The sequence below is a fragment of the Seohaeicola nanhaiensis genome, assembly GCF_042654245.1.
Classification (GTDB): domain Bacteria; phylum Pseudomonadota; class Alphaproteobacteria; order Rhodobacterales; family Rhodobacteraceae; genus Seohaeicola_A; species Seohaeicola_A nanhaiensis.
This window is the reverse complement of record NZ_JBHSGI010000002.1, coordinates 746,736-800,155: the sequence shown is the minus strand read 5'-3', so window position 1 is coordinate 800,155 and position 53,420 is coordinate 746,736. Positions and strand designations below refer to the sequence as shown.

Annotated in this window: 56 protein-coding genes; 23 read left to right on the top strand and 33 right to left on the bottom strand. The window is 67.6% G+C overall.

Features of this window, described 5'->3' with window-relative positions; translation table 11 throughout:
• Positions 1-91: 91 nt before the first annotated feature.
• Positions 92-853: an NYN domain-containing protein gene (locus ACFO5X_RS04085; RefSeq protein ID WP_380715953.1), complete on the top strand. Its 762-nt coding sequence runs from the start codon at positions 92-94 to the stop codon at positions 851-853.
• Here ACFO5X_RS04085 and ACFO5X_RS04080 read toward each other — a convergent pair.
• From ACFO5X_RS04080 to ACFO5X_RS04065, 4 genes are all read right to left on the bottom strand, one after another.
• Entirely contained in the window at positions 783-1,163 is a 381-nt protein-coding gene (locus tag ACFO5X_RS04080; protein ID WP_380715952.1) for a type II toxin-antitoxin system death-on-curing family toxin, read from the bottom strand. The genes ACFO5X_RS04085 and ACFO5X_RS04080 overlap by 71 nt on opposite strands.
• Entirely contained in the window at positions 1,160-1,408 is a 249-nt protein-coding gene (locus tag ACFO5X_RS04075; RefSeq protein WP_380715951.1) for a hypothetical protein, read from the bottom strand. Before ACFO5X_RS04075 ends, ACFO5X_RS04080 begins: the two co-directional genes overlap by 4 nt.
• A gap of 58 nt (positions 1,409-1,466) precedes the next feature.
• Entirely contained in the window at positions 1,467-2,342 is an 876-nt protein-coding gene (locus ACFO5X_RS04070) for an alpha/beta fold hydrolase (protein WP_380715950.1), read from the bottom strand.
• Between the two features lie 75 nt (positions 2,343-2,417).
• Positions 2,418-3,704 carry an alpha/beta hydrolase family protein gene (locus ACFO5X_RS04065; RefSeq protein ID WP_380715949.1) on the bottom strand — a complete coding sequence of 429 codons (1,287 nt, stop codon included), beginning with the start codon at positions 3,702-3,704 and terminating at the stop codon, positions 2,418-2,420.
• A gap of 146 nt (positions 3,705-3,850) precedes the next feature.
• Here ACFO5X_RS04065 and ACFO5X_RS04060 point away from each other — a divergent pair, with 146 nt between their 5' ends.
• A complete protein-coding gene (locus tag ACFO5X_RS04060) occupies positions 3,851-5,212 on the top strand; it encodes an MATE family efflux transporter (protein ID WP_380715948.1) in 1,362 nt (453 codons plus the stop codon).
• Positions 5,213-5,291: 79 nt separating this feature from the next.
• On the opposite strand, the gene ACFO5X_RS04055 is transcribed toward ACFO5X_RS04060, so the two are convergent.
• Positions 5,292-5,693, bottom strand: a complete 402-nt coding sequence (locus ACFO5X_RS04055; RefSeq protein WP_380715947.1) for a hypothetical protein — start codon at positions 5,691-5,693, stop codon at positions 5,292-5,294.
• A gap of 158 nt (positions 5,694-5,851) precedes the next feature.
• The gene (locus ACFO5X_RS04050) at positions 5,852-7,054 is read right to left on the bottom strand and encodes a pyridoxal phosphate-dependent aminotransferase (RefSeq protein ID WP_380715946.1); all 1,203 of its coding nucleotides are present in this window, start codon (positions 7,052-7,054) and stop codon (positions 5,852-5,854) included.
• Between the two features lie 93 nt (positions 7,055-7,147).
• Here ACFO5X_RS04050 and ACFO5X_RS04045 point away from each other — a divergent pair, with 93 nt between their 5' ends.
• The 3 genes from ACFO5X_RS04045 (at position 7,148) to ACFO5X_RS04035 (ending at position 8,379) form a co-directional block, all read left to right on the top strand.
• Positions 7,148-7,549, top strand: a complete 402-nt coding sequence (locus tag ACFO5X_RS04045; protein ID WP_380715945.1) for a helix-turn-helix domain-containing protein — start codon at positions 7,148-7,150, stop codon at positions 7,547-7,549.
• A gap of 38 nt (positions 7,550-7,587) precedes the next feature.
• Entirely contained in the window at positions 7,588-7,812 is a 225-nt protein-coding gene (locus tag ACFO5X_RS04040) for a succinate dehydrogenase assembly factor 2 (RefSeq protein WP_380716374.1), read from the top strand.
• A 69-nt stretch (positions 7,813-7,881) separates the two neighbouring features.
• A complete protein-coding gene (locus tag ACFO5X_RS04035; protein ID WP_380715944.1) occupies positions 7,882-8,379 on the top strand; it encodes a MarR family winged helix-turn-helix transcriptional regulator in 498 nt (165 codons plus the stop codon).
• Here the strand turns inward: ACFO5X_RS04035 and ACFO5X_RS04030 are convergent.
• The 5 genes from ACFO5X_RS04030 to ACFO5X_RS04010 form a co-directional block, all read right to left on the bottom strand.
• Positions 8,373-9,089, bottom strand: coding sequence for a DUF1194 domain-containing protein (locus tag ACFO5X_RS04030; RefSeq protein WP_380715943.1), 717 nt, complete (start codon positions 9,087-9,089; stop codon positions 8,373-8,375). The two genes, ACFO5X_RS04035 and ACFO5X_RS04030, sit on opposite strands and share 7 nt — an antisense overlap.
• Complete coding sequence (locus ACFO5X_RS04025) at positions 9,086-9,790, bottom strand: DUF1194 domain-containing protein (protein WP_380715942.1); 705 nt, start codon at positions 9,788-9,790, stop codon at positions 9,086-9,088. The genes ACFO5X_RS04030 and ACFO5X_RS04025 overlap by 4 nt, the downstream gene beginning before the upstream one ends.
• Positions 9,790-10,218 (bottom strand): VOC family protein, encoded by a 429-nt coding sequence (locus tag ACFO5X_RS04020; protein WP_380715941.1) that lies wholly within the window; start codon positions 10,216-10,218, stop codon positions 9,790-9,792. Before ACFO5X_RS04020 ends, ACFO5X_RS04025 begins: the two co-directional genes overlap by 1 nt.
• A 61-nt stretch (positions 10,219-10,279) precedes the next feature.
• Positions 10,280-11,671 (bottom strand): surface lipoprotein assembly modifier, encoded by a 1,392-nt coding sequence (locus ACFO5X_RS04015; protein WP_380715940.1) that lies wholly within the window; start codon positions 11,669-11,671, stop codon positions 10,280-10,282.
• A complete protein-coding gene (locus tag ACFO5X_RS04010) occupies positions 11,643-12,536 on the bottom strand; it encodes a thymidylate synthase (RefSeq protein WP_380715939.1) in 894 nt (297 codons plus the stop codon). The genes ACFO5X_RS04015 and ACFO5X_RS04010 overlap by 29 nt, the downstream gene beginning before the upstream one ends.
• Before the next feature lie 194 nt (positions 12,537-12,730).
• Between ACFO5X_RS04010 and thyX the strand changes: the two genes are divergently transcribed.
• Together thyX and ACFO5X_RS04000 are read left to right on the top strand one after the other, a co-directional pair.
• Positions 12,731-13,642, top strand: coding sequence for an FAD-dependent thymidylate synthase (gene thyX / locus ACFO5X_RS04005; RefSeq protein ID WP_380715938.1), 912 nt, complete (start codon positions 12,731-12,733; stop codon positions 13,640-13,642).
• Complete coding sequence (locus tag ACFO5X_RS04000; RefSeq protein ID WP_380715937.1) at positions 13,629-14,417, top strand: hypothetical protein; 789 nt, start codon at positions 13,629-13,631, stop codon at positions 14,415-14,417. The genes thyX and ACFO5X_RS04000 overlap by 14 nt, the downstream gene beginning before the upstream one ends.
• A 299-nt stretch (positions 14,418-14,716) precedes the next feature.
• On the opposite strand, the gene ACFO5X_RS03995 is transcribed toward ACFO5X_RS04000, so the two are convergent.
• Positions 14,717-14,923 (bottom strand): cold-shock protein, encoded by a 207-nt coding sequence (locus ACFO5X_RS03995; RefSeq protein ID WP_189682902.1) that lies wholly within the window; start codon positions 14,921-14,923, stop codon positions 14,717-14,719.
• Between the two features lie 185 nt (positions 14,924-15,108).
• On the opposite strand from ACFO5X_RS03995, the gene ACFO5X_RS03990 reads away from it, so the two are divergent.
• Together ACFO5X_RS03990 and ACFO5X_RS03985 are read left to right on the top strand one after the other, a co-directional pair.
• The gene (locus tag ACFO5X_RS03990) at positions 15,109-15,426 is read left to right on the top strand and encodes an arsenate reductase family protein (protein WP_380715936.1); all 318 of its coding nucleotides are present in this window, start codon (positions 15,109-15,111) and stop codon (positions 15,424-15,426) included.
• A gap of 39 nt (positions 15,427-15,465) precedes the next feature.
• Entirely contained in the window at positions 15,466-15,825 is a 360-nt protein-coding gene (locus ACFO5X_RS03985) for a hypothetical protein (RefSeq protein ID WP_380715935.1), read from the top strand.
• A 3-nt stretch (positions 15,826-15,828) separates the two neighbouring features.
• Here ACFO5X_RS03985 and ACFO5X_RS03980 read toward each other — a convergent pair whose 3' ends face one another.
• From ACFO5X_RS03980 to thrS, 5 genes are all read right to left on the bottom strand, one after another.
• Positions 15,829-16,317, bottom strand: a complete 489-nt coding sequence (locus ACFO5X_RS03980) for a DoxX family protein (protein WP_380716373.1) — start codon at positions 16,315-16,317, stop codon at positions 15,829-15,831.
• A gap of 65 nt (positions 16,318-16,382) precedes the next feature.
• Complete coding sequence (locus tag ACFO5X_RS03975) at positions 16,383-17,135, bottom strand: HvfC/BufC N-terminal domain-containing protein (RefSeq protein ID WP_380715934.1); 753 nt, start codon at positions 17,133-17,135, stop codon at positions 16,383-16,385.
• Positions 17,132-17,971, bottom strand: coding sequence for an MNIO family bufferin maturase (gene bufB, locus ACFO5X_RS03970; protein WP_380715933.1), 840 nt, complete (start codon positions 17,969-17,971; stop codon positions 17,132-17,134). The genes ACFO5X_RS03975 and bufB overlap by 4 nt, the downstream gene beginning before the upstream one ends.
• 55 nt (positions 17,972-18,026) lie before the next feature.
• Complete coding sequence (locus ACFO5X_RS03965) at positions 18,027-18,329, bottom strand: BufA1 family periplasmic bufferin-type metallophore (RefSeq protein WP_380715932.1); 303 nt, start codon at positions 18,327-18,329, stop codon at positions 18,027-18,029.
• A 201-nt stretch (positions 18,330-18,530) separates the two neighbouring features.
• On the bottom strand, positions 18,531-20,477 hold the full coding sequence (gene thrS / locus ACFO5X_RS03960; protein ID WP_380715931.1) for a threonine--tRNA ligase: 1,947 nt from the start codon (positions 20,475-20,477) through the stop codon (positions 18,531-18,533).
• A gap of 145 nt (positions 20,478-20,622) precedes the next feature.
• Between thrS and ACFO5X_RS03955 the strand changes: the two genes are divergently transcribed.
• The 4 genes from ACFO5X_RS03955 to ACFO5X_RS03940 all read left to right on the top strand — a co-directional run bounded on the left by ACFO5X_RS03955 (position 20,623) and on the right by ACFO5X_RS03940 (position 24,215).
• Positions 20,623-21,732, top strand: a complete 1,110-nt coding sequence (locus ACFO5X_RS03955) for an alpha/beta hydrolase (RefSeq protein ID WP_380715930.1) — start codon at positions 20,623-20,625, stop codon at positions 21,730-21,732.
• Between the two features lie 62 nt (positions 21,733-21,794).
• Entirely contained in the window at positions 21,795-22,532 is a 738-nt protein-coding gene (locus ACFO5X_RS03950; protein ID WP_380715929.1) for an alpha/beta hydrolase, read from the top strand.
• A complete protein-coding gene (locus ACFO5X_RS03945) occupies positions 22,529-23,506 on the top strand; it encodes an alpha/beta hydrolase (protein ID WP_380715928.1) in 978 nt (325 codons plus the stop codon). Before ACFO5X_RS03950 ends, ACFO5X_RS03945 begins: the two co-directional genes overlap by 4 nt.
• A gap of 97 nt (positions 23,507-23,603) precedes the next feature.
• Complete coding sequence (locus tag ACFO5X_RS03940) at positions 23,604-24,215, top strand: hypothetical protein (protein ID WP_380716371.1); 612 nt, start codon at positions 23,604-23,606, stop codon at positions 24,213-24,215.
• Here the strand turns inward: ACFO5X_RS03940 and ACFO5X_RS03935 are convergent.
• Together ACFO5X_RS03935 and phaZ are read right to left on the bottom strand one after the other, a co-directional pair.
• The gene (locus ACFO5X_RS03935) at positions 24,203-24,787 is read right to left on the bottom strand and encodes a DUF6151 family protein (protein WP_380715927.1); all 585 of its coding nucleotides are present in this window, start codon (positions 24,785-24,787) and stop codon (positions 24,203-24,205) included. The two genes, ACFO5X_RS03940 and ACFO5X_RS03935, sit on opposite strands and share 13 nt — an antisense overlap.
• Positions 24,788-24,791: 4 nt before the next feature.
• On the bottom strand, positions 24,792-26,063 hold the full coding sequence (phaZ, locus tag ACFO5X_RS03930; protein WP_380715926.1) for a polyhydroxyalkanoate depolymerase: 1,272 nt from the start codon (positions 26,061-26,063) through the stop codon (positions 24,792-24,794).
• Positions 26,064-26,188: 125 nt separating this feature from the next.
• Here phaZ and phaC point away from each other — a divergent pair, with 125 nt between their 5' ends.
• Positions 26,189-27,994 carry a class I poly(R)-hydroxyalkanoic acid synthase gene (gene phaC / locus ACFO5X_RS03925; RefSeq protein WP_380715925.1) on the top strand — a complete coding sequence of 602 codons (1,806 nt, stop codon included), beginning with the start codon at positions 26,189-26,191 and terminating at the stop codon, positions 27,992-27,994.
• A 128-nt stretch (positions 27,995-28,122) separates the two neighbouring features.
• On the top strand, positions 28,123-28,566 hold the full coding sequence (locus ACFO5X_RS03920; protein WP_380715924.1) for a phasin family protein: 444 nt from the start codon (positions 28,123-28,125) through the stop codon (positions 28,564-28,566).
• Positions 28,567-28,656: 90 nt separating this feature from the next.
• Here ACFO5X_RS03920 and ACFO5X_RS03915 read toward each other — a convergent pair whose 3' ends face one another.
• Positions 28,657-29,649 (bottom strand): GNAT family N-acetyltransferase, encoded by a 993-nt coding sequence (locus ACFO5X_RS03915; protein ID WP_380715923.1) that lies wholly within the window; start codon positions 29,647-29,649, stop codon positions 28,657-28,659.
• Between the two features lie 108 nt (positions 29,650-29,757).
• On the opposite strand from ACFO5X_RS03915, the gene ACFO5X_RS03910 reads away from it, so the two are divergent.
• Together ACFO5X_RS03910 and phaR are read left to right on the top strand one after the other, a co-directional pair.
• On the top strand, positions 29,758-30,672 hold the full coding sequence (locus tag ACFO5X_RS03910) for a LysR family transcriptional regulator (RefSeq protein ID WP_380715922.1): 915 nt from the start codon (positions 29,758-29,760) through the stop codon (positions 30,670-30,672).
• Positions 30,673-30,762: 90 nt separating this feature from the next.
• Positions 30,763-31,311, top strand: a complete 549-nt coding sequence (gene phaR, locus ACFO5X_RS03905; RefSeq protein WP_380715921.1) for a polyhydroxyalkanoate synthesis repressor PhaR — start codon at positions 30,763-30,765, stop codon at positions 31,309-31,311.
• Between the two features lie 10 nt (positions 31,312-31,321).
• Here the strand turns inward: phaR and ACFO5X_RS03900 are convergent, their stop codons facing one another.
• Together ACFO5X_RS03900 and ACFO5X_RS03895 are read right to left on the bottom strand one after the other, a co-directional pair.
• Positions 31,322-32,527, bottom strand: a complete 1,206-nt coding sequence (locus ACFO5X_RS03900; RefSeq protein ID WP_380715920.1) for a DegT/DnrJ/EryC1/StrS family aminotransferase — start codon at positions 32,525-32,527, stop codon at positions 31,322-31,324.
• A gap of 117 nt (positions 32,528-32,644) precedes the next feature.
• Positions 32,645-33,076, bottom strand: coding sequence for a hypothetical protein (locus tag ACFO5X_RS03895; protein WP_380715919.1), 432 nt, complete (start codon positions 33,074-33,076; stop codon positions 32,645-32,647).
• A 158-nt stretch (positions 33,077-33,234) separates the two neighbouring features.
• Here ACFO5X_RS03895 and ACFO5X_RS03890 point away from each other — a divergent pair, with 158 nt between their 5' ends.
• The gene (locus tag ACFO5X_RS03890; protein WP_380715918.1) at positions 33,235-34,011 is read left to right on the top strand and encodes a helix-turn-helix domain-containing protein; all 777 of its coding nucleotides are present in this window, start codon (positions 33,235-33,237) and stop codon (positions 34,009-34,011) included.
• Here ACFO5X_RS03890 and ACFO5X_RS03885 read toward each other — a convergent pair whose 3' ends face one another.
• Positions 34,012-35,316 carry an NAD(P)/FAD-dependent oxidoreductase gene (locus ACFO5X_RS03885; RefSeq protein WP_380715917.1) on the bottom strand — a complete coding sequence of 435 codons (1,305 nt, stop codon included), beginning with the start codon at positions 35,314-35,316 and terminating at the stop codon, positions 34,012-34,014.
• A gap of 168 nt (positions 35,317-35,484) precedes the next feature.
• Positions 35,485-36,204, bottom strand: a complete 720-nt coding sequence (locus ACFO5X_RS03880; protein WP_380715916.1) for a helix-turn-helix transcriptional regulator — start codon at positions 36,202-36,204, stop codon at positions 35,485-35,487.
• Between the two features lie 78 nt (positions 36,205-36,282).
• Between ACFO5X_RS03880 and ACFO5X_RS03875 the strand changes: the two genes are divergently transcribed.
• A complete protein-coding gene (locus tag ACFO5X_RS03875; RefSeq protein WP_380715915.1) occupies positions 36,283-36,894 on the top strand; it encodes a glutathione S-transferase family protein in 612 nt (203 codons plus the stop codon).
• Positions 36,895-37,071: 177 nt separating this feature from the next.
• Here the strand turns inward: ACFO5X_RS03875 and ACFO5X_RS03870 are convergent, their stop codons facing one another.
• Positions 37,072-37,998 carry an MBL fold metallo-hydrolase gene (locus ACFO5X_RS03870; RefSeq protein WP_380715914.1) on the bottom strand — a complete coding sequence of 309 codons (927 nt, stop codon included), beginning with the start codon at positions 37,996-37,998 and terminating at the stop codon, positions 37,072-37,074.
• 169 nt (positions 37,999-38,167) lie between these two features.
• On the opposite strand from ACFO5X_RS03870, the gene recO reads away from it, so the two are divergent.
• Positions 38,168-38,893: a DNA repair protein RecO gene (recO, locus tag ACFO5X_RS03865; protein ID WP_380715913.1), complete on the top strand. Its 726-nt coding sequence runs from the start codon at positions 38,168-38,170 to the stop codon at positions 38,891-38,893.
• A 131-nt stretch (positions 38,894-39,024) separates the two neighbouring features.
• Positions 39,025-40,923 (top strand): elongation factor G, encoded by a 1,899-nt coding sequence (locus tag ACFO5X_RS03860; protein WP_380715912.1) that lies wholly within the window; start codon positions 39,025-39,027, stop codon positions 40,921-40,923.
• A gap of 201 nt (positions 40,924-41,124) precedes the next feature.
• On the opposite strand, the gene ACFO5X_RS03855 is transcribed toward ACFO5X_RS03860, so the two are convergent.
• From ACFO5X_RS03855 to ACFO5X_RS03845, 3 genes are all read right to left on the bottom strand, one after another.
• The gene (locus ACFO5X_RS03855) at positions 41,125-42,483 is read right to left on the bottom strand and encodes a glutamine synthetase family protein (protein WP_380715911.1); all 1,359 of its coding nucleotides are present in this window, start codon (positions 42,481-42,483) and stop codon (positions 41,125-41,127) included.
• The gene (locus ACFO5X_RS03850) at positions 42,483-43,163 is read right to left on the bottom strand and encodes a type 1 glutamine amidotransferase (RefSeq protein ID WP_380715910.1); all 681 of its coding nucleotides are present in this window, start codon (positions 43,161-43,163) and stop codon (positions 42,483-42,485) included. The genes ACFO5X_RS03855 and ACFO5X_RS03850 overlap by 1 nt, the downstream gene beginning before the upstream one ends.
• 78 nt (positions 43,164-43,241) lie before the next feature.
• Positions 43,242-44,561 (bottom strand): glutamine synthetase family protein, encoded by a 1,320-nt coding sequence (locus ACFO5X_RS03845; protein ID WP_380715909.1) that lies wholly within the window; start codon positions 44,559-44,561, stop codon positions 43,242-43,244.
• A gap of 266 nt (positions 44,562-44,827) precedes the next feature.
• Between ACFO5X_RS03845 and ACFO5X_RS03840 the strand changes: the two genes are divergently transcribed.
• A complete protein-coding gene (locus ACFO5X_RS03840) occupies positions 44,828-46,282 on the top strand; it encodes an aldehyde dehydrogenase family protein (protein ID WP_380715908.1) in 1,455 nt (484 codons plus the stop codon).
• A gap of 40 nt (positions 46,283-46,322) precedes the next feature.
• On the opposite strand, the gene ACFO5X_RS03835 is transcribed toward ACFO5X_RS03840, so the two are convergent.
• The 5 genes from ACFO5X_RS03835 to ACFO5X_RS03815 all read right to left on the bottom strand — a co-directional run bounded on the left by ACFO5X_RS03835 (position 46,323) and on the right by ACFO5X_RS03815 (position 51,832).
• A complete protein-coding gene (locus tag ACFO5X_RS03835) occupies positions 46,323-48,197 on the bottom strand; it encodes a calcium-binding protein (protein ID WP_380715907.1) in 1,875 nt (624 codons plus the stop codon).
• Positions 48,198-48,272: 75 nt separating this feature from the next.
• Complete coding sequence (locus tag ACFO5X_RS03830) at positions 48,273-49,079, bottom strand: ABC transporter permease (RefSeq protein WP_380715906.1); 807 nt, start codon at positions 49,077-49,079, stop codon at positions 48,273-48,275.
• 286 nt (positions 49,080-49,365) lie between these two features.
• Positions 49,366-50,250, bottom strand: coding sequence for an ABC transporter permease (locus tag ACFO5X_RS03825; RefSeq protein ID WP_380715905.1), 885 nt, complete (start codon positions 50,248-50,250; stop codon positions 49,366-49,368).
• Between the two features lie 50 nt (positions 50,251-50,300).
• Complete coding sequence (locus ACFO5X_RS03820) at positions 50,301-51,029, bottom strand: transporter substrate-binding domain-containing protein (RefSeq protein WP_380715904.1); 729 nt, start codon at positions 51,027-51,029, stop codon at positions 50,301-50,303.
• A gap of 26 nt (positions 51,030-51,055) precedes the next feature.
• Positions 51,056-51,832, bottom strand: coding sequence for an ABC transporter ATP-binding protein (locus ACFO5X_RS03815; protein WP_380715903.1), 777 nt, complete (start codon positions 51,830-51,832; stop codon positions 51,056-51,058).
• Positions 51,833-52,042: 210 nt separating this feature from the next.
• On the opposite strand from ACFO5X_RS03815, the gene meaB reads away from it, so the two are divergent.
• Positions 52,043-53,032 carry a methylmalonyl Co-A mutase-associated GTPase MeaB gene (meaB, locus tag ACFO5X_RS03810; RefSeq protein ID WP_380715902.1) on the top strand — a complete coding sequence of 330 codons (990 nt, stop codon included), beginning with the start codon at positions 52,043-52,045 and terminating at the stop codon, positions 53,030-53,032.
• The last annotated feature ends 388 nt before the right edge of the window (positions 53,033-53,420 follow it).

The window sequence follows — 53,420 nt, the reverse complement described above, 5'->3', positions numbered from 1 at the left end:
GCCTCGGCAAGGTTCGGCCTACAACGCTCCATCTTCTCGCCGCATTCCTGCGGCCTGATGCGCTATCGCGTCAGCTTGAAGGGACGGAGGGGTGAACGCAGCAACCGGTTTCACGCGCATCGGTCAGGACCAGCCGGTCGCCGTGCTGGTCGATGGCGAGAACATCTCGGCCGATAACGCCACCCTGATCCTCGACGCTGCCCGCACCCTCGGCCCCATCGGCGTGCGCCGCGTCTATGGCAACGTTGGCCGCCTGCCGGCATGGGAGGCGACGCCCGGTTTCACCGCCATACACACCCAAAGCAACAAGAACTCCGCCGACATGCGCCTGACCGTCGATGCGATGGACCTCTTCCTGCGCGCCGATGTGCGCAGCTTCCTGCTGGCCAGTTCCGACGGGGACTTCACCCATCTCGCCACCTATCTGCGCGACTCTGGCGCGCATGTCACCGGCCTCGGCGCCATCGCCGCCGGCACCAGCTTCAAGGCCGCCTGCCACCGCTTCGTCGCGATAGACGCGCCCCCGGCCGCCCCGCCGCAGCCGCCCTCGTTGGCGGCGATGAAGGACCACCTGATCGCGGCGCTCAAGACCCGTCCGCGCACCGAAGGGCTCGCCATCGCCGATATCAACCCGCTGATGCGCCAGCTTCACCCGATCTGCATCGCAAACCACCCGGTCGGATCCTGGCGCGCCTTCCTCGGTCTCTATCCCGAACTCTTCGCCTTTGACCCCAAAGGCCCCAAGGCCCGCGTCCGCCTTCGCAAGCCGGCTCCTGCCGCGGTCACAGCGCCTTCATCCGCAACCACTCCGCCATCTCCTCCTCGCCAATCAGCCGCTGCGCCAGCGCAATGATCCGGTCGCCCGCCTCGGCGGTGTCAGTCCATTCGATGACCACGCCATTCACGACGAGGCAGAAGTTCATCGCATCGAAGGCCGTGCGCTTGTTGCCGTCGTTGAAACAGTGCCCCGTGGCAATCGCCGTCGCATAGGCGGCGGCGAGGTCGAAGACATCGCCGATCATGCCATAGATCAGCCGGTTGTCGACACGGCCAAGCGCGCCTTCAAGCGATTTGTCGCGCGCGCGACCAGTCAGCTCTCCGGGATTGAGCGCGCTGTCGTGCAGCGCTTCCACCGCCGCAGCATCAAGCAGGATGTAGGTCATTTGTCCTTGAGGTAGTCAAGAACCGGCTGGACACTGTCGCGCGAGGATCTGACGTATTCGAGCACTTCCTCCATCGACGCATAGCGCGGCGCGCCGTCCAGCGTCGCCTCTTCCGGCACCAGATAGCCGACACAGCGCGAATTCTTCATGATCGCCACCGGCTTGCCATTGGCGCGGTCCAGCACCTTCTGCGGCTCGCGCAGTTCGGTCATCGTGCAGATCTGGTTGGTATGCAGGCGGGCCATCGGGGTATCCTCTGAAATGTGCATCGGAATATACACCCGAATGCACATTCTGGCAAGATCACCCCAGCCAGCCCAGGATCGCCTGCGCCGCTTCCTCCGGTTTCTGATGGAACAGCCAGTGATCGCAGCCCTCCAGCGTGATCCGCGTCAGCTCGGGCGCAAACTCCTCCAGCCCCGCCGTCGCCACCGGCAGCAGCGCCTTGTCGTCCGCGCCCCAGAGCAGCAGATGCGGCATCCGCACCATCAGCTTCTCGCGCGGCAGCGGGGGCAGGGGGCCCGGCTCTTCATCCATCGCCGGCACCACCAGGGGCGAGGCGCGATACCAGTGGATCATCGTCTTCAGCCGCCCGCCGCGGGCCCATTCGGCCTTGTACTCGGCCAGCCGCGCCGGCGTCATCCAGTCGAGATTCATCCGCGACGAGAAAAACCGGAACATCTTGTCGAAATCGTCCTCAGCCAGGATGTCCTGCGAGTCTTCCCGCCGCAGAAAGCGGATGTATTGCGAGGCCTCGCGCTGAGCCGCATCCCCGATCAGCGCCGCCTGGAACGGCACCGGGTGCACCCCGTTGGCGATCACCAGCCGCTCGACCAGGTCGGGACGGAACATCGCCAGCCCATAGGCCACCGCCGCGCCCCAGTCGTGGCCCAGCACGGTGACCCTGCCGCGCCCCAGCTGCTCGATCAGTGCCGCCATATCCCCGGTCAGCGCCGCGCCCCGGTAGTTCTCGACCCCCTCGGGCGCCCAGCTCTGCCCGTATCCGCGCTGGTCGGGCGCGATGCAGTGATACCGCCCGGCCAGCAGCGGCGCGAATTCCGACCAGGCCCCGCCGTATTCGGGAAAACCATGCAGCATCAGCAGCACCGGCAGCCCGGGATCGCCCCAGCGCCGCAGGAAGAAGGGGTTGCCGTTCAGGGACATCGTCTCGGTCTGCATCGGGCGCTCCGGATCAGGCGTGGCCCCGGGGGGTGGGCCGGGGAAGTGAGTATTTGGAAAGAGAAGAACGTGGGATCACTCGCCCTTGCCCTTCGTCTCTAAGGTCAGCCCGACGCCGGTGCGCGGCAGGAAGCCTTTCCAGTAGGTGTGCTCCGGCAGCGGCTGCGCCCGGTCGTCCAGCGCCACGACGCCATCCGCCGCGCGCTCGATCACGTCGAGATAGGGCGCCATCCCGGCATCGCCCTTCAGGTGCAGGTCCATGAAGGCGGTGGCGAAATGCTGGGCGATGTTGTTCATCCGGTTGGTGTCCCAGACCGCATCCGCATAGTGATCGAAGGGCGCGAACCCCAGCGCCTCGTCAAATCCCCAGCTTTCCGCCGGCGCCGGAATCGGCGCGGCGGCGTTGTGATTGGCCCCCTCGAAGGTCAGCAGATGCCGCGTCGTGCCGGTGGTGCCCGCAAAGATCTCCCGGATGGCGGAATAGACCGACACGTCGTCGGCGCTCCCCGCCATCAGCATCAGCGGCTTCTCGAACCCGGCGAGGCCCGCCGCATCCCAGAACCCGGTGTTCATCCCCCAGGGCCCGATGGCGATGATTGCCTTCACCCGCGGATCGACGAGTTCCTTCAGCGTCTCCGACCCCGCCAGATGCCGCGCCAGCAGCCCGTCCGGCGTGCCCCAGCTGAATTCGGTCGCGGCCTGCGTCACTCCCGCGCCGCCAAAGATCATCGCGCCATAGCCGCCCATGGAATAGCCGATCACCCCGGTCGTCTCCGCATCGGTGATCGCCCCCAGCGGACCCTCCAGCGCCGCCATGCTGTCGATCACGAACTTCTGGTCGATGGGCCGGTTCAGCAGGGTCGAGCCAAAGGCCGTCTTGTCGTCATAGGTGCTGTCGCGATGATCGATCGAGACGGTGACATAGCCTTTCGAGGCCAGGTTCTCGCCCAGATGGGACATCAGGAAGCGGTTGCCGGGATAGCCGTGGCTGATCACGATCAGCGGATAGCGCGTCCCCTCGGCCGGCACTGCATCCCGCGCCGCGCGCCCCTCCAGCGTGACCTCGGTGCGCCCGTCCCGCAACAGCGCGCGATAGCTGCCGCCGGGCGCCGTGCCCTCCGCTGCCGGATACCAGACCTCGACGGTCAGCGCCCGATCATAGAGCGGCTGCGCCCCGTCCTTCGTGTTGACGATATCGATCTGGCCCGGATGCACGAACTCCAGCGTCGTCACCCCGATCGGCAGCGGACCATAGGCGGCCAGCTGCGGCGCATCGGGACGTATCCGGTCGATCCGGTTCTCGGCTTCGGCGGGAACGGCAGCCAGCGTGGCCAGCGCCAGTCCGGTCAGGGCGGTGCGCATCGGAAATCCTCCTCCATCGGTCCGCCCCATGCTACAGCCCCGCGCCCGCGATGCCAGCGGCAATTCCGCTGGCCCGCCACCGCCCGGCGCGGCCGCGAAATCACCCGCTCTTGCCTCGGTTCGCCAAAGCCCTTACGGGCAGCGTCATGCAGGCCCCGATGTCATATCCCGCCCATCTGCGCACCATCCTCGCGCTCGGGCTGCCGCTCATCGGGGGCCATCTGGCGCAATTCGCCATCGGCCTGACCGATACGGTCATGCTCGGCTGGTATGGCGTCGCCGAGCTGGCGGCGCAGACCCTTGCCGGCTCCTATTACTTCGTCCAGTTCATGCTCGGCGCGGGCTTTGCCCTTGCTGTCATGCCGCTGGTCGCCGCCAATGCCGCCGCCGGAGACGAGATCGGACTGCGCCGCGCCACCCGCATGGGCCTCTGGCTCAGCCTCGGCTTCGCGCTGGTCGCGATGCCGGCGATGTGGTGGTCCGAACCGATCCTGCGCGCGCTCGGCCAGTCCCCGCAGGTCGCCGCCGACGCCGCCACATACCTGCGCATCGCCGGCTGGGGGCTGATTCCGGCGCTGCTGGTCATGGTGCTGAAATCCTATCTCGCCGCGCTCGAACGCACCCAGGTGGTCCTCTGGATCACCCTGCTCGCCGCCCTCAGCAACGGCGTCGCCAACTATGCGCTGATCTTCGGCCACTGGGGCGCGCCAGAGCTCGGCCTGCGCGGCGCCGCCATCGCCTCGGTCGCCTCGCAGACCGTCGCCCTGGTCGCCGTGGTGCTCTACGCCGCCCGCGCGCTGCCCGAACACGCGCTGTTCCGCCGCCTCTGGCGCGCGGATGCCGAGATGCTGGTCCGCGTCTTCCGCCTCGGGCTGCCGATCGGGCTGACCATGCTCAGCGAGGTCAGCCTGTTCACCGCCTCGGCCTTCATGATGGGCTGGCTCGGCACCGTGCCGCTCGCCGCCCATGGCATCGTCATCACCGTCGCCAGCGGCACCTTCATGGTGCACCTCGGGCTCTCCAACGTCGCCACCATCCGCGCCGGCGGCGCCTATGGCCGCGGCGCCCCGCAGGAACTCGCCCGCGGCGCCCGCGCGGTGATCGCGCTCTCGCTGGCCTTCGCGATTGTCACCATCGCCACCTTCGTGATCTTCCCGGCGCCGATCCTGTCGCTCTTCCTCGCCGAAAGCGACCCGGCCCGCCCCGAGATCATCGCCACCGGCATCGCCCTTCTGGCCATCGCCGCGCTGTTCCAGCTGGTCGACGGCGCGCAGGTGATCGCGCTCGGCCTGCTGCGCGGCGTGCAGGACACCGCCGTGCCGATGATGGTGGCCATCGTCGCCTATTGGGCGGTGGGCATCCCCGCCTCCTACACGCTCGGCTTCGTTTTCGACCTCGGCGGCCCCGGCATCTGGCTCGGCCTCGTCTTCGGCCTCGCCTGCGCCGGTGTCTTCCTGATGCTGCGCTTCTGGCGCGGCGGCCTGCGCCGTGTCGCCCTCGCCACGTAGGCGGCGCGCCCGCCTTTTCCTCTTGCGACAAATATCCCGGGGGAGTCGCGCCGAAGGCGCGGCGGGGGCAGAGCCCCCTCTATCCCTTGGTCAGCCGGTCCGCCTTCTTGCGCACCAGCACCGCACGCAGGTCGTGCATCGCCATCAGCAGCGCCTCGGTCACCGCCTCCAGCTGGTCGTCCTGCGCCCGCGTCTGCGCCCACTGCGCGGTCAGGTTCAGCGTGTCCACCACGCGGTGGATGTCGTCCAACTCGCGCCGCGCCAGCACCCCGGCGCGCTGCGCCATCCAGGCGCGGATCTCGGTCAGGTCGGCCTCGGTCAGCTGCCGGTCGCCATGGGCCTTCACCTCGCCGTTCTTCATGTTGATCACGGCGATCTGGTCCATCTCGATGCGCCGCTGCCGGTTCTCGGTATCGACGCGAAAGACGAAGGCGCCATTCTCGCGCACCCGGAAGTAATACTCTGGCAACCCGTCCGTCATGCGCCCCCGCACCCCTGCAACGGCAACCCTACCATCCCCGCCCGGTCTGTCCAGACTGCTACGGGCTCAGGCCGTCCCGAAGCCGAGGCGCGCATAGAACGCCTCGGTCCGGTCGAAATCGCGGCTGGGCAGATTGGCGGCGATCTGCGCCGCGCCGGTCATTTCAGTCCGGCGCAGAACTCCCGGATCCGGTCGCAGGCCTTTTCCAGATTCTCGTCCGAGGTTGCATAGCTGATGCGGAAGTTCGGGCTCAGGCCGAAGGCCGCGCCGAACACGACGGCAACCCCGGTCTCCTCCAGCAGCGCGGTGGCGAAATCCTCGTCGGTGGCGATGGTCTTGCCGCTCTTCGTGGTCTTGCCGATCAGACCCTTGATCGAGGGGTAGACATAGAAAGCTCCCTCGGGACGCGGGCAGGTCATGCCTTCGATCTGGTTCAGCTTGCCGACCACCAGATCGCGCCGCCGCTTGAAGATCTCGGCATTGGGCGCCAGGTAATCCTGCGGCCCGTTCAGCGCCTCCAGCGCTGCCCACTGGCTCACCGTGCAGGGGTTCGACGTCGACTGCGACTGCACCTTGCGCATCGCATCGATCAGCACCTTCGGCCCTGCCGCATAGCCGATCCGCCAGCCGGTCATCGCATAGGCCTTGGACACACCGTTGCAGGTCAGCGTGCGATCATAAAGCCCCGGCTCCACCTCGGCGGGCGAGCAGAACTCGAAATCGTCATAGGCCAGGTGCTCGTACATGTCGTCCGACATCACCCAGACATGGGGGTGGCGCATCAGCACATCGGTCAGCGCCTTCAGCTGCTTGCGCGAATAGCCGGCGCCGGTCGGGTTGCTGGGCGAGTTGAAGATGAACCACTTGGTCTTCGGCGTAATCGCCGCTTCCAGCTGCTCCGGCGTGATCTTGAAGGCGTTCTCCAGCGTCGCCTCGATGGCCACCGGTGTGCCGCCGGCCATCAGCACCATGTCCGGATAGCTCACCCAATAGGGCGCCGGGATGATCACCTCGTCGCCCGGGTTCAGCGTCGCCATCAGCGCGTTGTAGAGGTTCTGTTTGCCCCCGGTGCCCACGCTGATCTGGTTCGGCTGATACTCCAGCCCGTTCTCGCGCTTGAACTTGGCGCAGATCGCCTTTTTCAGCTCCGGCATCCCGTCCGGCGCGGTGTATTTCGTCTTGCCCGCGTCGATCGCGGCCTTGGCCGCGTCCTTGATGTTCTGCGGGGTGTCGAAATCCGGCTCGCCCGCACCCAGGGAGATGATGTCCCGCCCGGCCGCCTTCAGCTCGGCGGCCATGGTGGTGACCGCGATGGTCGGCGAGGGTTTCACACGGGTCAGGGTCTGGGAAAGGAAGGACAAGGCGCACCTCGGTTTGAATCTCCGGCGGTTCTGTCATAGGGTGCGCCCCAGAGACGTTCAAGCGACAACGCCCCGACCCTCAGGAGGATACCCATGACCGACGAGAACGGCGACTGGTTCGCCGAAGGCGTCGCCACCTTCGGCGACCGCATTTCAGGCGCGCGCGAGGCCGCCGGGATGAGCCAGAGCGAACTGGCCCGCCGCCTTGGCATCGCCAAGGCCACCCTCGCCGCATGGGAGGACGACCGCTCCGACCCGCGCGCCAACCGCCTGGCGATGCTGGCCGGCATGCTGAACGTCTCGGTCAGCTGGCTGCTCACCGGCACCGGTGACGGCGTGCCCGCCCCGGGCGAACGCGTGGCTCCCGACAAGGAGGCCCGCGAGGTGCTGAGCGAGCTGCGCGGGCTTCGCGCCGCGATGCAGGCCACCGCCGAACGGGCCGAGAAACTCGAGGCGCGGCTCGACCGCCTGCTGGAGGCTCAGGACACCCTGTGACCGACGAACCCCGCGAACACCGCCTGAAACGGCTGCGGATGCGCGCCATGCGCCGCGGCATCCGCGAGATGGACATGATCCTTTCGGCCTATGCCGACCGCCATCTCGACGCGATGCCCCCCGCGCGGCTCGATCTCTTCGACGCGCTGCTGAACGAGAACGACCAGGACCTCTACGCCTGGGTCACCGGCCGCGTTGCGGCCCCCGCGACCTTCGCGCCGCTGGTCGGCGAAATCGCGCAAATCTTTCAAAAAGAAGGCTAAAACCGTTTAACCGAAAATTCGGTTTTTGCCGCCATGCTCCGCTCCGGGCAGTTTTTGTCGGAGAGACGGATGAGCATCGAAATGCAACTGGGCCACGCACCGGCCAAGGGCTTCATGTCCGGATACCTCGAGGCGCTCTCGCTGGTGGAGCGTCTGCACCGCCTGCTTCTCGACGTCATCAAGGACGAATTTGAACGGGTCGGCCTGCTGGAAATCAACGCCGTGCAGGCGCTGCTGCTGTTCAACATCGGCGAAAACGAGGTGACGGCCGGCGAACTCAAGTCGCGCGGCTACTACCAGGGCAGCAACGTCAGCTACAACCTCAAGAAACTGGTCGACATGGGATACATGCACCACCAGCGCTGCGAGATCGACCGCCGATCGGTGCGCGTGCGCCTGACCCAAAGGGGCCGCGAGGTGCGCGACATCGTCTCGGGTCTCTTCGCCCGCCATGCCGAAGGTCTGGAAGAACGCGGCGTGATCGGCTCTGACGGCATAGAGTCGATCACCGCCTCGCTCAAGCGGGTCGAACGTTACTGGACGGACCAGATCCGCTACATCTACTGAAGCGCCGACAGCGCCAGCCCCTCCAGCTCGCGCTTCAGCTTGCGCACCATCGCCGCCTCGTAATCGGCATATCCCAACGCGGTCTCGACAAAGGCCTCCGGCCCCAGGATCACATAGGCCTCGAAATACGAGGCCAGCGCGCCGATCCCGTCGCCGCGCGCCTCTCCGCCCGGCAGGCTGTCGGCCCCGATCACCAGCGCGTTGATCGTGATCCCCTCCGCCATCAGCGCCGCCCGCATCGCCTCGGGCCGCGGCCCGGCGTTGTTCTCGCCATCGCCCGAGATGTCCAGCGTCCGCTTCCAGCAGCCCCGCCGCTGCCCCAGCAGCGCCGCGCCAAAGCCCATGCTGCGCCCCAGCCCCGTCTCGGGTGGCGCCGCGCCCCGGCCCGCCGCCAGCACCCGGCCCGCCACCGCCGTGATATCCGCCGCGCCCTCGATCCGCGCCCAGTCGACCACCATCCGCTGATGCCCCGGCCCGCTCCACAGGTAAACCGCCAGCTCCACCGGCGCGCCCGGATCCGCCAGCAGCGCCGCCACCACATCCGGATGGCGCAGCGCATTGGCCAGCCCCCGCAGCTGCAGCGCGAACTCCCCGCTGTCGACCGACCCCGAGACATCCAGCCCCAGCGCCAGCGCCTGCCGGCAGGGCGCCTCCTGCGCCGTCCCCGGCGCGGCCAGCCAAAGCGCCAGCAGGGCAGGGGCCAGCCTCATCCCGGCCCGGGCCCTATGTGCAACTGCCCCACCATCCGCGGCCGCACCTCGCGCTCCAGCTTGCGGCGCATCGCCTCTTCATACTGATCGAAACTCTGCGCCACCTCGACAAAGGCGCCGGGCCCGCGCAGCACCTCGGCATGAAAGAACTCCACCAGGGCGATCTCGCCCTCGTCGTCGCCCACATCGACCACCAGCCCGTTCACCGTGACCCCGCCAAAGGCGAATTCGGCATAGGCCAGCTGCGGCCCGAAGCCGTCGTTGTTGGTGCCGTCGCCCGCCACGTCCACCGTCTGCGCGGTGCAGGCCGGCGCCCGCGCCAGCAGCCCGGCGGCATAGCCCAGCGCATGGCCCATCGCGGTTGGAAACTCGCTCTCGCTGCGGGCCGATCCGGCGATTGTCGCCGCCGTCGACATCAGTACGGTCGGGCTGTCGACCAGCCGCCAGTCCGCCACAAGATGCTGGTTATACCGCCCGCTCCATTCGAACACTGCCAGCGCCACCGGCGCCGGCTCGGCAAAGAAGGCCCGCTGCACCTCGGGCGCGACCAGCGCCGCCGCCAGCCCGCCGCGCTGCAAGGCATCCTCGCGCGCATCGACCGAGCTGGACACATCCAGCGCCAGCACCAGCGCCAGCCGGCAGTCTTGCGCCGGGGCAGACCCGGCCCAGACCGCCAGAACCGCCGCCAGCGCGCGCCGCATCACCAGTGGCCCGTATTGCCCATGCTGGCCCAGGGCTCGGCCGGGGGCAGCGCCTCGCCGTTCTGCAGCAGCTCGACCGAGACATTGTCGGGCGAGCGCACGAAGGCCATCCGTCCGTCACGCGGCGGCCGGTTGATCGTCACGCCATTGTCCATCAGGAACTGGCAGGTGTCATAGATGTTGTCGACGCCATAGGCGAGGTGGCCGAAATGCCGGCTGTCGCTCGGCAGCCCCTCGTCGCCGTCCCAGTTGTAGGTCAGCTCGACCGGCGCCTCCTCCTGTCCGGGGGGCGCCATGAAGACCAGCGTGAACCGCCCCTGTTCGCTGACATGCTCGCGGATCTTCTTCAGCCCCAGCAATTCATAGAACGCCTGGCTTTTCTCAAGGTCCTTCACGCGGACCATCGTATGCAGATATTTCAGTGGCATCGTCATTCTCCCGATCTGGGGTGAAGACTAACGCATTCCCGGCCCGCGGCCAGCCCCGGCTTCAGAATTTCGACTGCACGCCCAGCGAGAGCGAAATCTCCCGGCTGGTATACTGGCTGAAATTCGACGTCTTGCGCCCCGCCCGCAGCCGCAGGTTCGGGGCAAACCCGGCATAGTCGAAATCGGGGAAGAACAGCGAGACCTCACCGTAATACGACCGGTCCTCGCGCCGCGTCGGCGGGATCACCCGGCTCAGCCGGAACATCGGGTAATCCGCATATTCCGCGCCCACCGCGGCGGTGATCCGGGCCGGCCCGACCGGTTTCGCCAGCGCATAGCTCGTGCGCACCGAGGCCGAGGAATAGGTGCCGTTGAAATTCGCCGCCTCGGTATCGCGCAGCGCCAGCGACACCGACAGCCCGTCGCCATTGGCCAGCTTGCGGGCATAGAACATCCCCAGCCCCAGCCCGTCCGCATCATTGGTCGGCTGCCGCGCGTCGAACCGATGCTCGACCCGCGCGTTCAGCTGGAACAGGCTCGACGCCCCCAGCCGCCAGTTCCGCTCGCCGCTGATCTGCAGCGTGCGGAAATTGCGCTCCCCGCCATACCAGCTCTCGCCCAGGGCCACATCCACGGCCGCGCTGCCCTTCTTCTCGGGCTCCCCCACGGCAAAGGCATGGTTCAGCGAGACCTCCACATAGGTCGAGCCATAGTCGGAATCCCGCGCCAGCGGCGCCTTGGCCGCCGTCGAAGAGGCCAGTGACACCCGCTGCACATAAAGCCGCCCGTTCAACGTGGTGGCGCTGGTCGGCGAGGCGCGCAGGCGATACCCCGCCGTCGCGTCCAGCGTCGCCACCGTCCCCTCCAGCGCCTGCGAGGCCAGAGGATAATCCGGCGCGATCACGTCGTCGATCACGTTGTAAACCGCCGAGGAGCCGCTGTTGACGTTGTCCGACGGCCGCACCTCGGTGCGCAACGAGAAGGAAAACGGGTTGATCCGCCGCAGCGCCTGATAATCCCGCGCCAGCCGCGTCTCCTGATCGGGGTCGTCGATGTGGATCGCCGCCCGCCGCAGCCAGGCCTGCGCCATCGTCGGCCGGTTCTCCTCCAGAGCAAAGCGCGCCGCCAGCTCGGCCGAGCGGGTCTTGTCCGCCGGCGTCTGCGCGAACCGATAGGCCCGCGTCACCGCCGCCCGCGCCGCCCGCGGGTTGCCCTGCCGCATCTGCGCCGCGGCGACCACATACCAGGCCCCGGTGTCGCGCGGATCCGCCTCGATCAGCCCGCGCGCCAGCCGGATCGCCAGCGCATAATCGCCCCGCTCCAGCGCCGCGCCCGCCACGGCGCGCGCCTGCGGCAGGCTCAGCGACGTATCCTCGCCCCGCGACACCGCCGGCGCCAGGAAAAGGCAGCCGGCCAGCGCCAGATTACGGATTAGGCTGGTTGCACAGCGCATCTTGCCCCGGCGTGCCGCACTTGGGCAGAACGAAGATCCCGTATTCTTCCTCGTTGTCGACCCCGTCGATGTGGTCCTTCACAAAGACCGACCCCGCCACCGCCGACGAATCCTGACCGCCGAAGATGCCGCCATAGGTGCCCTTGTTCTGCAGGTTGATCGAGACCTCGCCGGTGAAGGTGCCTTCGGTCGCGTCGATCGTCGTCGGATCCAGATCCAGCGTCGACAGCGCCGTGCCCCCGTCCACGATGGTCCGTTCGTAGATCGAGCCGTTCACCATGTTGTCCGAGAAATCGGCGTTCACCAGCACCTTGCCGGTCACCTCGGCCGCCTGCACCGGACGGATGTCCGGGTTGGTGCCCGGCGCCACCGGCTTCAGGTCGCCGCCATCGCCCGCCATGTTCAGCAGCCCGACGTAATTGCCGGCATAGCTCACCAGCTGGTTCTCGGAGTTCGACGGCGGCGGGTCGAAGGCGCCGTTCCGGCCATAGACCGTGCCGGCAAAGTAATGCCGGAACTGCCCGCCGGTCACCACCACCGCCGCGCGCGTCCCGTCGATATCCTTGACATAGGCCGTCGTGTGCCGCTGCAGCGAGCTCTGCTGCGCCGTATAGGCCTCGTAGCCGCCGCGGTCGAGGCCCGGCTTGCGTTCGTAGACGACCTCGTAGGGCGTGTTGTCCAGCGACACGCCCCGCACCGTCAGCGTCTGCGCCACCGGGTTGTAGGTCACCCCGTCCAGGTCCGAGGCCAGCGCCGCCGGGATCCCGCTGTCGGGCGTCTCGGTATCCGTTCCCGCGAAGGGATTGCCGCCACTGCACGCGGCGAGCGCGGCGCAAGCCGCAATGCTGAGCGAGAACCGCTTCATCTGCCTCAACCCTTGTTTTTTATATCAGGTCTTTGCGCTGCAGACTCCGCGCGGCCCGGTCAAAAGTCAACGATCCCGCGCGCGAAAGCTCCGGAAAGTGGCGAAAGTGTGACCCTGATATGGGGGTTCACAGGGGTGCCGCCCCCATATATTGTGGGGCTTCTCCGAGATTCCCCATCGCAAGGACCGACCCCATGCCGCTCTCGCCCGAACAACAGGCCGAAATCGACGCCCAGCGCGCCACCGCCACGCCCACGCTGCGCGCCGTTGCCCCGGGGATCGAGCAGCATCTCTACATTCCGCGCCCCGTGCTCGACCACGGCTTTGTCCGCGTGGTCGACTACATGGGCGACGACGCCGCGATCTGCCAGGCCGCCCGCGTCTCCTATGGCAAGGGCACCAAATCGGTGCAGAACGACGAGGGCCTCATCCGCTACCTCATGCGCCACTGGCACTCGACCCCCTTCGAGATGTGCGAGATCAAGCTGCACGTCAAACTCCCGGTCTTCGTCGCCCGCCAGTGGATCCGCCACCGCACCGCCAATGTGAACGAATATTCCGCCCGCTATTCGATCCTCGACCGCGAATTCTACATTCCCGCACCCGAGCACATCAATTCCCAGTCCAAGGTCAACAACCAGGGCCGGGGCGAGCTGCTCTCCCCCGAGGACTCCGCCCGCGTGCTCGACATGCTCAAGGCCGATTCCACCCGCGCCTACGACAATTACGAAACCATGATCGCCGAGGACGGCATCGGCCTCGCCCGCGAACTCGCCCGCATGAACCTGCCCGCCAATATCTATACCCAATGGTATTGGAAGGTGGATCTGCACAACCTCTTCCATTTCCTCCGCCTGCGCGCCGACGCCCACGCGCAATACGAAATCCGCGTCTACGCCGACGCCATCTGCGAAATGGTCGCCGACTGGGTCCCCTTCGCCTACAAGGCCTTCGAGGACTACCGCCTGGGCGCGGTGACCCTGTCCGCCCAGATGGTCGAAGCGATGCGCCGGATGCTGAAAGGAGAGGAGGTCACGGCGGAGAATTGTGGTATGAGTGCGCGGGAGTGGCGGGAGTTTCAGGGGGTTGTGGATGGGGCAAGCTAAAACTCGCCTAGCAAGAACGCAGGAAGCTCACCCATTCTGCTGTTTTTGTGGCGGCACAGTGGCAACTGAAACAATTGAGCACGCTCCGCCGAAAGTTTTCTTTTTGAAAAAGCAGAGGCTTAAGGGTTTGGAATTTCCTGCTTGCGCCCGCTGCAACAACGGGAGCTCGCAGCTTGATCAAGTAGCTGCCTTTGTCGCGATCTCCATGGCGGGCATTCTGGATTACGATAATGAAAGCCCATACTGGAAAAAGCTCGCCACGGGTGTCAGGAATAACACTCCTGAGGTAGTGAAATATATGGGCGTTCCAGGTAGTCATCACCTTCTAAGAGTGAAAGGTCGTCTTCGCGAAGTGGTTCGCATAAAGTTAGACCCGCGCCTGTTGCAAGATTTCATACATCCTTGGGCGGCAAAACAGATGTATGCTTTGTGGTATGCTCATGCGGGATTTGCATTGGGGAAAGATGCACGAGTATTTGTGCGATTATACACCAACGATAAAATTATCCAGTCAGGAGTTCCGGATGAGGTCATGAAAGACCTTGGATTACCTCAAACATTAACTCAGGGAAAACTAGAGGCCTCAGGGCAATATTTCTACAGAATAGCAATTAGGGCTGATCTAAATATTGCGAAGATAGTTCTTGGTTTGCATGATAGCTCAATAATTGTTGGAATAATATTTCCGGAGGAAGCCAGAGATAAGTTTACTTCACCGTTTCGCGCTGGTGAGCTATTTCGGACCTCGCCTGATACGGGAATTGTTCCTGTTTGAGCGCAAAATCACCCGTAGGGTGGGCAATCTGCCCACCAATCCCATGCACCCCGCACGACCGGATCCCGTAGGGTGCGTGCTCGGCACGCACCGCTCCACCCCCGGACGGTGCGCGACATCACGCACCCGACCCATCAAAATCCAAACCACATCCTTAACCCAATACCCCGGCCCCCGTCCCAACAGGCACGCAAAGCCTCACCGTCAGGCGGGCGCGGACGCCCACCTGGCTCTCCGGACGGCCACCCGGCAACCGCCGGTGGCGCGGCCCGCTCAAAGGGGCCAGAGCTATCGGGGGATTACTTCAGCTTGAGGTCCGAGGCCATCTGCCGGCCGTCCCGTCCATCCTGCAATTGGAATTCCACCTTCTGATTGTCGGCCAGCCCTGTCAGCCCCGACCGTTCGACCGCCGAGATGTGCACGAACACATCCTTGCCGCCCGAATCCGGCGCGATAAAGCCATAACCCTTCGTCGTGTTGAACCATTTCACGGTGCCCGTCGGCATGTCCCGTGTCTCCCTATTGTTGTCTCGCCGCGGCGTTGGTGCACGGCGATTCGTTCCGCCTGGCGGGCTGTTTCAGGCCCGCCAAAGCCCTTGCAGGATTGCACGAACGCTCAAAAAATCAAGAAAAACGGCGTGCACCCGCCCGGCGGCCGCGATAGCTGTTGCAGGCCAATACCGGAGGGATCATGATAGTATACGGGTTAAGCACCTGCGACACCTGCCGCAAAGCCTTGAAATCGCTACCGGATGCGACGCTTTTCGACGTCCGCGACCGCGGATTCCCGAAGGGCCTGCTAACGCGCGCCCTTGCCGCTTTTGGCAGCGCGCTGATCAACACGCGCTCGACCACATGGCGCTCGCTGCCCGAGTCAGAGCGCACGCGGCCTGCCCTCGAACTGCTCAACGACCATCCGGCGCTGATGAAGCGCCCGCTGATCGACGATGACGGCACGCTGCACCTCGGCTGGACGCCCGAGGTGCGCCAGGCCCTTGGCGCGGCCTGACCGAAGGCTTATGTCGGGCCCGTCAGACGGAGGACGAACATGCGCAACGCGGCACTGGTTCTGGGCATCATCGCCGGGGTTTTCGGGATGATCGTCGGCTTTTTCGGCTATGGCTATACGGTCGCGGCCGAGAACTTCGCCGATTTCACCAGCCAGGTGGACAACGTGCAGGCGATGCGGCTCGCCTCGGTGCTCTCGCCGATGCTGGCCATTGCCGGCGGCGCGATGGCGCGGTCCCGCGCGCTCTGGGGCGGCATCCTGATGCTCGCCTCGGCGGCGGGGATGTATGCGGGCTTCGGCTTCACCTTCTACACCGTCTTCCCGATCGCCTTCGCCGGCCTCGGCGGGCTGCTCGCCATCGCGGCGGGCAAGCCGGACGAGGAAAAGGCTCATTTCTAGCGCTCAGCGCACCCGCAGCCAGCGCGACACCAGCCGGTCCGCCGCCAAGGGTCCGCCGCCCCGGAAGACCAGCACCAGCAGCAGCACGATCCACAGCGCGCGCTGATCCAGGATCGCCCCGCCGGGGTTGGCGTCGAACCAGGCGCCCAGCGTCTTCGTTCCGGTGCCGTGGCCATAGACATCGGTCAGCGTCTGCACCGCGACAAAGACCGCCATCCCCAGCGCGGCGGGCCGGGTGAACAGGCCCAGCACGATCAGTACCGGCAGCACCAGCTCGGCCCAGGTGCCGGCCAGCACCACGGCCTTCTGCAGCTCGGTGGCCTTCGAGACATCATAGTTCAGCGCCTCGGCCACCCGCGGATAGATCTGCGCGAAGGCCCCGGCGCTGGGGCGGATCAGCCCGTTCAGCCCGTCGCCCAGCTTGGTCAGCCCCGAGGTCCAGTAATAGCCCAGCAACACCCCGGCAAAGACCAGCCGCGCTAGCGTCGGCATCAGCGCCGGGGCGATGCGGAACTCGCCATAGGCCGAGAGGCGCAGATAACGGTTGATCAGCCAGATCACGACGCCAGCTCCAGCGCCGTCAGCGCGCCGCCCTGCACCAGCAGGGTCAGGCAGGCGTCGGGTGCGAACCCCGGCGCCTCGGCCTCGGCCACGTCCAGCGCGTCGCCGATGCTCTGCCCGTCCATCAATGCGCCGATCCAGGCCGCGCCGCCGGCGGGCAGCAGATGCGGCACCGGGTCGAAGGCGGGGCGCAGCACCAGCACGTCCTCGGCGCGGGGCAGGGGTTTCGGCGCGCCGTCCTCGGTATTGAACCGCCATATGCCATGCACCGGCCAGTCTGACTGCAGCAGCGCCACCGCCGGCGCAAAGCGCAGCCGCGCGCGCAGCAGCGCCTCGGGGTCGATGGCCAGCCGGTCGGGCGCCATCGGCGGCGCGTCACCGGCGTGATAGGCTCCGCGCAGCGCCAGCTCCAGCCGGGCGACATCGCCGAGATAGCCCAGATGCGCCAGCTGCTCCGTCGCCTCCAGAAATGCCGGGAAGGCCTCGCCATAAAGCCGCATCATGGGCGAGGCTGGGGGATGGGCGCGCAGATACATTCCCGCCAGCCCCTTCATGTTCTCCTCGCCCAGCAACCGGGCGATCACCGGAAAGCCGGACACCAGCGCCTCACTGAGCGACGCCACCACATTGTTGCGATAAACGTCGAACCGCCGCCCGGCGGCCCCGCCATCCGCGTCCAGCACGCCCTCGGGCACCGCCTGCGCCGGGTCGAGCAGCGCCGCGACGAAGCGCGCCTGCGGCAGGGTCATGACACCGCAGCCAGGCAGGCCGCGGCGCGCGCCGCCTCGTCGCGCAGCACGAGCCAGTCCGGCACCGCGTTGTCCCATTCCACCAGCACCGGCTTCGGCCCCGCCAGCGCCAGCACGTGGTCGAGCAGCGCCCAGACCGGATCGGCGACGGGGGCGCCGTGATCGTCGATCAGCAGCGCGCCACCGGCATCCGCCGCATGGCCGCCCAGATGGATCTCGCCCACCGCCCCCATCGGGATCGCTCCGACATAGGCGCGCGGATCGAAGCCCAGGTTGTGCGAGGACACAAAGACGTTGTTCACGTCCAGCAACAGCCCGCAGCCGGTACGCCGCACCAGCTCGGCCAGGAAGTCGGTCTCGCCCATCGTGCTCTCGGCAAAGGCCAGATAGCTCGACGGGTTCTCCAGCAGCATCCGCCGGCCCAGCACCTCCTGCACCTGATCGATGTGATCGGCGACGCAGGCCAGCGTGGCGGGCGTATAGGGCAGCGGCAGCAGGTCGTTCAGATAGGCCCCGTCATGGGTCGACCAGGCCAGATGCTCGGAAAAGCTGGCCGGGTTCAGCCAGCCGACCAGATGTTTCAGCCGGGCGAGGTGACCGGCATCCAGCGGACCCTCGCCGCCGATCGACAGGCCGACGCCATGCACGGAAACAGGAAACCGCTCGGCCAGCGCGCGCAGCTGCGCCAGCGGCCGCCCGCCGTCGCCCATGTAGTTCTCGGCATGGATCTCCAGCCATTCCACCGGCCCGGCCTCTGCCAGGATCGCGGCGAAATGCTGCGCCTTGAAACCGACGCCGGGGGCAGGGGGCAGGGAAGAACGGCTCTGGTCAAGCATCGCGTCACCGGGCGGGAAGAACGCGGCGAGCCGACCGGCCCGCCGCAGGGGGCGCTTACGCCGGCGTGTCGCGCTCGAGCGCCTTCAGCGAGCCCTTGCGCGGGGTGCCATCGGCCATCGCCGGCAGCTCCATGGATTCGCAGGTGCCGGCATTGACCAGCTTCCAGGCGTTGCCCTGATAATCGGTGGTCGAAGTGCCGGCGCAGGTGGTGCCCGGACCGGCGGCGCAGTCGTTCTGCCCGGCCAGCGCGACGCCAAAGCACTTTTCCTTGGACTGGGCGCTGGCGGTTGTCGCATGTGCCCCGAGGGCGGCGGCCACGGCACTGGCAACGGCGAGAGATTTCAAAGTGGTCGACATGGGTCCTCCGGTTGGTTGGTGATCGCAGTCTACAACGTGCGGCCTCCCGAAACCATATCGCGCCGCGACCCTGCGACACGCTCACAGCGGCGTGAGTAACAAAGCCGTCAGACCGCGTTATGAAAACGGCGCCCGAAGGCGCCGCAGGTTACAGAATGGCCGTGCATTCCGCCGCGCGGGCAACCCCGCACGGCGGAAATGTTACAGCAGGTCCGGCGGCGTCGCCTCGCGCGACAGCGCGGCCACCACCTCGTCCAGTGCCGAGACGGTCGAGGCCTTGTCGCCCAGACGCCGTACCGAAACCGTGCGCTCCTCCACCTCGCGGTGGCCCACGGCCAGGATCACGGGAACCTTGCCGACCGAATGCTCGCGCACCTTGTAGTTGATCTTCTCGTTGCGCGTATCCGCCTCGGCCCGCACGCCCGCGGCATTCAGCGCGGCCACCACCTCGGCGACATAGTCATCCGCATCCGAGGTGATCGAGGCAACCACCACCTGACGCGGCGCCAGCCACATCGGCAGCTTGCCGGCCCAGTTCTCGATCAGGATGCCGATGAAGCGCTCGAACGACCCCAGGCAGGCGCGGTGCAGCATATAGGGCCGGTGCTTGGCCCCGTCCTCGCCGATGTAATTCGCCTCCAGCCGCTCGGGCAGGTTCGGGTCCACCTGGAACGTCCCGCACTGCCAGACCCGCCCGATCGCATCGGTCAGCTTGAAATCCAGCTTGGGCGCATAGAAGGCGCCTTCGCCCGGATCCAGCGTATAGGCATGGCCGGTCTTCTTGATCGCCGCCTCCAGCGCCGCTTCCATCCGGTCCCAGCTTTCCTCGGTCCCGACCCGCTTTTCGGGGCGCGTGGCGAACATGATCTCGAACTTGTCGAACCCGAGGTCCTTGTAGACCGACGATAGGAACTGGATGAACCGCGCGCATTCCTCCTCGATCTGATCCTCACGGCAGAAGATATGCGCGTCATCCTGCGTGAACCCGCGCACCCGCATGATCCCGTGCAGCGCGCCGCTCGGCTCATACCGGTTGCAAGAGCCGAACTCGGCCATCCGCAGCGGCAGGTCGCGGTAGGACTTCAGGCCCTGGTTGAAGATCTGCACGTGGCAGGGGCAGTTCATCGGCTTCAGCGCGTTGATCGTCTTCTCGCGCGCATGGTCCTCGTCCACCTCCACGATGAACATGTTGTCACGATAGTTCGCCCAGTGGCCCGACTTTTCCCACAGGGTCCGGTTCACCACCTGCGGCGTGTTCACCTCGACATAGCCGCCGGCCCGCTGCTTGCGGCGCATGTAATCCTGCAGCGTCGTGTAGATGGTCCAGCCGTTCGGGTGCCAGAACACCTGGCCCGGCGCCTCTTCCTGCATGTGGAACAGATCCATCTCGCGGCCCAGCTTGCGGTGGTCGCGCTTGGCGGCCTCCTCCAGCATGGTCATATGCGCCTTGAGATCGTCGCGGTTGCGGAAGGCCACGCCGTAGATGCGCTGCAGCATCGGGCGCGAGCTGTCGCCCAGCCAGTAGGCCCCGGCCACATGGGTCAGCTTGAATCCATCCGCCGGTACCTGCCCGGTATGCTGCAGGTGCGGCCCCCGGCAGAGATCCTGCCAGTCGCCGTGCCAGTACATGCGGATGTCCTGATCCTCGGGGATGCGGTCCAGCAGCTCCAGCTTGAACGGCTCGCCCTTGCCCCGGTAATACTCGACCGCGCGCGCCCGGTCCCAGACCTCGGTCTTGACCACATCCCGCGCGGCGATGATCTGCTTCATCTTCGCTTCGATCTGGCCCAGATCCTCGGGCGTGAACGGCTCGGCCCGGTCGAAATCGTAGAACCAGCCGTAATCGCGCACCGGCCCGATGGTCACCTTCACGTCCGGCCAGATCTCCTGCACCGCGCGGGCCATGATATGGGCCAGGTCATGCCGGATCAGTTCCAGCGCGGGGGCCTCGTCCTTCATCGTGTTGATGGCGATGGCGGCATCGGCATTGATCGGCCAGGCCAGATCGTAATGCGCGCCGTCCACCTGCGCGGAAATCGCGGCCTTGGCCAGCGAGGGGGCAATCGACGCCGCCACTTCGGCAGCGGTCACGCCGGCCTCGTACTGCCGGATATTGCCATCGGGAAAGGTAAGGGAAATCTGGCTCATGGCCATGCTCCTCGTCGGTTTGGCGCCCACTGAACGCCCGGTTGCGGGTTATGTGTGCGGGTGATGTGGCAGCGCGCCGCCGGACTGTCAAGCCGCGGCCCGAATACCGCTGGACCCAGTGCCCGGCAGGCCCCAGATTGCCCCCATGACGATTCGCTCCGGTGCCTCCCTTCGCCTTGTGCTGGCGATCCTCCTGCTTGTCGCGGCCTGCTCGCGCCCGCCGGACCTGATCGGCATCGACAACCCCCAGTTCCCGGCGCTCAAGGCCGAGGGCGTGTCGCAGAACACCATCTTCATCGCCACCACCCGCGCCTCCAGCGAACTGGCCGGCACCTTCTTCTCCGACCGCCGCCACGCCGGGCTGAACCTCGCCTCGGTCACGGTCACGGTGCCCCCGGGCCATGTCCCCGGCCAGATCGAGCGCGCCAAACGCCTGCCGCCCGACCCGGGCCGCGACTTCACCGTGGTCGGCCCCGAAGTCTATGACCGCGACAGCGAATTCGTCACCGCGATCGACGCCGCCCTCGCGCAGCGCCCGCCGCAGGACCGCAACATTCTGGTGTTCATCCACGGCTACAACAACACGCTGTCGGACTCGGTGCTGCGCATCGCGCAATTCGTCAACGACACCGGCTTCAAGGGCGTGCCCGTGCTCTTCTCCTGGGCCTCCGCCGGCAAGGTCACGCATTACGTCTACGACCTGAACTCGGCCCTCGTCGCGCGCCCCGCGCTCGAACAGACCTCGGCCCTGCTGATCCGCACCAAGGCCAGCGGCTTCGACGTCTTCGCCCATTCCATGGGCTCCTTCGTCACGATGGAGACGCTGCTGCGCGCCTCAATCCGCGGCGAGCTTGCGGGCAACAACCGCCTGCGCAACGTCATGCTGGCCGCGCCCGACATCGACATGGACCTGTTCCGCAGCCAGCTCGCCCAGATGAAGGGCAAGCTTGGCAACGTCTTCGTCTTCGTCTCGCGCGGCGACCGCGCGCTCGGCTTCTCCCGCCGCATCTCGGGCGGCGTGGTCCGCGTCGGCGCCGCCGATGCTGCCGAACTTGAAGGGCTGGGCGTCACCGTCATCGACCTCTCGCTGATTTCCAGCGACACCACCCACGACAAATTCGCCAATTCCCCCGCCGTGGTGCAGCTGATCGGCCAGAGCCTCAACAAGGACAATTTCGAGGACAAGCCCGGCACGCCGACCCTCGTGGAGGTCGTGCGGGGCATTCCGATCCTGCGCGAGCTGGTCGTCGACTAGGCATCCCTGCTTGCCGGAAGGCGGGCGGCGTGGTCTAGTCGCGCCGAATACCGGAGCCGCGCATGACCGCCTATCTCGACACCCCCCAGGGCCGCCGCATCGCCTATAACCGCGTGGCCGGGGGCGGGCCGACCGTCGTCTTCCTCGGCGGGCTCAAGTCCGACATGGAAGGCACCAAGGCCGTCCATCTCGACACCTGGGCGCGGGGGCAGGGCCGCGCCTTCCTGCGCTTCGACTACTCCGGCCACGGTCAAAGCGGCGGCAGCTTCGAGGACGGCTGCATCGGCGACTGGCACCAGGACACGCTCGCCGCCATCGACGCGCTGACCGAAGGCCCGCTGGTCGTCGTCGGCTCGTCCATGGGCGGCTGGCAGTCGCTGCTGCTGGCCCGCGCCCGGCCCGGCCGCATCCGGGGTCTTGTCACCGTCGCCGCCGCGCCCGATTTCACCGAGGACGGCTGGTGGGCCTCCTTCACCGACGCCCAGAAGGCGCAGCTTGAAACAACGGGCCGCGTCGAACTCCCCTCCGACTATATGGAGCCCTATGTCGTCACGGCCCGCATGGTCGAGGACGGCCGCGCCCACCTCGTCCTGCGCGATCCCCTGCCGCTGCCCTTCCCCGTGCGCTGCCTGCAGGGCACCGCCGACACCGCCGTCAGCACCGAAACCGCCCTGCGCCTGCTGAACCACGCCGACTGTCCCGACATGCGCCTCACGCTGGTCAAGGACGCCGATCACCGCTTTTCCGACGGCCCTTGCCTTGCGCTGATCGAAGCCGCGGTCGCCGAGCTCGCCGGATGAAACGCACGGCGGCCCGCCTGCTCGCGATCCTCGCCGCCGCTGCCGTCCTGCTCTGGATCTTCGGCCCCTACGAACCGGTCGAGCTGCACGCCGCATTCGACCCCGCCCGGTTCTCCGAAGACGTGCCCGCCTATTTCGCCGCACGCGAGGCCGCCGTTCCCGACATCCGGCCCGGCACCGAGAAACGCGTGATCTGGGCCGGCGCGCCCGGTGAAAAGACCGGCGTGGTCGTGGTCTACCTCCACGGCTTCTCGGCCAGTTCCGAGGAAATCCGCCCCGTCCCCGACCGGATCGCCCAGGCGCTGGGCGCCAATCTGGTCTACACCCGTCTCGCCGGCCACGGCCGCACCGGCCCCGCGATGGCCGAACCCGCCATCGCCGACTGGACCCGCGACACCGCCGAGGCGCTGGCCGCCGCGCGCATGCTCGGAGAACAGGTGGTGATCGTCGCCACCTCCACCGGGGCCACCCTCGCCGTCGCCGCCGCGATGGACCCGGTGATGTCGCAGGACGTCGTGGCCATGGTCCTTGTCTCGCCCAACTTCGGCATCAACAGCGCCGCCGCGCCGCTGCTGACCTTTCCCGCCGCGCGCCACTGGCTGCCGCTCATCGCCGGCCGCACCCGCGACACCCGCCCCGACAGCGACGAAGAGGCACGGTTCTGGACCACCAGCTATCCCTCCGTCGCGCTCATGCCGATGGCGGCGCTGGTGCAGGAGGTGCGCGGACTCGACGTCTCGCGCATCCCGATCCCGGCGCTGTTCTGGTTCTCGCCCGAAGACCGCGTCGTCCGCCCCGATCTCACGCAGGACATCGCCCGGCGCTGGGGCGGTCCCGTGGCGGTGCGTCTGGTCACGATGGGGCCGGGCGACGATCCCAATGCCCATGTGGTCGCGGGCGCCATAAAATCGCCCGGCCAGACCGATCTTGCCGTTACGGAGATGACCGCATGGCTGAAGAACCACCTCGACTAGCCCTCGCGCAGCGCGTCAGCCTGATCACCCCCGGCGCGCCGCTGTCTGCGAAAGGCGAATTCCGCTGGAACGGCTACCCGTGAGGACACCCGCCAGCATGTGGAGCCTCGAGACGCTGGGCCGCACCCGCCTCTCGCGCCACTTCTACCTGCGCGACTTCCTCCACTCCGAAATCTCGGCCTTCCACGGCATCCCCAACATCCCCGAAGACCCCGACCGCACCATCGCCCACGGCCGCGCCCTTTGCGAAACCCTGCTCGACCCGCTGGAAGAGACCTTCGGCCGCATCGCCATCCGCTCGGGCTACCGCTCGCCGACGCTCAACGCCTATGGCAATGCCAACCGCCTGAACTGCGCGCGCAACGACAATCCGCTCGAATGTCACATATGGGACCGTCCGGGCGCCCCCATCGCAGGGGCCTCGGTCGTCATCCCCTGGTTCGCCGACCGCTATGCTGAAGGAAGGGACTGGCGCCACCTCGCCTGGTGGTTGCACGACCACCTCGCCTATTCCGAGATCTGGTTCTTCCCGAAACTCTGCGCCTTCAACCTGGTCTGGCGCGCCACGCCGCTGCGCCGGATCGACAGCTACATAGCCCCGCGCGGCACGCTGATCGCCGCAGGGCAGGCGCCGGGCACGCCGCTGCCCGACCGGCAGGCGGCCTATGCCGATTTTCCGCCCTTCCGGGGCATCGGCTATCCGGCCTGACCCATCGCCGCCGCGCGTTCCTCGCGGCTCAGCACGCGGGGCTGTGCCACCGGTTCGCCGGTCGCGATGTCAAAGAACGGCGTCTGCTTCCACCGCCCCGACAGCCGCGCCGCCGCCATCCGCTGGAACAGCCGCAGCGCCATGCCGCCCGCGCCCTTGTGATGCTGCTGACCGTCCTTGCCGCGCTTGAAGGCCGTCATGCGCACCTTGCCCACCTGCGTCGGATCGGCCAGCCGGTCGACCACCAGCGTTGCAAAGGGCAGGCCGGGCTTGCGCAGCGTGATGAACAGCGGGGCATTGCAGCAGGCCGCATACCAGCGCAGCGGCCCCTTGGGTGTCAGCTTCAGCACCGCAAGGTTTTCGGCCCCACGCGTGAAATGCACCGCATCCGGCGAGGTCTGGAACAGATGCACCCCGTTGGGGCGCGGGTCGCCGTGGCCCAGGTGAACCTGAAACGCCCGGCAGCTGTCGCAGAAGCACTCGATATGCGTCCCGCCCGAAGGCGACAGATCGTCGATGGTCCCGGCAAGGCGGCCACAGGTGCAGGAAAATGCGCCCGGGCCGCCCGCCATGATCTCAGGCCGCGTTCTTGTTCGCGGCCTTGCGCGTCGCCGGCTTGCCGCTGTTGGCGTCGATGAAGTTCAGCACCAGCGGCCGGATGTTGTCGCGCCAGGATTTCCCGGCGAAGATGCCGTAATGGCCCGCGCCCGGCTCCAGATGGCTGGCCTTCTTGCTGTCCGCCAGCCCGGTGCACAGGCCCAGCGCCGCGATGCACTGCCCCGGCGCGGAGATATCGTCCTTCGCGCCCTCGACCGTCATCACCGCCACGCTGTCGATCTTGCCGATATCGACCGGCTTGCCCTCCACGACAAAGGCGTTCCGCGCGATCTCGCGGTTCTTGAAGATCCGCTCCACCGTCGACAGGTAGAACTCGGCTGTCATGTCCATGACCGCCAGATATTCGTCATAGAACCGGTTGTGCGCGTCGTGGTCGCCCGCCTCGCCCCGCGCGGCGCGCAGGATTTGCTCGTTGAAGGCGGTCGTGTGGCGCTCCGCGTTCATCGACATGAAGGACGCCAGCTGCAGCAGCCCCGGATAGACGGCCCGCCCGACGCCCTTGTATTTGAACCCGACGCGCTGGATCATCGACTGTTCCAGCTGCCCCATCGTCACCCGCCGGCCAAAGTCGGTGACGTCGGTGGGGGTGGCGTCCGGATCGACCGGCCCGCCGATCAGCGTCAGCGACCGCGGCTGCGCGGCCGGATCGGCCTCGGCCAGATAGGCGGTCGCCGCCAGCGTCAGCGGCGCCGGCTGGCAGACCGCGATCACATGTGTGTCCGGCCCCAGCTCGCGCATGAAGTCGACCAGATACAGCGTATAGTCCTCGACATCGAACTTGCCCGCGCTCACCGGAATGTCGCGCGCGTTGTGCCAGTCGGTGATATAGACCTCGCAGTTGACGATCAGGCTCTTGACCGTCGAGCGCAGCAGGGTGGCGTAGTGCCCCGACATCGGCGCGACCAGCAGCACCCGGCGCGGCTGGACCGGACGCCCGACCACGCGGAAGTGGATCAGGTTGCCGAAGTCGCGCTCCAGCACCGTGTCGATCTCGACCAGGTGGTCCTTGCCGTCCTCATGGGTATAGGTCCGGATGCCCCAGTCGGGCTTGGCGACCATCCGCTTGAAGGACCGTTCGGTCACTTCGCCCCAGGCCGCCATCCATTGCACCGCGGGATGCGGCACCATGCTCAGCGCCGGATAGGACGCCAAAGCCTTGGCCGACGCTCCCATCCACTGGTTTGTGTTGCGGAACGTCTCCATCAGATCATAGGATGACATCATGCGCATTCGGGTCTCCTGCGATTTGTCACAGCCCGCAGGACGATCCCGCGCACCGGACCATTCGTCGCTTTGCCTCCCGAAAGCGGCGACGATATTCTGCGTAGCAGCATATTTACGAGGTAATCGTTAAGATGACAACCAGCCAAGATGACAACACCCAGATTTCGACGGAACACCTCGAACGTCTGACTGCCAATCTTGGCAAAGTTGAGGAATTGTCCAAGCGTCTTGTGGACGTGATGGCCCACAAGAGCGGGCACAATCCGGCGCTCGACGCCCCGAATCAACAGCTTTTCGCCAATGCCGCCGCCGCCTACTGGAACGAGGCGATCAACAACCCGGCCAAGATCATCGAACAGCAGGTCGCCTATTGGGGCAAGACCGTCACCCATTTCGCCGAGGCGCAGCAGGCGCTGGCCCGCGGCCTGCTCGCCGCGCCCGAGGATCCGGGCCCGAAGGATCCCCGCTTCAAGAACCCGCTCTGGGACACGCATCCCTTCTTCAACTTCATCAAGCAGCAATACCTGATCAACGCCAAGGCGATCCAGGATGCCGTCGCCTCGGTCGAGGACATGGACGCGAAGGAGAAAAAGCGCCTGACCTACTTCGCGCGCCAGATCGTCGACCTGATGGCGCCGACCAACTTCCTCGGCACCAACCCCGATGCGCTGGAAAAGGCGCTGGCCACCGACGGCCAGTCGCTGGTCGCCGGGCTCGAAAACCTCGTCAACGATCTCGAGGCGAACAACGGCGAACTCGTCGTGCGCCTTGCCGACGAAACCGCCTTCGAACTCGGCAAGAACATCGCCACCTCGCCGGGGCAGGTGGTCTACCGCAACCGTATGATCGAGCTGATCCAGTACGAACCCGCCACCGAGAAGGTGCACGAGATCCCCATCGTGATCTTCCCGCCGTGGATCAACAAGTTCTACATCATGGACCTGAAGGCCCAGAACAGCCTGATCAAATGGATCACCGAACAGGGCTACACGCTCTTCGTGGTCAGCTGGGTGAACCCCGGCCCCGAACATGCCGAGGTCGGCATGGAGGATTATATCGAGGACGGCTACCTCGCCGCCTTCCGCGAGGTGAAGTCGATCTGCAAGGTCAAGCAGGTCAACGCCGTCGGCTACTGCATCGCCGGCACCACGCTGGCCCTCGTGCTCTCGCTGCTGAAACAGAAGGGCGACAAGACCGTCAAGTCCGCCACCTTCTTCACCGCGCTCACCGATTTCTCGGAACAGGGCGAATTCACCCCCTTCCTCAGCGACGATTTCATCGACGGGATCGAGGCCGAGATCCAGGCCAAGGGCTATCTGCGCTCCTACATCATGGCGCGCACCTTCTCGTATCTGCGCTCCAACGATCTGGTCTACGGTCCGGCGATCCGCAGCTACATGCTGGGCGAAACGCCCCCCGCCTTCGACCTGCTGTTCTGGAACGGCGACGGCACCAACCTGCCCGGCAAGATGGCGGTGCAGTATCTGCGCGGCCTCTGCCAGGGCAACAAGCTGGCCGATGGCGGCTTCGACCTGATGGGCCACACCCTGCGCCTCTCGGATGTCGACGTGCCGGTCTGCTCGATCGCCTGCGAGACCGACCACATCGCCGCCTGGAAGGACTGCTATCGCGGCGTCCAGCAGATGGGCGGCAAGGACCGCACCTTCATCATGACCCAGTCGGGCCATATCGCCGGCATCGTCAACCCGCCCAGCAAGAACAAATACGGCCATTACACCAACGACGACATGACCCTCGCCCCCGCCGACTGGCTGGCCGGGGCGGAGTTCCACGAAGGCTCGTGGTGGCCGCGCTGGAACGACTGGCTCAAGACGCGCTCGGGCAACCAGATTCCGGCCCGCGCGCCAGGCGATTCGGACCATCCCGCCCTGGCCCCCGCCCCCGGCACCTATGTGAAGGCCAAGCCAAAGGGCTGACCGGGAAGGGAAAAAGAAATAATGCTGCATTGCAGCAAGAAGGACTTGAAATGCTGCGCCGCAGCATGCATATTCCTCTCAGCACAACACGGCGCGGGATGGTCCCGCCGAACAAGAGGAAAACGACAATGGCCAAGACTCAGGATTTCACCACCGTCATGAAAGACTTCATGGGCGCGTTCCCCGTCGACACCAAATCGTTCGAAGGCGCGTTCAAGACCACCGCCACCCTGAACGAGAAACTCTCGGGCGTCGCTCTGGAAGCCGCCGAGAAATCGGCTGACATCTCGACCAAATGGACCAAGTCCACCCTCGCCAAGCTGGGCGAGCTGGCCAAGGCCAAGTCCGAGCCCGCCGACTACGCCAAGGCAATGAGCGATTTCGCCTCCGCCTCGGCCGAAGTTGCCGCCGAATACATGGCTGCCTACGCTGAAGTCGCCAAGAAGGTTCAGATGGACACCGTCGAACTGATGATGGCAGCCGGCAAGGACCTGACCGAGGACGCAACCGCCGCGGTCAAGAAAGCCACCACCGACGCGACCGCAGCTGCCAAGAAGGCCGCTGCTCACTAAGGAATGACGCGATACTCGTGCCAATCCTCCCAACGGCACAATCGCGCGGGCGGACCGAAAGGTCCGCCCTTTCTTTTTGCGCCTCCCCGCTCAGCGCCTGATCGACCAGACCATCGCGGTCTCGTACCCGGCCGCTTCCAGCATCGCGATCTTCGACCGCCACCCCGCCGGGCAGACCACGAAGACCGCGCCGACGCCGCGCGCGGCAAGGGCCGCCTCCGCAGCGCGCAACAGCGCTGTCGCGCCACTCCCGCTTTCATCCAGCGTCTCCACATCCGCCAGCTCCCGGTGGTAATAGTCATCGATCACCCCCGTCCCGCGAATGTCATGCGCCGGCGGGAAATGCAGCCGCGACGCGGGCTGTGCGATGGCATAGCCCGACAGCTCCCCCTCCGGCCCCATCACCAGCATGTCCCGGTCGCCCAGCGTCAGACTGCGCCTCATCCAGGCCGCGAACCGCACATCTGCCTCGGGATGGCGCTCCCAGAAGAGGTCGATCTCCGACAGGATCCGCTTGTTCTCGGCCGCCAGCGCGACGATGCCCGCGATATCCTCCGCCCCGGCCGCCCGGATCCCCGGCGACGCCTCCGCATCCCCCGGATCGGAGCGCGACAGATACAGCGTCAGCGCCGCATAGCCGCGTGCCTGCAACCCCGCCTGCCACGCCGCCCCGGTCACATGCGTGGCCAGCAGGATCCGCGCCCCGGCCTCCCGCAACGCCTGTTCCGCCGCCGCCACCAGCGCATCGACCGTGCCCTCCGGCGCGCCCGGCACCACCGCGCTGTCCGCCAGGATCAGCCCCGGCTCGCCCTGACGCCCCGCATAGATCGGCGGCACCGGCAGCAGCATCGCATGCACCACCCCCGTCACCCGCCCGTCTTCCTCGCTCAGCCGCCAGAACTGCCGCACCGGCTGCGGACCGTCGCCCAGCGCCGCCCGCAGCGCCGCCTCGACCTGCGCCGGCGCATCCCCGGCCATGCGCCACAGGATCGGATCCACCGCATGGCGCGCCTCGGCGTCCTGCATCAGGATCGCGACAAGGGCGGGGATATCCTCGGGTGTGGCGGCACGAACGGTTGGCATCTTTCGGCTCCTTGCTGACCTGCGCCCTGTATCGGGCCCCGCCGGGGGTTTGACAAAGCAGGATTCCTGCTCCAGCGTTCAGAAAATCTAACGCCTCAGGCCCGCCGCATGACCCGCATCAACCTCAACGCCCTGCACATCTTCGCCGCCGTCGCCCGCCACGGCAACCTGCAACGCGCGGCCGAAGAGCTGAACCTTACCCGCGGCGCGGTCTCGCAGCGGCTGAAACAGCTCGAACTCGACCTCGGCGTCGTGCTGGTCGAACGCCACGCGCGCGGCGTCACCCTCACCTCCGCCGGCGAGCGCTGCCGCACCGCCGTCGACGCGGCCATGACCACGCTCGACGCGATGGTGCAGGACCTCGGCGCCGGGGCAGGGCAGGTCACCCTGCACCTCGGATCTTCCACAGCCGCGAAATGGCTGATGCCGCGGATGGCCGATTTCGCCGCCCGCTTTCCCCGCGTCTCCCTCACGACCGAGGTTCATACCCGCCTCCTCTCCCGCGATCTGGCCCGGAACGAGATCGCGATCTGGCCGGGCCGGTCCACCGACCCGACCCCCTTCCGCACCGCCAGGGCACTGACCCCGATCCGCCTCGTCGCCGTCGCCAGCCCCCGCTTCCCGCGCCCTGCCGGCCCGCTCGACTTGGAAACGCTGCTGACGCTGCCCCTGCTGCAGGACGCGCACCGCCGCTGGGAACGCCTCATCGCCGCCACCGGCCATCGCACCCGCCACCGGATCCTGAACTTCGACCGCTCCGCTCTCGCGCTCGACGCGGCGATCGGCGGCCACGGCGTCGCCATCGCCCCGTCCTATCTGGTCGCCCATGACCTTCAGGCGCAACGTTTGGCCCCGCTCTGGCGCAGCCCCGACCCGCCCGAAGAGCATCTCTTCGTCTCCTGGTCCGACGTCCATGGCGCCCAACCCGAGGTGCGCCGCATCGTCGACTGGATCGCCGCCGGCTTCGCCCCGGATCGCCCCCCGGACCCGCAGGCCGCACCGTCCGCAGATCCCCCTGATTAACCAAAAGCACTCTCCGGAAACGCGTGCTTTCTTTTCATTCGGCTCTCGCCTAATGTTTCCGCTAACCACAGCAAGAATGCGAGGACCCGGATGGCGGACAAGGAAAAGCCACTGCTCATCAAGCGCTACGCCAGCCGTCGTCTGTATAACACCGAGACCAGCGATTACGTGACGCTCGAGGATATCGCCGGCTTCATCCGCAAGGGCCGCGAGGTGCAGATCGTCGATCTGAAATCCGGCGACGACCTCACCCGCCAATACCTCCTCCAGATCATCGCCGAACATGAAAGCCGGGGCGAGAACGTGTTGCCGGTCAACGTGCTGAACGACCTCGTGCGCAGCTACATGCTGCCCGGCGGCGGGATGATGCCGCAGTTCCTGCAAAGCTCCTTCGAGATGCTGCGCGAGAACCAGGCCAAGATGATGAAGAACATGAGCGCGATCAACCCGATGGTGAACCTGCCGGGCTTCGAGGCGCTCAAGGCCCAGCAAGAAGCCTTCATGAAGGCGATGACCTCGGGCTGGTCAGGCTCCACCGGGCCGCAGCCGGATCAGGAAGAGGAAACCTCGGGCGAGGATCTGGCCGAGATCAAGAAACAGCTCGCCGAATTGCAAAGCAAGCTGTCCAAGCTCAAGTGACCGGCGGCGCTCAGGCCGCCGCCGTCTGCCGCACCTCGTTCATCGCGGCCAGCAGGATATCCGCCACCGCGTCCAGCTGATCGCGGGTCAGATGCACCGGCAGGCGCACGTCGCAGGCCCGCATCAGCATCGCCCGCGTCTTCGGCAGTTCAGGCACCTCGCCCAGGAACCGCCAGTTCCAGAACGCCCGCGCGTTGTCGGTCGACAACCCGAAGATCTGCACCTTCACCCCGCGCGCCTCGGCCGCAGCGGCAAAGGCGCGGATGTCGGCCTCGCCCAGCCCCACCAGGTTGAACTGGATCGAATCCGGCGCGCGCTCCTCGGGGCCCAGCGGCGCGGGCACCTGAATATGGGGCGACACCGCCAGCCGCGAGGCCACATAGTCATGTCCGCCGCGCCCGTCGCGCACCCGCCGCTCCAGTTCGGGCAGCTGCGGCCGGATCACCGCCGCCGACAGGTTGCCCATCCGCAGGTTGTACAGCGGCACCCGGTTCTGCCAGCGGGCGAAGGCCTCGGCCAGATCGGTCGAATTCTCGCCGCGCGGGCCCTTGTGCTTCTTCCAGTTGTGCTCGTAGGCGCCCGACATGATCACCGCCCGTGCCGCCAGCTCGGCGTCGTCGGTGATCAGGATGCCGCCTTCGCCCGCATTGATCATCTTGTAGGACTGGAACGAGAAACAGCCGATCGCGCCGATCGTGCCGATGTTCTTTCCGTGCCAGGTCGTGCCCAGCGAATGCGCCGCGTCCTCGACCACCGGAAGGCCGCGCGCCTCGCACAGCGCCATGATCGCGTCCATGTCCGAGGTATGCCCGCGCATGTGGCTGATGATCACCGCCTGCACGTCGTCCAGCTTGGCCGCGAAATCCTCCATGTCGATGCGGTAAGTGTCGCCGACCTCGCACAGCACCGGCACACAATCGGCGTGCAGCACCGACGAGGGCACCGCCGCGAAGGTGAACCCCGGGATCAGCACCCGCGCATCACGCGGCAGGTCCAGCGCCTTCAGCGCCAGGAACAGAGCGGCCGAACAGGACGAGACGGCCAGCGCATAGCGGCTGCCGATCATGTCGGCGAACTCGCGCTCCAGCAGGGCGACCGGCGCATCCTCGGACGCGGTATACCGGAACAGATCCCCCGATTGCAGCAGCGCCTCGATGGCCTCGCGGGCCGCGGCGGGAATCGGTTCGGCTTGGTGGACGTCGGGTGCCTGTTGCATATTCGGATTTCCCAAAGATTGCCTTTCAATAATCTAAAACAATCATGTGACAACGGGAAGACGAATATCCGCCGCGGCGGTTTTGTGCCGCCACGGCATCTTGCGCTCAGGCTGTGGTCAGACCGCGCGCACCCGGCGCAGCACCAGGGCTTCCAGCCCCGCCAGACCCGCGACCGCCACCGCCTGCACCAGCACCAGCGCCACGCCCGCCCCGGTCAGCACACCCGCGCCCAGCAGGCCAAGCGAGGCGACCACCCAGGCCAGATTGCCCAGGATCACCAGCCAGACCCCGGCGACGACCAGCGGCCGCCGCATCGCCGTCAGCGCCATCACCGCCGCCGCCGCGACCAGGATCGCCGTCGCGGCGATCCGCACCCCGCCGGGGAGGCCCGTCACCCGCTCGACAACGCCGCCCGCCCCCGCAAGGATCAGCGCCATCGCCGCACAACTGGCGAAATCCAGCCACAGCAGCCGGCGCAAAAGCTGTTCGCTCCCGACGCCGTCGCGCCTCACGCCGCCAGACCCGCGCGCCACATCCATCCCGTCCATCGTCGTCTCTCCGTTCTCAGATTGCGATGGTCCCACCATGCCCGGCCGCAAGACCCCTGCCGATTAACCCGCAGGTAATAGGTCTGCGCAGAACTCCATCACACCATTACCTCGGCGGTAATGGACGGCTCCCATCCCCCGACACTAGGTTGGGGCGCATGAGCCTTGTTCACACCTCCCCCTCGGTCGGCGACCTGCTGCGCGCCTGGCGCCGCCGCCGCAACCTCAGCCAGCTCGCCCTCAGCGCCGAGGCCGAAATTTCCCAGAAACACCTCAGCTTCGTCGAAGGCGGCCGCGCCGCCCCCTCGCGCGACATGGTGATCCGCCTGGCCGAATTTCTCGACATCCCGCTGCGCGCCCGCAACGACATCCTGCTCGCCGCCGGTTTCGCCCCGGTCTACCCCGAACGCCCGCTCGATCATCCCGACATGGCTCCGGCGCTGGCGACGGTGCAGACCCTGCTCGACGCCCACGCGCCCTATCCGGCCCTCGCGGTCGACCGCCGCTGGACCCTGGTCGCCGCCAATGCCGCCGTGACCCCGCTGCTCGACCTCTGCGCGCCCGACCTGCGCACGGACCCGGTCAACGTCATCCGGCTCAGCCTGCACCCCCAGGGGCTGGCCCCGCATATCGTCAACCTGCCCGAATGGCGCGGCCACATCCTCGACCGGCTGCACCGCGACTACCGCCACAGCCAGGACCCGGCGCTCGCCGCCCTGCTGGCCGACTGCCGCGCGATGCCCGGCCTGACGCGGCCCGCGGCAAAGGCCGGCGCCATCGCCCTGCCGCTGCGCCTGCGGCTGGGCGGGCAGGTGCTGTCGTTCCTCTCCACCACCACCGTCTTCGGCACCGCGGCCGAAATCACGCTGTCGGAACTGACGCTTGAAACCTTCTTTCCGGCCGATGCCGAAACCCGCGCCGCGCTGGGCGGCTGATCACACGCCCAGCCGGTCGCGCAGCGAAAACCAGGTCATCGCCAGCACCAGCAGCGGATTGCGCAGCGCCGCGCCGCCCGGAAAGGCCGGGGCAGGGACCCGCGCCATGGTGTCGAACCCCTCGGCCTGCCCCCGGATCGCCAGCGCCATCAGCTGCCCGGCATGGGTGGCCGTGCCCACTCCATGCCCGGAATAGCCCGAGGCCGTCAGCAGATTGGCCCCCAGCCGCGCCAGATACGGCATCCGCTTCATCGTGATCGCCAGCGTCCCGCCCCAGGCATAATCGATCTTCACATCCCGCAGATGCGGAAAGATCTCGGTCATCGGCTTGCGCACCTTCGCCGCGATATCCGCCGGAAAGCGATAGCCATAACTCTCGCCGCCCCCGAACAGCAGCCGCTTGTCCGCAGACAAGCGGAAGTAGTTCACCACGAACTTGGTATCCGCCACCGCCACGTCCCGCGCCAGCACCTGCGCCGCGTCCTCCCCCAGCGGCTCGGTCGCCGCGATGAAGTTGTTGATCGGCATCACCCGGGCCGCCACCTTCCGGTTCAGCCCGCCCAGATAGCCGTTGCAAGCCAGGATCACATGATCGGCCGTGACCCGGCCCTGATCGGTCTGCACCACCACCGGCTGCCCCTCGGCGATGTGGTGCACATGGCTGCCCTCGCAGATCCGCACTCCCGCCGCCGCCGCCGCCCGCGCCAGCCCGAGCGCATAGTTCAGCGGATGCAGATGTCCCGCCCCCATGTCGAGCAGCCCGCCGTGATAGGCGGGCGAGGGGCAGACCGCCCGCATCGCCTCGGCGTCCAGCGTCTCGATCTGCGCATAGCCGTAGCGCGCGCGCAGATGCTCGGCGTGGGCGTGCAGGCCGCGCATCTCTCCGGCACTCAGCGCCGCCGTCGCCACGCCCGGCTTCAGATCGCAGTCGATCCCGTGCCGCGCGATCAGATCACGCACCAGCGCCTTGGCCTCTTCGGCCAGCACCCACAGCCTGCGCGCGTCCTCGGCGCCGACCAGCGGCTCCAGCGCCTCCTGATCCATCCGCTGGCCGCTGCCCAGCTGCCCGCCATTGCGCCCCGAGGCGCCAAAGCCGACCCGATGCGCCTCCAGCAGCACCACGTCCATCCCCGCCTCTGCCAGATGCAGCGCCGCCGACAGGCCGGTATAGCCGGCCCCGACGATGCAGACATCGGCGCGCGTCTCGCCCCGCAGCATGTCGAACCGCTCCAGCGGCGTGGCGGTGGTGGCATACCAGCTCTCGGGATAAGCGCCGCGCCGGTCATTGGAATAAAGCAGGTTCATCCCCCAGATATGGCCCGCCCCGCGCAGGGATGCAAAGCGTTTCCGGCCCCCCCCTTGGCCGCGCCCCCGGTCTGCGGCAGGATGCGAAGGCGAGCGACAGCGGAGCCGGCCATGACCCCGGGGCGCATCCTCCTCTACACCCACAGGACCGAAGAACTCGTCGCCTTCTCAGGCCGTGCCTTCGCCCGCGGCTGGCTGCGCGCGCCGCTCGGCCTGCATCCGCGCGATATACTCGCGCAGCAACCCCACCCGGCGGGGGCGGAAACTCTCCTCCGTCGCCGCCACGTGGCCGATCTTGTCGACCAGGAACTGGCGGAAATCCTGCCGCAGGCAGCACCAGGCCAGCACCACGATCGAGCGTTCCGTATAGACGATGCTCAACGGCCAGATCCGCCGCTCGGTCCGCGCTCCGGTGCCGTCGGTATAGGTGATGTCCAGCGCCCGCTCCTCCCAGCTCGCCCGGCGCAATTCGCTCAGGTCGACCGCGGTCATCGGCGGCCGTGTATAGCGATGCACCATGACCACGGCGTGAATCGCCTGCCGCTGCTGGCGCTCGGGCAGGGTGGCGATGATCTTGGCCAGGGCGGCCTCGGCCGCGGCCACCAGCGCGCTGTCGCCGCGAGAGGCCACCTCGCTCAGCCCCAGCACCAGCGCCTCGATCTCCAGCCGGTCGAAGCTCTGCGGCGGCAGCGCCGGATCCTCGGTCAGCGTATAGCCATAGCCCGGCGCCCCGTCGATCACCGCCCCCGCGCCGCGCAGCGCGTCGATGTCGCGGTAGAGCGTGCGCGGCGACACGGCGGTCTCCTCCGCCAGCCGCGCGGCGGTGACGGGGGCGGGCAGGCTGCGCAGCGCCTGCAAGAGGCGCAACAGACGGGCGGACCGGCTCATGGGCTACTGACGCAAAATGGCAGGATGCCCCCTCTATACCCGCCCCATGCCGCATCGGCCACAAGGAAAGGAATTGCCATGCTCACCCTCTATCATTCGCCTCGCTCCCGCTCGACCCGGGTGGTCCGCCTGATCGACGAACTCGGCGCGCTCGACCGCGTCACGGTCGAGATCGTCACCATCCCCCGCCAGGACGGCTCCGGCGGCGGGCGCGACCCGAAGAACCCCCATGCCGAGGGCAAGGTGCCCTACCTCGTGCATGACGGCGTGGGCATCCGCGAAACCAACGCCATCATGGTCTACCTGACCGAACTCTTCCCCGAAGCCGGTCTCGGCCCGATGCCCGGCGATGCACAGCGCGGCGCCTATCTCGGCTGGATGGCCTATTACGGCAACGTGCTGGAGCCGGCGCTGGTGCTGCAGGCCTCGGGCATCTCCAACCCGATGACCCAGGCCACCTTCCGCGACATGGCCGCGGTGACGGCGCGCCTGACCGAGGCGCTGGAGCACGGCCCCTACCTGCTCGGCGAGACCTACAGTGCCGCCGACATCCTGCTCGCTTCGCCCTTCGTCTGGTTCCCGCAGGCGATGCCCGATGTGCCCGCGATCCGCGATTGGGTCGCCCGCGTGCAGGACCGCCCCTCGGTCCAGCGCACCGAGGCCTTCGACACCAGGGCCGTGGCGGCCTGAGCCGCCCGCGCCCGTTCCGGGCGCGAAGCCGCCTTGCGGCGGCTGCCTCCGGCGGAGGTATTTGTCGAACCAGAGAAGCCAGAGGCGCCGCGCGCCCCCTCTTCTCTGGTTTTCAAATATCTCGGGGGAGCCGCGCCAACGGCGCGGCGGGGGCAGAGCCCCCAACCCCCTCAGCCGCTACAGCGCGAACTGATAGCTGTGCGGCACATAGCGATAGCCATCGCCCGCCGTCTCGACATAGCCGAGGCCGGGGAAGGGCATGTGATAGCCGATCATCGCCATCTTCTCGGCCGCCAGCATGGCAAGGATCCGCTTTCGCGTCTCGACCGCCATTTCCTTGTCGTTGTCGAACTTCACCTGCCACTCGGGATGGGCCAGAGACCAGACGTAATGGTTGGTGAAATCCGCTCCGATCAGCAGCTGCCGTCCGCCGCTGTCCAGAAGATAGGTCATGTGCCCCGGCGTATGCCCGAAGGCCGCCATCGCGGTGATCCCCGAGGCGACGCTGCCGCCGTCGTCGAGGAAGGTGGTCTTCTCGGCCAGCGGGCGCATCTGCGCCTCGAAGGTCTCGTTGCCCGACATGTCCCAGTGATCGAACTCGGCCGCCCCGGTGACATAGCGCGCGTTGGGATAGGTCGGCGCGCCATCCGTCATCAGCCCGCCGATATGGTCGCCGTGCATGTGGGTCAGCACCACCACATCCACCTGGTCGGGGCTGTAGCCCGCCTCGGCCAGCGCCGCCGTGGTGCCCGCGCCCGACAGGCCGGTGTCGAAGAGCACCAGCTCGCTCCCGGTATTGACCACCGTCGGGGTGAAGAAGAACTGCGCCTGATCGGTCGGCAGGTTGGCCTGGGCCGAGGCCTCGGCAAAGGCCTCGTCGCTGGCGTTCAGACCGAAGATCTGATGCGGGTCGGGCACCGCGCGCGATCCGGCCAGGATCGTCGTCACCTCGAACTCCCCCAGCGCGATCCGGTTGAACGGCGGCCGCGCGGCCCCCAGCATCGGCGCGGCGGCGCGCGCCAGCCCGGGCAGCGCCCCGGCCAGCGGCAGGACGGCGGCACCGGCCAGCAGCGAACGGCGGGACAGTCTGGTCGTGTCGGTCATCTCTTCCCCTCCTGAAATATGCAACAGGCTTCAGTCTAGTGCGATTGCGCCCCCGGAAAAGGTTTTGCGTTTTTGCGTGGCGGCTGTGCGCAAACCGCCAGCGCCGCGCCCCCTTTCCTTCGTCCCGCATCTGGTGTCCAATGCCCGCCGGTCAGGGCAAGGCATCCCCATGAAGTGGCGCGACCACGGCATCCTTCTTAGCGCGCGCCAGCATGGCGAGACCTCGGCGATCATCGAGGTCTTTACCGAATCGCACGGCCGCCACGCCGGCATCGTGCGCGGCGGCGTCAGCCGCAGGATCGCGCCGATCCTGCAGCCCGGCGCCCAGCTCGATCTCGAATGGCGCGCCCGGCTCGAAGACCATCTCGGCACCTTCCAGGTCGAACCGATGCGCAGCCGCGCCGCCGCCGCCATGTCGGGCCGCCTCGCGCTCGCCGGGCTGAACGCGGTCTGCGCGCTCTTGTCCGTCAGCCTGCCCGAACGCGAAGCGCATCCCCGGCTCTATGGCCACAGCGAGCGCCTGCTCGACCTGCTCGGCCAGGACGAGATCTGGCCGCTGGCCTATCTCAACTGGGAAAAGGCCCTGCTGGAAGAGGTCGGCTTCGGCCTTGATCTGACCGCCTGCGCCGTCACCGGCGCGACCGAGGGCCTGATCTATGTCTCGCCCCGCACCGGCCGCGCCGTCTCGGCCGAGGGCGCCGGCGACTGGGCCGCGCGCCTGCTGCCGCTGCCGCCTTGCCTCAGGGGCGAGGGCGAGGCGCCGGACGCCGAAGTCGCCCTCGCGCTCGGCACAACCGGCTATTTCCTCGACCACCACGTCGCCGCCGGCCTCGGCGACCGCGCTCTTCCAGCCGCCCGCGCGCGCCTTGTCGAGCTGCTGGCCCGCCGGGGCTGAGACCGCCCACGCAATCAACCGGTGCCAAATCGGCCCGCATTCGCTATCCTGTCCCTGCGTCCCGCGAGACTCCGGGGGCAGACCCCCGTCGGTCGCGCGTCCCCAGGGACGCCGGAGAGGGGAGGACACTCATGAAGGTCATAGCTGTGGTAGGCCCGTCGCAGGCGGGCAAGACAACGGTCATCGAGGCGCTTGCCGCGCTCGAGGAACAGCCCCCGCACCGCCTCGCGCTGTTCGGCGACACCTCGGTGACCCGTTTCGACTTCATGGGCGAAGCCTGGGCCGCGCTCGACTGCCCCGGCGGCCCCGACAGCTTCGCCCAGCTCGGCCCGGCGCTGGCGGCGGCGGATGCGGCGGTGCTGGTGGTCCCGGCCGAGAGTGACGCCGCGGTGCTCGCCGCGCCATACCTGCGCCTGCTGGAAGCGTCGGGAATCTCCACCTTCCTCTTCATCAACCGCATCGACGCCGCCACCGACCGCGTCCGCGACATCGTTGCCGCGCTGCAGGTCTACAGCCCGCATGGCATCGTGCTGCGCCAGATCCCGATGCGCGAGGGCGACCGCGTGGTCGGCGCGGTCGACCTGATCTCGGAACGCGCCTGGGAATACCACGATCACGCCCGCTCCTCGCTGGTCGAGATGCCCGCCGGGATCCGCGACCGCGAGGCCGAGGCGCGTATGGATGTGCTCGAACATCTCGCCGATTTCGACGACGCCCTGATGGAACAGCTGATCGAGGATCAGACCCCGATGACCGCGGATATCTACCGCGTGGCCACCAGGGCGCTGCAGCACCACGACCTGATCCCCGCCCTGCTGGGCGCGGCGGCCCAGGGCAAGGGCGTGCTGCGTCTGATGAAATCGCTGCGCCACGAGGTGCCCGATGTGGCGCAGCTCACCGAGCGGCTGCCCGAAGGCGTGATGGCCGTCGCCTGCCTGGGCGACGCGGTGAAGCACCTCGGCAAGACGGTGCTGCTGCGCGCCCTGGCACCACTGGCGCCCGGTGCCCGGCTCGGCGGCGCCGCGCTCGGCAGCCTCACCGATCTCGACGCGCGCTCGCCGCTCGGCGCGCTGGCCCCCGGCGAGATCGGTCTCGCGGTCAAGAGCGACCATCTCTCGCTCACCGCGCCGCTGATCACCGCCGAGGCCGCGCTGCCGCTGCCGGAGGAGCGCGTCGCCAACCACCGCTTCCGCCTCACCCCGGCGCACGAGCGGGACGAGACGCGCCTCGCCACCGCGCTCACCCGCCTCGCCGAGATCGACCCCGGCCTCGCCCTGCGCCAGGACGAGGCCAGCGGCCACACCATTCTCTGCACGCAGGGTCCGCTGCACCTGCGCCGCCTGCTCGACAAGCTGACCGGTGTCTTCGGGGTCGAGACCGCCACCGCCGAAATTCCGCCCGCGCTCTGCGAAACGATCACCCGCCGGGTCGAGAAACACCACCGCCACCGCAAGCAGTCGGGCGGGGCCGGGCAGTTCGCCGACGTGCTGATCGAGGTCGCGCCGCTGCCGCGCGGCACGGGGTTCCGGTTCGAGGAACAGATCAAGGGCGGCGCGATCCCGCGCACCTATATCCCCTCGGTCGAGGCCGGCGCGCGCGATGCGCTGGCCGAAGGCCCGCTGGGCCATCCCGTGGTGGATGTCGGCGTGCTGCTGAAGGACGGCAAGGTTCATGCCGTCGACAGCTCCGACTTCGCCTTCCGCACCGCCGGCCGCATGGCCCTGCGCGAGGCGCTGGCCGAGGCCGGCAGCCTGCTGCTGCAACCCATCGCCCGCATCGCGATCCGCGTGCCCACGGTCTATTCCGGCGGTCTGGTGCCGCTGATCAGCGCGCTCAAGGGCCATGTCGTGACCTTCGAGGCCGACCCGGACGCTCCGGGCTGGGACATCTTCGAGGCCCTTCTGCCGGTCGCGGCGGAAACCGACCTGTTCAATGCGCTGGCCGGCGCGACACGCGGCACCGCCTGGTACAGCGCGGAACACGACCATTACGAAGAGCTCCGCGAGGCCCCGCGCCGCGCCGCGGGCTGACGCCCCGCGCCCGTTCCGGGCGCGAAGCCGCTGCGCGGCTGCCTGCGGCGCAGGTATTTTTGAACCAGAGAAGCCCAGGGCGCAGCGCCCCCTCTTCTCTGGTTTCCAAATACCCTCGGGGGAGGCGCCCGAAGGGCGCCGGGGGCAGAGCCCCCGAAACCCGCGCGCCACAGGGCGTGGACGCCGGGCAGGGGCGCGGGGTCAGACGTTCAGCAGCAGGTGCTCGCGTTCCCAGGGGCTGATCACCTGCAGGAACTCGTTGTATTCCGCCCGCTTCACGATGGCATAGACGCGGGCGAACTCGGGGCCCAGCACCTGCGCCAGCGCGGCCGATTCCTCGAAGAGATCCAGCGCCTCGCCCATCACGCGCGGAATATCCTCCTCGCCCTCGTAGGCATCGCCCTTGAACTGCTTGTCCGGCCGCTTCTCTTCCATCAGCCCGAGATAGCCGCAGGCCAGCGAGGCCGCGATCCCGAGGTAGGGGTTGCAGTCCATTCCGGCCAGCCGGTTCTCGATCCGGCGCGAATCCGGGCCCGACAGCGGCACCCGGATCCCGGTGGTGCGGTTGTCGCGCCCCCATTCCAGGTTGATCGGCGCGGCATGGTCCGGGACATAGCGGCGGTAGCTGTTCACATAGGGCGCCAGCACCGCAATCGCCGCCGGCAGGTGGTTCTGCAGCCCGGCGATGAAGTGGAAGAAGGCATCCGTCTCACCCCCGGCCGGGCCGGAGAAGATGTTCTTGCCGGTCTCGATGTCGATCACCGAGTGGTGGATGTGCATCGCGCTGCCCGGCTCGTCGGCGATCGGCTTGGCCATGAAGGTGGCGAAACAGTCATGCCGCAGCGCCGCCTCGCGGATCAGCCGCTTGAAGTAGAACACCTCGTCCGCCAGCTTGACCGGATCGCCGTGGCGCAGGTTGATCTCCAGCTGCCCCGCGCCGCCCTCCTGGGTGATGCCGTCGATCTCGAACCCCTGGTCCTCGGCAAAGTCGTAGATGTGGTCGATCACGGGGCCGAATTCGTCGACCGCCGTCATCGAATAGGCCTGCCGCGCCGCCGCCGGACGGCCCGAGCGGCCCATCATCGGCTCGATCCCCTTGGCCGGGTCGATGTTGCGCGCGACGAGGTAGAATTCCATCTCGGGCGCGACCACCGGCTGCCAGCCCTGATCCTTGTACAGCTGCACCACCCGCTTCAGCACGTTGCGCGGCGAGCAGGGTACCGGGTTGCCCTTGCGGTCATAGGCGTCGTGGATCACCTGAATCGTCGTGTCCCCGGTCCAGGGCGCGGCGCTGGCCGTGCTCATGTCCGGCTTCAGGATCATGTCCTTCTCGATGAACCCCTCGTCCCCCGCCGCATCGGCCCATTCGCCGGTGATCGTCTGGTAGAAGATGCTGTCGGGCAGGTGGAAATACTCCTGCCGCGCGAATTTCGACGCCGGCACCGCCTTGCCCCGCGCGATCCCGGGCAGATCCGAAACCACGCATTCCACCTCGTCCAGCCGCTTGCCGTTCAGAAACTCGCGTGCCGCCTCGGGCAGCTTTTCGATCCAGTCGGCCATCAGGCCCTCTCTTTCCTGAAAAAATCGGCCATCAGGCGGCCGAAGTCCGCATTGTCCACCGGCTGGTCCAGCGTCGCGCTGGCCCGCTCCAGCTCGGCATCTGGCACCACGCCCTTGCCGCGCGTGCGGATCAGCCCGTCGATGAAGGCGTTGCCGAACTCGGGGTGCGGCTGCACCGTCCAGATGGTGTCGCCATAGGCCAGGATGGCGTTCTCGCAAAAGGCGTTGCTGGCCAGCACGCGCGCCCCCTCGGGCCGTTTCACCACCTGATCCTGATGCCAGGCGTTCAGGGTGACGGTCTGCCCGCCCATGTCATAGTCGGTCGGGCCCACCGCCCAGCCGCCCTTGAACTTCTCGACCCTGCCGCCCAGCGCCTGGGCGATGATCTGGTGGCCGAAACAGACCCCGATCAGCGGGATGCCCTTCTGATGAATCTCGCGGATCAGCGCCTCCAGCGGCGGGATCCAGGGATGGTCCTCATAGGCCCCGTGCCGCGATCCGGTGATCAGCCAGCCGTCGCAGTCGCCGACGCTGTCGGGAAACACCCCATCCACGACCGCATAGGTCTCGAACTCGAAATCGCCCGCGCCCAGCATCCGCCGGAACATGGCGTCATAGTCGCCATAGTCGCCCAGCAACACGTCGGGCGCATGCCCGGTCTGCAATATGCCGATCTTCATGTGTCACACTAATATGATCAAATTTCATGGTACCCGAGCCGCGCCCATTCGGCAAGAGGCAGGCGCGGCCCGCCGCCCTCAGACCGCCTCGAGATAGGTCAGCCAGTGCTGTTCGGGCGGCACCTCGGCAAAGCGGCGCATTTCCTGCCGCTTGGTCATCACCAGCAGGTCGATCAGCTGCGGCGGCAGGATGCGCCGCATCAGCGTGTCGCTCTCGAACCGCTGCACGGCCTCCTCCCAGGTCTCGGCCAGCCGCGGCACGCCGGTGATCTCGTAGGCATTGCCGGTGATCGGCGCCGGTGGCTCCATCGCGTCCTCGATCCCGACCAGCGCCGCGCCCAGGATCGCGGCCAGCGCGAGATAGGGGTTCACGTCGCCCCCCGCCACCCGGTGCTCTATCCGCCGCGCGGTGGCCGCGCCGCCCGGAATGCGGATCGCCGCCGTCCGGTTCTCATAGGCCCAGACCGCGCTGACCGGCGCATGGGCGCCCGGCACCAGCCGGTCATAGGAATTGCCGTGCGGCGCGAAGATCAGCGTGCTGGCCGGCATCGCCGCCAGGCAGCCCGCCACCGCATGGCGCAGCAGGTCGGTGCCCTCGGGCCCGTTGTTGTCGAAGATGTTGCGCCCGTTGCGGTCGACCACCGAGAAATGCAGATGCATCCCGTTGCCGCTGTCCTCGGGATAGGGCTTGGCCATGAAGGTCGCCGCAAACCCCTGCTTACGCGCCAGCCCCCGCACCAGCGTCTTGAATAGCCAGGCATCATCGGCGGCCAGCATCGCCTCCTGATGGCTCAGGTTCACCTCGAACTGGCCGATCCCGCTTTCCGAGATCACCGTATCCGCCGGAATGTCCATCTCCTGACAGGCCTGGTACAGCGCGGTGAAATAGGCGTCAAAGGCATCCAGCTGCCGCACCGACAGGATCGCGCTCGATTGCAGCGGCCGCCCGGTGACCGGGTTGATCGGCGCCAGCGGCGCGCTGTTGTGGTCGTCGATCAGGGTGAATTCCATCTCGGTCGCCGCGATCACCGTCCAGCCGCGCGCGCTATAGCGGTCGATCACCGCCTGCAACGCATGGCGCGGGTCGCCGACGAAGGGCGCGCCCCTGTCGGTATACATCGCCATCGGCACCAGCGCCGAGGGGATGTCGAGCCAGGGCATCGGCACCGCCCCGCGCGGCGTCGGGCGCAGCACGCCATCGGCGTCGCCGCTGTCGAAGACCAGCGGGCTGTCGATGATGTCATCGCCCCAGAGATCCACGTTCAGCACCGAAAGCGGCATCCGCACGATGTCCTGATCCAGCCGCTTGGCATAGGCCGAAGGCACCCGCTTGCCCCGCATCTGGCCGTTCAGGTCGCTGGCGGCCACCCGGAAGGTGGCGAATTGTCTTAGGTCCATATCCCTCTCCGCAGCCTCTCACGGGCGCGCCCGACAGGTGTAACCAAGCCAACCGGGCATGTCACCGTGAATTTGATCAAATTGCCCGCCGCAGGCCCGCAGCCCCGCCTTTGCGGTCAAATTCGCGCCGTTTCCGCCGCTCTGCCGCCCCGCGCGGGCGACGCGGCCCCTTGCGCCCGTCCCCGACAGGCCCTTATTTGGCCCCGGCGCCGGTCCCTGCCTTTCCGGCATGGCCTGCGCCCGCGCATGCAGAAAGGACGCCGCCCATGACCTTCCATCCCCTGGTCCCCCATCCGGACCGCTGCCTGATCGACAACGCCTGGGTGCCCGCCGCCTCGGGGCAGACGATCGCGCTGCACAATCCCTCCGATGGGACGGTCATCTGCGAGATCGCCGCCGGCACCTCCGAGGACATCGACCGCGCCGTCGCCGCCGCAGAGACGGCCCGCCACGGCGCCTGGGGCCGGATGCCCGGCTTCGAACGCGGCCGCCTGCTGCGCCGCATCGGCGAGCTGGTGCTCGAAAACGTCGACGACCTCGCCTGGCTCGAAGCCACCGATGTCGGCAAGCCGCTGAAACAGGCCCGCGCCGATGCCGTCGCGCTGGCCCGCTACATGGAATTCTACGCCGGCGCGCCCGACAAGCTGCACGGCCAAACCATCCCCTATCTCGACGGCTACACCGTCTATACCCTGCGCGAACCGCATGGGGTCACGGGGCACATCATCCCCTGGAACTACCCGATGCAGATCATCGGCCGGTCGGTCGGCGCCGCGCTCGCCATGGGCAACGCCTGCGTGCTGAAACCGGCGGAAGAGGCCTGCCTCACCGCGCTCGCCTTCGCCGAGCTCGCCCGCCGCGCCGGCCTGCCGGACGGCGCGCTGAACGTCGTCTCGGGCCGCGGCGCCGAGGCGGGCGCGGCGCTCGCCGGCCATCCGGGCGTCCAGCATGTCTCCTTCACCGGCTCGGTCGGCGTCGGCAAGCTGATCCAGACGGCAGCGGCGCAGAACGTGGTACCGGTGACGCTGGAACTCGGCGGCAAGTCGCCCCAGGTGGTGTTCGAAGACGCCGACCTCACCGCCGCGCTGCCCTTCCTCGTCAATGCCGGCATCCAGAACGCCGGCCAGACCTGCTCGGCCTCCTCGCGCATCCTGGTCCACACCAGCCGCCATGACGAGCTGCTCGACTCGATGGCCGCGCGCTACAAGGCGATGCGCGCCGGCCCGGCGCTCGCCGACCTCGACCTCGGCCCGGTCGTCTCGGCCCGGCAGAAATCCATCGTCGAGAGCTTCCTCGCCAAGGGCGCCGACCTCGAAATCGCCGGTCAGGGCGAAATCGTCGGCAACGCCCCCGCCGGCGGCGCCTATGTCGCGCCGACCCTCTTCTCGGGCGTCACCGCCGCACACGTGCTGGCCCAGCAGGAGATCTTCGGCCCCGTCCAGGTGGTGATCCCCTTCGCCGACGAGGACGAGGCCGTCGCCATCGCCAACGGCACCGACTACGGCCTCGTCGCCTCGGTCTGGTCGCGCGACGGCGCGCGCCAGATGCGCATGGCCCGCAAGCTGCGCGCCGGTCAGGTCTTCCTGAACAACTACGGCGCCGGCGGCGGGGTCGAGCTGCCTTTCGGCGGCTCCGGCCTCTCGGGCCACGGCCGCGAGAAGGGGTTCGAGGCGCTCTACGGCTTCTCCACTGTCAAGACCGTCGCCGCCTTCCACGGCTAGGACGCAGGCGCCACCCCGGGACAAGGGGTGGCGCCCCCGCTCAGATCATCTGGAAATCGTCGAAGGTGACATTCGCGCCGTGGATCACGGCGATCAGCACCTTTGCCCCCGCGCCATCGCCATCGGCGTCATACCACAGCCGGTCCTTGCCCGCCTGCCAGATCAGGTGGTCGTTGGCATCCTGCGCCTGCGCGCCCACGTGGAACTCGCCGGCCTGCAACACCGGCCCGATCGCCTTGAACGCCTTCGCCTTCAGCGCGATCATGTCCGCCGCCTCGAAGTCGCGCACCAGATCCGCCTCGCCGGCTCCGGGCAGGGTCGAGAACACGAAGTGATCCGCCCCCGCGCCGCCGACCAGCACATTGTGCCCGCCCTTGCCGTCCAGCCAGTCGCGCCCGCCCATACCACGGAACACATCGTCCCCCTCGGCCCCGGTGATCCGGTTCCCGACACCCGAGCCAATGATGGTGGCATCCCCCGCCTCGAAGGCGAAATTCTCGATCCCGGACATGCTCAGCGTCGCGAAGGAGTCGTATCCGCTGAAGGTCTGCGTCCGGAGATCGACCTTTGCATCGCCCAGCATGTAGCGGTCCCAATAGAACGTATCGACGCCATCGCCGCCGTCTATGGTGTCGGTATAGGACGACACCACGAAGTAATCGTTGCCCCCCATGCCCCGCACCACATTGTTGCCCAGGCTGGTGTCGAACCGCTCCGACCGATTGCTCCCGGTGATGATGTCATCGTCCAGCCCGGTGATGATGATCTCGATACTGACCAGCGTATCGCCCGCCGCCTGGCCGCCCCCGGTTCCGGTCATCAGATCCAGGACCACAGCGTCGCTGTAATCGATCTCGTCCCGTCCCTGGCCGCCATGATAGTAATCGCCGCCGGGCGTGCTGCTCTCGTAGGTATAGAAGTGGTCGCGCCCCTTGCCGCCATAGATCGTATCCGCCCCGGCGCCGCCGATCAGATAATCGTTCCCCGCGCCGCCACGGATGACATCGTTTCCGCTGCTGCCATCCAGTTTCTCGGCCTTTCGGCTGCCGGTGATATCATCGGCATATTCCGATCCTCTGACCTCCTCGATGCTTACGAACCGGTCGCCCGCCGCCGAACCGCCGTTGACATTGGTGGCCAGGTTGATCGTCACCGCGAGTGAATCCGTGCCAAAGCCGAAATCGACCGTGTCATGCCCCGCGCCGCCGTTCATCAGGTCGGCCCCCGCACCGCCCACCAGCCGGTCATCGCCCGCGCCGCCGAACATCCGGTCGTCGCCATCCCCGCCCAACAGCCCGTCCTTGCCGGCTAGGCCCCGGATGACGTCGGTCCCGCCCAGCCCGCTCAGATTGTCGTCCAGCGCGCTCCCGGTCAGCGTATCGCCAAAGCCCGACCCTGCCAGCGCCTGAAATCCCTCGATCACGTCGCCCCGCGCATCGCCGCCCGAGGTCGCCCCGGTGCCAAGGTTGACGCTCACCGCCGTGGGCGAATCCCGGTACGACAGCTTGCCGCCCAGGTAACCGCCCTTGCCGATCAGGTGGTCCGCCCCCGCCCCGCCCTGCACCTCGCCGGAAAAGTTCGGGGCGGTGATGATGTCCCGCCCGGCCCCGCCGAAGAGATAGGCATAGGGCGATTCCGAGGTGATGATGTCATCGCCCTCGTCGCCATAGACATAGCTGTACTTCGCCGCCCCCGACTGGTTGTTCAGCCCGCCGTCCAGCGTGTCGTTGCCCTTGCCGCCGTGGATGATGTCCTGCCCGCGGCCGCCATAGACCAGATCGTCGCCGTCCCCGGCGTTGATGATGTCGTCCTCGGAATCCTGGATGTCGGCAACGGTGCCGGTGAGAAATCCGGTGAGTGTCCCGGTCCGATAATCGAGCACGTCCCGCCCCGAAGAGCCGGTAAATACGGTCATGGAAATAGTCTCCGTTAAAATGTAATGTCCCAAGGCTTACCACCCCGGCGCGTCAGATCAAGGGCCGTCGCATCCTCAGCGGATCACCTGCGGGCGATAGCGCACCTTGCTGCGCCGCTCGGCCGGCAGATGCCGGTTCAGGCGGCGGTTGATCAGCCCGAACAGCCCGACGATGCACAGCGTGACCAGGATGAAATAACCCGCAAGGATCGGATAGGGCAGGAAAGGGTTATAGGTCAGCTTGGCGATGTAATTCGCGTAATACAGCGCGTCGCCCCGCTGCTGCCAGGCCGGAAAGGCCGAGAAGAACACCAGCGTCGTGGCGTGAAACAGGAAGATCGCCTCATTCGTATAGGCCGGCCAGGCCAGGCGCAGCATGGTCGGCCAGACGATCCGCCGGAACCGCGGCCAGCCCGCCATGCCATAGGCATCCGCCGCCTCCACCTCGCCCTTGGGGATCGCCCGCAGCGCGCCATAGAAGATCTCGGCGGAATAGGCCGAGGTGTTCAGGAACAGCACGATCAGCGCCCCCAGCCAGGCGGCGGTGAAGAGGTCGAAGAAGGCATACTGGCTCTTCAGCGACAGGAAGAAAAAGTAGGCAAAGAAGAACTGGATGAACAGCGGCGAGCCACGGAAGACAAAGATGAACCACTCCGCCGGTTTGCGCAGCCAGGGGTTCGCCGTGCCCTTGGCGACGGCCAGGCCGGTCGCCAGGAAGAACCCGGCCAGCAGGGCGAGGCTGGCGAAATAGACGTTCCAGATCATCCCCGACCCGATCAGCACGAACTGATCGCAGAGGGTGAAATCGCTCTTCGGCAGCAACCGCTCGCCGATCCCGATCGACCGCAGCCCGTAAGCCTGAACCGTATCGAAACAACTCATTCCCGGCGCGTCCAAAGGAGGCGCCGCGTGCGCGAAAGCGGGTGCGCAGCACCCGCGTGCGGCACCCGGTCGAGGTCATGACCCAAACGCCGCGTGCGCGAAAGCGGGTGCAAAGCACCCGCGTGCGGCACCCGGTCAAGGTCTTCCTCCAACGCTCGCCTGCGCGAAAGCGGGTGCAAGGCACCCGCGTGCGGCACCCGGCCGAGGTCTTCACCCCTAGCGAAGGCCAAAGGGGAGGGCGCTCCGCCCTCGGTCAAAGGCGCGCCGCGCATATCGGATGAGCCCCTCACGCCGCCGCCTTCCGCTGCGCTTCGCCGCCCGTGGTGGCCTGCCCGTGGGTCAGCCGCCGCATGACCCGCTCCAGCGCGACCTCCGACACCTTGGTGAAGCCCAGGTAGAAGACCAGCAGGAACAGGAAATACCACATCCGCCAGTCGGGATGCGGATAATCCGTGAACTGCGCCGTCTTGGTCCCGCCCAGCGAGCGCGCCCAATAGACGATATCGTCGATCCCCAGCAGGAACAGCAGCGGCGTCGCCTTGATCAGCACCATCCACAGGTTCGACAGGCCGGGCAGGGCATAGACCCACATCTGCGGCACCAGCACCCGCCAGAAGGTCTGGCGCGGCGACATGCCATAGGCTTCGGCCGTCTCGAGCTGCGCATAGGGCACCGCCCGCATCCCGCCATACAGCACATTGGCCGCGAAGGCCCCGAAGACGATGGCGAAGGTGACCACCGCCAGGAAGAACCCATAGGTCTCATGCACCCATTCCGGGCTCGTCCCCAGCGGCAGCTTGGCCACCGGGCAGACCAGGAAATCGTTGCCCTGCCGGATCGGCTGGTCCCAGTCCGGGCAGAGCACCTTGTGGCGGATGTATTCGAACAGCTGGTCCAGCGCGATCACGAAGAACAGGAAAAAGGCGATGTCCGGCACGCCGCGCACCACGGCGATATAGGCCTTGCCCAGCCAGGACAGCGGCGCGAACCGCGCCCGCGCCGCCATCGCCCCGGCGAACCCGAAGGCCAGCGCCACCGGCGCCGTGACCGCCAGCAGCCCCAGCACCTTCAGGAAGGCGATATAAAACGACAGATGGACGCCCGTGGTCAGATAGCAGCTGAACCAGGCCAGTTGCCCAAGCGTGTCCGGAGCGGAGCAGTATGAGAACATCGGCCTCTACGGGGTCAGGGGCCGGGCGGCAATCGCCCGGCCCGAGGTCATCAGTAGGTCGCCACGCCGTCGCCGAACCACTTCTTCAGCAGCTCGTTCAGCGACCCATCCTCCTTCATCGAGGTGATCGCCGCATCGAACTTGCCCAGCAGTTCGCCGTCGCTCTGGCGCAGGCCCATGCCGACCCCGCCGCCCAGCGGCACCCGCTCACCCACGAAGACCAGCTCGCCGTTGCTCGCTTCGACGATCGGCAGCAGATAGTCGTAGTCGGCAAAGACCGCATCGGCCTCGCCATTGCGCACCGCCGCGATGGTCTCTTCCGGGGTCGCGAATTCCACCAGCGTCGCGCCGCTCTCGGCGATGAAGCCGGCCTGGATCGTCGCCGTCTGCGCCGAGACGATGCCGCCCTTCAGATCCACCCCGTCCGAGGCCGCGACATAGGCGGATTCGGTCGGCGGATAATAATCCTGGGTGAAGGAGATCACCTGCTTGCGTTCGTCGGTGATGCTCATCCCGGCGATGATCGTGTCATAGTTGCCGCTCACCAGGTTCGGAATGATCGAATCCCAGTCGTTCTTGACCCACTCGCAGGTCAGCTCGGCGCGCTTGCACAGCTCGTCGCCCATCTCGCGCTCGAACCCGTCGATCTCGCCCTTGTCGTTGACGAAGTTGTACGGAGGATAGGCGCCCTCGGTGCCCATGCGCACGGTCTTGCCTTCGGCAAGGGCCATGCCGCCCGCGAGGGCCAGCGCGGCGGCGCTCAGGATCAGCTTCTTCATTGGATACACTCCCTTTCTTGTCGTTGTCATACGCTGTGGGTCGCGGAGAGAAATCCGCGCAGCCGTTCCGATCTGGGCGCGCCGAACACCGCGTCCGGCGGGCCCTGTTCCTCGATCAGCCCCTGATGCAGAAAGACCACGTGGTCCGACACATCTGCGGCCAGTTTCATGTCATGGGTGACGATCAGCATCGTCCGCCCCTCGTTGGCCAGATCCTTGATGACCCTGACCACCTCCTGTTCCAGCTCCGGGTCCAGCGCGCTGGTCGGCTCGTCGAACAGCAGCGCCTGCGGCTCCATGCACAGCGCCCGCGCAATGGCGGCCCGCTGCTGCTGCCCGCCCGACAGCTGCGCCGGCCAGGCGTCGCATTTGTCGACGATCCCCACCTTGTCGAGATAGCCGCGCGCCGCCTTCTCCACCTCGTCGCGCGGACGGCCCAGCACGGTCAGCGGAGCCTCCATCACGTTCTGCAGGATGGTCATATGCGCCCACAGGTTGAACTGCTGGAACACCATGCTCAGGTTGGTCCGGATCCGCAGCACCTGCTTGGCGTCCGCCGGCCGCCGGCCGTGGCCCGTGCCCTTCCACCGCACCGGCTCGCCCCGGAACAGGATCTCGCCCTGCTGGCTGTCCTCCAGCAGGTTGGCGCAGCGCAGCAGTGTCGACTTGCCCGACCCCGACGATCCGATCAGCGAGACGACGTGGCCGGCGGGCGCGGTGATGTCGACGCCCTTCAGCACTTCGAGCGCTCCATAGCTCTTGTGCAGGTTCCGGATCTCGATGACGGGCGTGGTGTCTGACACGGCAGGTCCGAGGTTGTGGCGTTTGCTAATTGGTCACTAGGGCGGAATTCGGTTCATATTGCAATCGTCAATCCACCGCCAAATGCGCGGAAACCGTGCAGTTGACGGCAGGTCAGCCGCCCGATGCCGCCTTTTCGGGCCATATCCGCGCCCGACTGGACAACCGGGGGCGCGCGCGGCATGAAGCCCGCACGACCGGAGAACGCGCGCATGGACATCACCGCCCTCAGCGAAACCATCCTCGCTGGCGACCGCCGCGCCCTCGCGCGCGCGATCACGCTGGTGGAAAGCGCCCGCGCCGACCACCGCGAGGCCGCGGCCGAGCTGATCGGCCTGCTCGCCAGATCCGGCCGCGAGGCGCTGCGCATCGGCCTCTCCGGCACCCCCGGCGTCGGCAAGTCGACCTTCATCGAAGCCTTCGGCCTGATGCTGACGGGGCAGGGGCTGCGCGTCGCCGTGCTGGCCGTCGACCCCTCCAGCGCGCGCTCGGGCGGCTCGATCCTGGGCGACAAGACCCGGATGGATCACCTCGCCCGCGACCCCAATGCCTTCATCCGCCCCTCGCCCAGCCAGACCCACCTCGGCGGCGTCGCCCGCCGCACCCGCGAGGCGGTGGCGCTCTGCGAGGCCGCCGGCTATGACGTCGTGCTGATCGAGACGGTGGGCGTCGGCCAGTCCGAAACCGTGGTAGCCGAGATGTCCGACCTCTTCCTGCTGCTGCTCGCCCCCGCCGGCGGCGACGAGCTGCAGGGCGTCAAGCGCGGCATCATGGAGATGGCCGACCTCATCCTCGTCAACAAGGCCGACGGCGCGCTGAAGGACACCGCGACCCGCACCTGCGCCGATTACGCCGGTGCCCTGCGCCTGCTGCGCAAACGCCCTCAGGACCCGCCGGGCTTCCCCAAGGCGATGACCGTCTCGGCGATCGAGGAAACCGGGCTGGACAAGGCCTGGGCCGAGATGCAGGCGCTGGCCCACTGGCGCCGCGAACACGGCCACTTCGCCCGCCGCCGCGCCGAACAGGCCCGCGGCTGGTTCGTCCAGGAGGTCCGCCAGGCCCTGCTCGCCCGCCTCGAAACCCCCGAGGCCCGCGCCCTGATGGCCGCCCTCGGCGACCGCGTCGCGCAGGGCGAAACCGCCCCCGCCCTCGCCGCCGCCGAGGTCCTGGCCCAGCTGGACGCCCCACCGCCCAAGCGGTGACCCCCCCTCGCAGCGCGTTTCCCCTCTCCACCCACGCCCACCCCCAGACCAACGCGCCATCCCCTCTCCCCCCGGGGGAGAGGGTCAGGGTGAGGGGGCCTCTCCCCTCACGCCCACCCCAAGATCAACGCGCCATCCCCTCTCCCCCCGGGGGAGAGGGTTAGGGTGAGGGGGCCTCTCCCCTCACGCCCACCCCAGACCAACGCGCCATCCCCTCTCCCCCCGGGGGAGAGGGCCAGGGTGAGGGGGCCTCTCCCCCCGCGCCCACCCCAAGATCAACGCGCCATCCCCTCTCCCCCCGGGGGAGAGGCCAGGGTGAGGGGGCCTCTCCCCTCACGCCCACCCCCAGACCAACGCGCCATCCCCTCTCCCCCCGGGGGAGAGGGCC

What these genes read in the sequence shown, in the direction of transcription:
- ACFO5X_RS04080 (WP_380715952.1), bottom strand. Translation starts at nt 1,163, where the DNA reads ATGACCTACATCCTGCTTGATGCTGCGGCGGTGGAAGCGCTGCACGAC.
- ACFO5X_RS04075 (WP_380715951.1), bottom strand. Translation starts at nt 1,408, where the DNA reads ATGGCCCGCCTGCATACCAACCAGATCTGCACGATGACCGAACTGCGC.
- ACFO5X_RS04070 (WP_380715950.1), bottom strand. Translation starts at nt 2,342, where the DNA reads ATGCAGACCGAGACGATGTCCCTGAACGGCAACCCCTTCTTCCTGCGG.
- ACFO5X_RS04065 (WP_380715949.1), bottom strand. Translation starts at nt 3,704, where the DNA reads ATGCGCACCGCCCTGACCGGACTGGCGCTGGCCACGCTGGCTGCCGTT.
- ACFO5X_RS04060 (WP_380715948.1), top strand. Translation starts at nt 3,851, where the DNA reads ATGCAGGCCCCGATGTCATATCCCGCCCATCTGCGCACCATCCTCGCG.
- ACFO5X_RS04055 (WP_380715947.1), bottom strand. Translation starts at nt 5,693, where the DNA reads ATGACGGACGGGTTGCCAGAGTATTACTTCCGGGTGCGCGAGAATGGC.
- ACFO5X_RS04045 (WP_380715945.1), top strand. Translation starts at nt 7,148, where the DNA reads ATGACCGACGAGAACGGCGACTGGTTCGCCGAAGGCGTCGCCACCTTC.
- ACFO5X_RS04040 (WP_380716374.1), top strand. Translation starts at nt 7,588, where the DNA reads ATGCGCGCCATGCGCCGCGGCATCCGCGAGATGGACATGATCCTTTCG.
- ACFO5X_RS04035 (WP_380715944.1), top strand. Translation starts at nt 7,882, where the DNA reads ATGAGCATCGAAATGCAACTGGGCCACGCACCGGCCAAGGGCTTCATG.
- ACFO5X_RS04030 (WP_380715943.1), bottom strand. Translation starts at nt 9,089, where the DNA reads ATGAGGCTGGCCCCTGCCCTGCTGGCGCTTTGGCTGGCCGCGCCGGGG.
- ACFO5X_RS04025 (WP_380715942.1), bottom strand. Translation starts at nt 9,790, where the DNA reads ATGCGGCGCGCGCTGGCGGCGGTTCTGGCGGTCTGGGCCGGGTCTGCC.
- ACFO5X_RS04020 (WP_380715941.1), bottom strand. Translation starts at nt 10,218, where the DNA reads ATGCCACTGAAATATCTGCATACGATGGTCCGCGTGAAGGACCTTGAG.
- ACFO5X_RS04015 (WP_380715940.1), bottom strand. Translation starts at nt 11,671, where the DNA reads ATGCGCTGTGCAACCAGCCTAATCCGTAATCTGGCGCTGGCCGGCTGC.
- ACFO5X_RS04010 (WP_380715939.1), bottom strand. Translation starts at nt 12,536, where the DNA reads ATGAAGCGGTTCTCGCTCAGCATTGCGGCTTGCGCCGCGCTCGCCGCG.
- thyX (WP_380715938.1), top strand. Translation starts at nt 12,731, where the DNA reads ATGCCGCTCTCGCCCGAACAACAGGCCGAAATCGACGCCCAGCGCGCC.
- ACFO5X_RS04000 (WP_380715937.1), top strand. Translation starts at nt 13,629, where the DNA reads ATGGGGCAAGCTAAAACTCGCCTAGCAAGAACGCAGGAAGCTCACCCA.
- ACFO5X_RS03995 (WP_189682902.1), bottom strand. Translation starts at nt 14,923, where the DNA reads ATGCCGACGGGCACCGTGAAATGGTTCAACACGACGAAGGGTTATGGC.
- ACFO5X_RS03990 (WP_380715936.1), top strand. Translation starts at nt 15,109, where the DNA reads ATGATAGTATACGGGTTAAGCACCTGCGACACCTGCCGCAAAGCCTTG.
- ACFO5X_RS03985 (WP_380715935.1), top strand. Translation starts at nt 15,466, where the DNA reads ATGCGCAACGCGGCACTGGTTCTGGGCATCATCGCCGGGGTTTTCGGG.
- ACFO5X_RS03980 (WP_380716373.1), bottom strand. Translation starts at nt 16,317, where the DNA reads ATGCCGACGCTAGCGCGGCTGGTCTTTGCCGGGGTGTTGCTGGGCTAT.
- ACFO5X_RS03975 (WP_380715934.1), bottom strand. Translation starts at nt 17,135, where the DNA reads ATGACCCTGCCGCAGGCGCGCTTCGTCGCGGCGCTGCTCGACCCGGCG.
- bufB (WP_380715933.1), bottom strand. Translation starts at nt 17,971, where the DNA reads ATGCTTGACCAGAGCCGTTCTTCCCTGCCCCCTGCCCCCGGCGTCGGT.
- ACFO5X_RS03965 (WP_380715932.1), bottom strand. Translation starts at nt 18,329, where the DNA reads ATGTCGACCACTTTGAAATCTCTCGCCGTTGCCAGTGCCGTGGCCGCC.
- thrS (WP_380715931.1), bottom strand. Translation starts at nt 20,477, where the DNA reads ATGAGCCAGATTTCCCTTACCTTTCCCGATGGCAATATCCGGCAGTAC.
- ACFO5X_RS03955 (WP_380715930.1), top strand. Translation starts at nt 20,623, where the DNA reads ATGACGATTCGCTCCGGTGCCTCCCTTCGCCTTGTGCTGGCGATCCTC.
- ACFO5X_RS03950 (WP_380715929.1), top strand. Translation starts at nt 21,795, where the DNA reads ATGACCGCCTATCTCGACACCCCCCAGGGCCGCCGCATCGCCTATAAC.
- ACFO5X_RS03945 (WP_380715928.1), top strand. Translation starts at nt 22,529, where the DNA reads ATGAAACGCACGGCGGCCCGCCTGCTCGCGATCCTCGCCGCCGCTGCC.
- ACFO5X_RS03940 (WP_380716371.1), top strand. Translation starts at nt 23,604, where the DNA reads ATGTGGAGCCTCGAGACGCTGGGCCGCACCCGCCTCTCGCGCCACTTC.
- ACFO5X_RS03935 (WP_380715927.1), bottom strand. Translation starts at nt 24,787, where the DNA reads ATGGCGGGCGGCCCGGGCGCATTTTCCTGCACCTGTGGCCGCCTTGCC.
- phaZ (WP_380715926.1), bottom strand. Translation starts at nt 26,063, where the DNA reads ATGCGCATGATGTCATCCTATGATCTGATGGAGACGTTCCGCAACACA.
- phaC (WP_380715925.1), top strand. Translation starts at nt 26,189, where the DNA reads ATGACAACCAGCCAAGATGACAACACCCAGATTTCGACGGAACACCTC.
- ACFO5X_RS03920 (WP_380715924.1), top strand. Translation starts at nt 28,123, where the DNA reads ATGGCCAAGACTCAGGATTTCACCACCGTCATGAAAGACTTCATGGGC.
- ACFO5X_RS03915 (WP_380715923.1), bottom strand. Translation starts at nt 29,649, where the DNA reads ATGCCAACCGTTCGTGCCGCCACACCCGAGGATATCCCCGCCCTTGTC.
- ACFO5X_RS03910 (WP_380715922.1), top strand. Translation starts at nt 29,758, where the DNA reads ATGACCCGCATCAACCTCAACGCCCTGCACATCTTCGCCGCCGTCGCC.
- phaR (WP_380715921.1), top strand. Translation starts at nt 30,763, where the DNA reads ATGGCGGACAAGGAAAAGCCACTGCTCATCAAGCGCTACGCCAGCCGT.
- ACFO5X_RS03900 (WP_380715920.1), bottom strand. Translation starts at nt 32,527, where the DNA reads ATGCAACAGGCACCCGACGTCCACCAAGCCGAACCGATTCCCGCCGCG.
- ACFO5X_RS03895 (WP_380715919.1), bottom strand. Translation starts at nt 33,076, where the DNA reads ATGGACGGGATGGATGTGGCGCGCGGGTCTGGCGGCGTGAGGCGCGAC.
- ACFO5X_RS03890 (WP_380715918.1), top strand. Translation starts at nt 33,235, where the DNA reads ATGAGCCTTGTTCACACCTCCCCCTCGGTCGGCGACCTGCTGCGCGCC.
- ACFO5X_RS03885 (WP_380715917.1), bottom strand. Translation starts at nt 35,316, where the DNA reads ATGAACCTGCTTTATTCCAATGACCGGCGCGGCGCTTATCCCGAGAGC.
- ACFO5X_RS03880 (WP_380715916.1), bottom strand. Translation starts at nt 36,204, where the DNA reads ATGAGCCGGTCCGCCCGTCTGTTGCGCCTCTTGCAGGCGCTGCGCAGC.
- ACFO5X_RS03875 (WP_380715915.1), top strand. Translation starts at nt 36,283, where the DNA reads ATGCTCACCCTCTATCATTCGCCTCGCTCCCGCTCGACCCGGGTGGTC.
- ACFO5X_RS03870 (WP_380715914.1), bottom strand. Translation starts at nt 37,998, where the DNA reads ATGACCGACACGACCAGACTGTCCCGCCGTTCGCTGCTGGCCGGTGCC.
- recO (WP_380715913.1), top strand. Translation starts at nt 38,168, where the DNA reads ATGAAGTGGCGCGACCACGGCATCCTTCTTAGCGCGCGCCAGCATGGC.
- ACFO5X_RS03860 (WP_380715912.1), top strand. Translation starts at nt 39,025, where the DNA reads ATGAAGGTCATAGCTGTGGTAGGCCCGTCGCAGGCGGGCAAGACAACG.
- ACFO5X_RS03855 (WP_380715911.1), bottom strand. Translation starts at nt 42,483, where the DNA reads ATGGCCGACTGGATCGAAAAGCTGCCCGAGGCGGCACGCGAGTTTCTG.
- ACFO5X_RS03850 (WP_380715910.1), bottom strand. Translation starts at nt 43,163, where the DNA reads ATGAAGATCGGCATATTGCAGACCGGGCATGCGCCCGACGTGTTGCTG.
- ACFO5X_RS03845 (WP_380715909.1), bottom strand. Translation starts at nt 44,561, where the DNA reads ATGGACCTAAGACAATTCGCCACCTTCCGGGTGGCCGCCAGCGACCTG.
- ACFO5X_RS03840 (WP_380715908.1), top strand. Translation starts at nt 44,828, where the DNA reads ATGACCTTCCATCCCCTGGTCCCCCATCCGGACCGCTGCCTGATCGAC.
- ACFO5X_RS03835 (WP_380715907.1), bottom strand. Translation starts at nt 48,197, where the DNA reads ATGACCGTATTTACCGGCTCTTCGGGGCGGGACGTGCTCGATTATCGG.
- ACFO5X_RS03830 (WP_380715906.1), bottom strand. Translation starts at nt 49,079, where the DNA reads ATGAGTTGTTTCGATACGGTTCAGGCTTACGGGCTGCGGTCGATCGGG.
- ACFO5X_RS03825 (WP_380715905.1), bottom strand. Translation starts at nt 50,250, where the DNA reads ATGTTCTCATACTGCTCCGCTCCGGACACGCTTGGGCAACTGGCCTGG.
- ACFO5X_RS03820 (WP_380715904.1), bottom strand. Translation starts at nt 51,029, where the DNA reads ATGAAGAAGCTGATCCTGAGCGCCGCCGCGCTGGCCCTCGCGGGCGGC.
- meaB (WP_380715902.1), top strand. Translation starts at nt 52,043, where the DNA reads ATGGACATCACCGCCCTCAGCGAAACCATCCTCGCTGGCGACCGCCGC.